Genomic DNA, 57,671 nt, shown 5'->3' with positions numbered 1-57,671 from the left:
ACTGGAATTTCAGCATCTTTTACAGTTACTTTATCGAGCTCTTCTTTAAGACGAGCTGCCGCTGGTTCCATCAAACGGCTGTGGAATGGTGCGCTTACAGGAAGCATTACAGCGCGTTTAGCGCCAGCTGCTTTCATTTCTTCAGCCGCTTTTTCTACTGCTTCTTTAGCGCCGGCAATTACGATTTGCCCTGGGCAGTTAAAGTTAACAGCTTGTACAGAGCCTACTTCTTTGTCGATTTTTTCACAAATAGAAACTACTGTTTCTCGTGGTAATGCTAAGATAGCAGCCATAGCACCTTCGCCGATAGGCACAGCTTCTTGCATGTATTGACCACGCTTATGCACAATGTACACAGCATCTTTAAAATCCAATACACCAGCAGCGACTAACGCGCTGTATTCACCAAGGCTATGACCACCTACAATGTCAGGAGTAAAGCCTTTTTCTTTTAATACTTCATAACAAGCTACACTAGCGGTTAAAATAGCTGGTTGTGTATTAGCTGTTTTAACAAGTTCAGTATCAGGACCTTCAAAGCAAAGTTTGCTAATGCTATACCCCAATGCTTCGTCTGCTTCAGCAAAACGTTGTCTTACAATGGCATACTCATTGTATAAATCTTGAAGCATGCCTACTTTTTGAGAACCTTGACCTGGAAATACAAATGCTGTTTTCACGTTTCTGCCTCCCGTATTATTTAATCATTTTTTGTAAGCCACCCATTACGGTTTCAGCTTCACTCATAATATCTTTAATAATATCTGCACAAGGTTTTACATCTTGTAACATACCGGAGATTTGGCCAATCATAACGGAGCCATGTTTAACATCACCGTCAATAGCAGCTTTACGAAGTGTGCCTGCCCCAAGTTCTTCTAATTGTTCTTTTGTAGCACCACCGAATTCCATTTCTTGGTATTGGTGGGATAAAAGATTTTCTAAAATACGCACCGGATGACCAGTCGTTAAGCCCGTCATAATAGTGGAACGGTCCTTAGCTTTAAGAACAGCTTCCTTATAGTTAGGATGAGCAATACATTCGTCAGATAAAACGAAACGACTCCCCATTTGTACAGCGCTTGCACCAAGCGCAAAGGCTGCTGCTACACCTCGACCATCGCCAATACCACCAGCAGCAATCACTGGTACATTAACAGCGTCAACGATTTGAGGAATTAAACACATCGTTGTAATTTCCCCTACATGACCGCCAGATTCAGTACCTTCTGCAATGATTGCATCAATGCCGCCACGCAATAAGCGTTTAGCAAGTAACACGGAAGCAACTACAGGAATTACTTTAGTGCCGATTTCTTTCAAAGCTGGTACATACGTACTCGGATTACCTGCCCCAGTAGTAATAACTGGTACACGCTCTTCAAGTACTACTTGCATAACTTCTTTAACGAAAGGAGACATTAACATGATGTTACAACCAAATGGTTTACTTGTACGTTCCTTAAGTTTATGAATTTCGTTGCGGAACACATCTGGTGGCATATGACCAGCACCAATGATACCAAGTCCGCCGCCTTCAGAAACAGCGGCTGCTAATTCAGCAGTGCCTAACCAAGCCATCCCGCCTTGAAATATGGGATACTCAATCCCTAATAAATCACAAATATCAGTCTTTATCATGGTTTCTCCTCCTTAGTACCATTTCATTACCAAGCCAGCCCAAGTCAATCCGGCACCAAAACCTGCAAAGGCTACAATGTCATCTCGTTTTATAAACCCTGAACGCAATGCTTCATCAAGGGCTATACCTACAGAAGCGGCCGATGTATTACCATACTTTGGTAAATTTACAAATACTTTATCACTAGGCAATTTTAATCGGTGTGCAGCAGAGTCAATAATCCGTGTATTTGCTTGATGAGGAATAAAACAATCTAAGTCAGAGAGTTCTAAGCCTGCATGGTCTAACGCAGTTAATACGGTACGTCCCATAGTCTTTACTGCAAATTTATATACTTCAGCTCCATCCATATGAATATAGGTGAGGCCTTCTTCTACTCTTTGATCATTTGGAACCATGGCAGTGCCACTGGATGGAATGCATAAGCTCATTCCGCCAGTCCCATCAGCGCCCATGTCCATACCGAGCATACCATACCCTTCTGCTACAGTGGACACGATGGCTGCACTAGCGCCATCACCGAAAAGTACACAGGTACTCCGGTCTTGCCAATTAATGACGCGAGATAATACCTCTACGCCAATAACAAGTACATTTTTAAATATATTCGAATTAACATAGCTTCCAGCAGTGATTAGGCCATATACAAAACCAGAGCAGGCAGCGCCTAAATCATAAGCAGCTGCTCGTTTAGCGCCCAAGTTAGCCTGTACTAAACATGCTGTGGAAGGAATACTCATATCGCCAGTTAATGTGGCCACAATGATGCAATCAATATCTTCGGCTGTTAGATTCGCCGCTTCCAAGGCACGCTTGGCAGCTTCGGTAGCCATGTCTGAAGCATTCATTCCTTCTGGGGCAATGCGTCGTTCTTCAATACCAGTACGTTCGCGAATCCATTGATCACTTGTATCAACGATTTTCTCTAAATCCGCGTTAGTCACAATATTATCTGGTAAAAAGCTACCAGTACCGACTATTCCGACTGGCTTAGTCCACATCGTCATATTTTATTGCTCCTTCTTCTTCTATACTATGTTGAATGTTTTCAATAATTTTACGATCTACGAGTTCTCCGGCAATCTTAATAGCTGTAAAAATCTCTTTAGCCTTGGAGCTGCCGTGAGAAATAAGGAATACACCATTTACACCAAGTAAAGGGGCTCCTCCATTTTCAGTATGATCTAAGCGGTGGCGTATTTTCTTCACCACTGGGTACAACATCATAGCCCCTAGTTTAGCAAAAATACCACCATTTTTAATACCATCTTTTAATAATTGAGTTACAGCACCTACCAAGCCTTCAGCAAATTTTAGCACTACATTACCTACAAAACCGTCACAAAGTACTACATCTACTGTACCTTTAGGAATATCGCGTCCCTCAACATTGCCATAAAATGGAATTGTTTTTAATTGTTCTAACAAAGGATAGGTAGCTAAACAAAGCTCATTGCCCTTTGTATTTTCTTCACCTACATTGAGTAGGCCTATGCTAGGATGTTCTTTACCGAACATTAAGCGCGCATAGTTGTAACCCATAATAGCGCCCTGTACTAAATGTTTTGCCTTGCAATTTACATTCGCACCGGAATCCATCATAACTGTTACTCCCGTTGTAGTTGGTATAGGCGTTGCAATCATAGGTCGATCAATGCCTTTAATTCGTCCGAGTCCAAACAAAGCAGCTGCTACAGCTGCTCCAGTACTACCTGGCGCAATAACTGCATCACACACTTTTTCGCGAACTAGACGAGTAGCAACTAAAATTGACGCATCTTTTTTCTTGCGCACCGCTGTACCAGGATGCTCACACATGCCAATAACTTCACTAGCATGCTGGATTGTCAATTGTGGGTTATTTTCTTGTCCTTGTTCTACTAGTACATCACGAATCTGTTGTTCGTCACCTACTAATACTATTTCCATATGTGGAAATGCTTTAGCTGCGTCAATGGCTCCTAACACCATTTCTAAAGGAGCAAAATCGCCGCCCATAGCATCTACTGCAATTTTCATATACCTACATCCTATCCTCGATGGGCTCCATTATAAATTTGGCCCGAAAGACTTCATTTACTTTATTTTTAATCGTAACCCAGATGAAATGCTTTTCACCGCGCTGGCGCATCACTGATGCCTTCGCCACTAGATTACAATTTGCCTTCACCGGATTCTTGTACTTAATATTGCCCACTCCCGCGAGGGCAGCTGGCACACCAAGTACGGCTTTTGCCAACGAATCCGCTTGTGCATATAAATACTGAGGCTCGACATAGCCAGCGCAGTCTGTCATATCACTAGTCGTACGTAATATGCTAAGACCTTGCTGCCCCACTGTCAAGTCAATTAGCTCACCAACCACTTCAATATGGTCATGCTCGTTCGCCTCATGTGCATTTCCCTCAGCTTTTGCTTTAATGCGCTCTCGCAACTCAGGAATCCCTAGCTCTAACCGATCTAAGCGAATGGTAGGAACGCTGACATTAAAAAAGATGGCCAGCTCCTCATCGGTAAGGAAAGGCGTTGTATTCAGTTTTTCTTGCAATAACTGCTGTCGCTCTTGTTTCTTTATCCGACTCATGGTACCACCTTTTATGACCAAGTAATAATACTTCATTACAATTATATGCTACCATCACAATTAATGCAAGTAAATATATTAATTTTTTACTATAAACCACTACATATTGTATTTTTATGATTTTGTCACTACATATATAACTACTTATTCCTATACATGTAGCCATAGCTACTGAAAACTATTTTCACTTTAATTATAATAAAACCAATGAAAGAACTCAACAAAATAAACCGCACTCTTTCAAATGCATTACTCATTCAAATGCATCACTATATTATACCATTATTTAGCTTATAACTAAACATATTACATCACAAAGAACAGGAGATATATTATGACTACCATGAAATCAACATTAGGTCTTGAAAATGATGTTCGTCTTGAAACAATGATTACCATTAAAGATAAATACTTAAGTAGCGAACTCACCTTAGAAGAAGCTCGCTCCCTTTTAAAACAGCATATCGGTACTTGTACACCTGATGAATTTGCTTATGGAGAACAACAGTTAAAAGGAAGTTATACAGATGAAGAAATCACCCATCGCATGGATGACCTGCTAGAACTATTTGACGGCATCTTAGTTCGCACTGAAAATAATTATGCTATAAATCATCCTCTTTGGGTCTATGTAGAGGAAATCAAAGCCGGCCTAGCCCTCATCAATGAGGCAGAAGCTCTTACGAAAGCAACTCACTTTATAAAAAATCCATGGCTAGGTATTTATGACGAATTGATTCAATGGAAGCGCCATTTATCACGCAAACAAAATCAGCTTTATCCTGCATTAGAGGTCTATGGTTTTGATCGACCTACTAAAATTATGTGGACCTTCGACGACAAAGTGCGTAATCTCATTAGCGACAGTTACAAACTATTACAAAATCAAGACATGACGGCCCCACAGATTGCTGATTTTCTTGACTTACAGCCAGATGTAATCGATGCATTCCGCGACCTTTGCGATAAAGAACAAGAAGTTTTATTCCCTACAGCAATCAAACTTTGCTCTGAAGAAGATTTTATCCGTATGAGCCGCGGCGACCATGAAATAGGCTTTGCCCTTATTACGCCGCCTCCATTTTATAAAACCAATGGTAACGAGGTGCACGCCCCTAATGTAACGTTCCCTATGGCTACCACTAGTCACCCTCATATAACTACCGATCTAAATCCCCAGAATACCAACTCTGCACCAACAACCCCTGAAAGTCTCTCCTCCACAAGAGAAGAATCAAACTTTATGGCGGAACTTACAGCCTTACTCAACAAATATAACATTGGAACTACCGCATCAGCGCCTACCACTACAAATGGAACCTTACACATCGACCGCGATGCCGACCTTGATGTAGCAACGGGCAAGCTTTCCTTAAATCGCATCAATTTATTATTCCAACATATGCCAGTGGACCTTTCCTATGTAGACGAAAACGAACTAGTAAAATTCTACAGTGATACTAAACATCGTATATTCCCGCGCAGCGCCAATGTAATTGGCCGTGAAGTGCGCAATTGCCATCCAGCCAAAAGTGTGCATCTTGTAGAAGAAATTATTGAAAAGTTCCGTTCCGGCGAACAAGACAAAGCCGAATTCTGGATTAATAAACCGGAAGCCTTTATTTATATCCTCTACACCGCCGTTCGCGATGAAGCCGGCCATTTTAAAGGTGTTTTAGAAATGATGCAAGACTGTACACACATCCGCAGCTTAGAAGGTTCACGCACACTCCTTACATGGGACAATGAAGTACATGGCAATGACGAAACTACCAATACACCAGCCAGCAATGCTACAGATAGTCAGACGTCAAATGCTAGCACTTCAGACACCAGGGCATTAAGCACTAATTCTTCAGATACTAAAGCATCAAGTACCAACACTTTAGACACCAGGGCATTAAACACTAATACTTCAGATACTAAAGCATCAAGTGTCAACACTTCAGACACTAACTTAGAAAGCCCCATAGCAGGTGTCGAAAGCACCACGCCCCCTCACTGCACGGTAAAAGGTATTGTTCTCACGCCTGACACAAAACTATTTGACCTCTTTGACCAAGTGGAAGGTCTTCGTCAGTACATGCCTCAAATCAATAGCTCTTTTAGTATGTTAAATACAACATTTGGTAAAATCATGGCTAAAAAAGCGACCTTACAAAAGGCTGCCGATCGTACAGGTATGAACATATTAGAACTTATACAGCAAGTAGCCCAATACATCGAAACCCATCACACCGCCCCAAAAAGCAAGTAAGTTTCATAGATTATAACAAACATCTCTATTTGAGCCGCCACCAAAGCGCTAGAAGCCAAGAAAAACAAACTACATACAGCCACTTTAGTGAGCAAAAAGGACCTACCTATAGGTCCTTTTTTGTTAGTTCTATATATTATGTACTTTCTTCTATTTTATTTTTCTTAAAATTAGTCTTCCTTAAAAATAGTCTCATAAGAAAAATAGTATTATAATATATATATATTTCAAATACATTATGTATTAATTAAAAATGCGTTTATTTTAAGATGTATTAATTTCAAGGAGGACGTTAAAATGAATCGCATGAAGAAACTAGCCATTTTATCCTGTCTTTGTAGCGCTGTACTTACTAGTGGTGCCTTAGCTAATATAGTGGATACAGAAACGTCTATTAGTGCCTTTACTATTAATAGCAATCACAACTTCTCCACATCCAGTAAAACAAATACATTAGCCACCATTACTTCAATGAAAGCTACATTTTCATCCCCAGAGAGCCAGAGTCAAACTATGTCTATTTCACAATCAATTAAAACAGTACCTCATAATCAAATGACAAATAACAACACCCACAAACAAGCAACGGCCGTACAAGAAGTTATTTTGCCGACCTATCAAGATATTGTATTTGGCAAAGTAAGCACCAAGAACGGTGAAGAAAAAGACTTACACTTCAACTTATACATGCCTAAAAATGCAGAAGGACCTGTACCGCTTCTCATCTTCGTTCATGGTGGTGCATGGGCTAAGGGAACCTATGCGGACCCATTAACAGCCCACAATCCTCAAGTCAAAGAAGGTACCACTGCACTATCCAGTCAGGTAGCCTCTCAAAATTCACAAACAGCACAAACTTCTCAAAATTCACAAGTAGGACAAACTTCTCAAACTTCTCAAACTTCTCAAGCAATACAAAATAACCTCATGGCTGCAGATAATCGCTCCTCCTTAGAAGTATTCAAACAAGTAGTTCCTCGCGGTATCGCCTTAGCCTCTGTTGAATACCGACTTAGCGATGAAGCCGCCTACCCTGCACAAATTTATGACGTAAAAGGTGCCATTCGCTATCTAAGAGCTCATGCACAAGAATATAATATCGATCCAAACCGCATCGCCATTAGTGGCACATCTGCTGGTGCTCACTTGGCAGCCTTAGCCGCTACCACGAATGACAACCCAGATTTTGAAGGCACTGTTGGCGACAATCGTAATGTATCTAGTAAGGTCATGGCTGCCATCGACTATTACGGCCCTACTGATCTGCTTACCATGGGTCCTGAAATGTCGCCATCCTTACAGGCACCAGAAAAAGCAGCCCTCACCCATGATTCACCAAGTGCTAAAGAATCCGTTCTACTCGGCTTTGACCAAGAAGGCCAAGGTGTAGGTGTATTGCGCCATGTATACGAAACTAAAGATACAAGCTCGCCTTATTGGAGCTATGTAGAGCTAGCCCTAGCAGGTAGCCCTATTAATCATGTATCAAATACTACACCACCATTCTTTATCGCTCACGGTGGTCAAGATACATTGGTACCAATCGCCCAAAGCGAACGCTTCCGCCAAGCATTATTAAACCATCGTATTAACAATGAATATGTATCTAATTCCGAAGCCCCTCATGGATACCAAGGGGACGTAGTAAACCAGGCTATGATTGACTGGATTGTAAAACAATTATTGCCAGCTAACGCTTAATAATACCTACTACGTCATATGCTATAAAACAAAAGAATCTATTTTAAAGCAAAAAGCTACAGCACTACACAACAAACTATCTGTAATCTGTGCTTCTTGCAACATAAGAACCCCTCTTATATGCTATACTTGATACATGAGTGATTCCATAACACAGGAACACTCAATTATATAGCAAAGAGGGGTTTTATTATGGTTACATCTAAAAAACATTCTAACGTTAAGACTACTACTCAGTCTAATAGTATACATAACGCAGCGCGACCTGTAGAATCACTGCCCTTTCCACCACTCCTCCCACCTAAAGCTACCGTTATGTGCATGGGCACATTCCCACCTGCCGCAGATAAACGAGCCATGCAATTCCACTATCCTAATTTTCAAAACGATATGTGGCGTGTCTATGGCTTAATCTTCTTTAATGATAAAGAACATTTTAGAAAGGGCGAAGAAAAAGGCTTTGATGCCGATAAAATCAAAGCCTTTTTAATGGAAAAAGGAATTGCCTCCTGTCCTACTGTATGGAAAGCCATTCGTGAGCGCGGCAATGCGTCGGATGCCTTTTTAACCGTAGTCGATCCAGTCCATATAGATGAAGTCTTAAGTAAAATGCCAGACTGCCAGTACATCGGTACTACAGGTGGGAAAGCTACCGAAGTACTCATTGAATTATCTGCTAACAAACCAAAGCTTCCCAAAACAGGCGAAACCATTGAACTCCAATTTGGAGATCGTCACATTAAACTCACTAGACTTCCGTCCACATCTAGGGCCTATCCTTTAAGCTTAGATAAAAAGGCGGCTGCTTATGAGGCATTCTTTAGGGCCACAGGGATTCTAAAATAACAATAAGCGTATAAGGAGCTCCACTTCATATTATAAATTAATATTTACTTATTATAAATTAACGTTTATATATTATAAATTAATGGTTAGGATTATGGGACAAAGTTTAATTTAATGCTACAGTACAGAACTATAAAGTAAGGATTTAGATCTTACGATAAAACAAAAGCTGGCACCTCATGAGGTGTCAGCTTTTTATTACAATTAGAAGACGGCCTGTCGTAGTATCACCGACCGCCAACTAGTGCTAGGGTTTCTCCGCTGGGATACTCAGCTCCCCCCATCTAGTGATTTAACTATAACAAATAGATGACTTAAAGTAAAGATAGTTACCAAGAAATCAACCTACAATAAAATAAAAATACTAAGGCAACTATTAGAGCCTTTACTTATAAGTAAAGCTAGAATTACTAAAAACATATAGTCTTATAAGAGTCTGACAACGACAAAAGCGTGGACATCCAATGGATATCCACGCTTTTATAGTAGAGCTATAAGCTAGCTCAGCAGGTCTTATTCAGCTACTTTGTTAACTACCTGAGTTCCTTTATAATGACCGCATGTAGGGCAAACCCGATGAGGCATCATAGGTTCGTGGCATTGCGGACAAGCTACATAACCTGGAACAGTTAACTTCCAGTTCGCACGACGACGGTCGCGGCGACATTTGGACAATCTACGCTTTGGTACTGCCATTATCTGCACCTCCTTAACATAATCACTGGGACAAATTAATCATCATCTTTTTCATCGAGCAGTGTACGAAGCACTGCCAATCGAGGATCCACCACAAAGGATTCACAAGAACAAGGTGAAACATTTTTATTTGCTCCGCAATGAACGCACAATCCTTTGCAATCTTCCTGACATAACACTTGAGAGGGCTCATTGATGATTAATGTTTCCCGAATGACTTCCGTTAAGTCAATGGTCTCACCATCAAATGGAACTACCTCACTTGCCTCTTCATCTTCCCAGTCCTTCAAGACTCCGAAAGTTTCGCCAAAAGGAATTGTTTCCTCATGATGCACCGGCGCTAAACAACGCGTACATTCATAATCCCCTTGGGTCTGGACCGTGCCATTGACAATGAAATTCTGTCCATCGTAACGAAAATCACCACTAATGGTTATATCATGATGGCTCCAAGGAAAAGCAGTTACCGCCCCAAGCACTGTGGCTGGTTCAGTAAATTTAAAAGGAAATAATTTTCCTATGTGTTCTTTTGCTTGCTCTACTTGCAGTTTCATAATTTTACCTCGACTATAATATTATAGCTATCTATATAGGCTTTGTCAAATAAATAAGCCTATAAATTGAAGAAATTCTAATGTTCTTTCAAAAAGTAACACGATTATAGATTTCATCACCTAGTAATAGCTCCATATATACTAATTATTGTACCCAACTATGATAGCTAGGACCTATAAAATCTATATATAGTATTTGCTTTTTGTAAGTATGTATATTATAGCATATTTGTTTGGGGCGTCAATTTGAAAGTTTATTCTTAACTCTATCAAAGTCTGTAACTTTAGATAATAGAGTCTAGAATATTTCACTTGCACAGCAGTAGAAAGCACATATCAACTCAAAATACACATTTTCTTAGTTAATAAACAGTACATCTAAATAAATTATTCATTTTTTACCAATAACTTGTAAATCAAATCTCTTCACGATTTTTGCTCGCTCTTTTTTGGTATTTCCCATGTCATCATAAAATGCAATTTGTAAATGAAATATGGCGCTCGAGCAACCAGCATACATTAGCCTATACATATTTACTTCAAATAATTTTAATGTTTCCACATCAATCACTAATACGGCTTGTGCTTCTAGGCCTTTAAAATTATGCACGGTGAATTGTAGCGGTACTCCGACAATTTTTCTTAAGACTTAATTGACATTCAAAGGATTCCCTAATCCATTCAGGAGGTGCTTCCTTAATAATACGTTTACTTTTATCGCAAAATATATTAAAAATTCCACCATTGATTTTTGTTAAATAATAAAGTCGTTCTAATATACTATCACTGAAATCTTGCCCCTCATCTATTATTATATTAGAAAATGGCCACTTTTTATCATCATATTCCTGATTAAAATATTCCTCAAATATATTAACAACTTCTGAAGCATATTATCTTTTAGCTTCATTACTTATTCACAATTATATCAATTACATTATTCATAGAAAAATTTATAATATTAATGTTCTTTCAGCACATCTTTTAAGATTTTTATTAACATTTTAACTTAAATATTTATTTTAAAGAAAAAAATAAAGCGTACTATGGCCTTAATTAGCCACAATACGCCTACGAAAAAAGCCTCCTATTCAGGAGGCTTTTCATAAACAAGTATTACTTGTTATTATTACATTTTTTCGAATTGATCTTTGCCTACACCGCAAACTGGGCATAAGTAATCATCAGGTTGATCTTCGAATTTAACACCTTCAACTGCTTCGTCATAGATCCAACCACATACTACGCATACATATTTATCCATCTTCACTTGCCTCCTTTCACTTTTAATAGACACTCTATCTATGAATTAAGTGTAACACAAACATCGATAATATTCAATATCTTTTTTCTAATTTTGTATTTTTTTAAATCCCTTATTTTATCTAGGTTTATAGCACTTTTCTAAATCTTTTTAATATTTTTTTATCCTAATAAGAAAAACTATACCACTCTATTTTCATGTCCTTTTAATAGCCTATTCGGGGCTTATATAACCCTCAAAAAAAGAGGCTTATTATTCAATTAAATAATCCTTATATCTATAATTTTCTATATTTTTCATTGAAAATCCTTTATAATAGAAGAGTAGTCTGTATTTATTTTTACTTTCTCTTTTATGATAGCAAAAATGAATAAGGCCTACGTATCTTATAATATTAATTTTTATACTATGTAGTATAGACCGTATCTAATATATTCAAATAAAATTGTATAAAGGAGATTCTTATGCAAACAAAATTAACCGAATTACTAGGCATTCAATATCCTATCATCCAAGGCGCTATGGCTTGGACCTCTGAACACATATTAACTGCTGCTGTTGCTAATGCCGGCGCTACAGGCGTCATCGCAGCTGGTGGCCGTACCGCTGACTGGGTACGTCAAGAAATTCAAAGTGCGAAAGCTCTTACGAATAAGCCTTTCGGCGTAAATATAATGCTCATGGCCGATAATGTAGATGACATTGTAAAGGTTATTTTAGAAGAAAAACCTGCATTTGTTACGCTCGGGGCAGGTAATCCCGTACCATATATTGAGCCATTACATGCAGCAGGAATTAAGGTAATCCCTGTAGTTCCGAATGTAAAACTGGCTAAACGTGTCGAAGCAGCTGGCGCTGATGCACTCATCGTGGAAGGCTTAGAAGCCGGTGGTCACATTGGTACTCAGACTACTATGGCGCTCCTTGAAAACGTACTCCCAGAAGTGAAAATTCCTGTAATTATCGCTGGTGGCATCGCCGATGGTCGTGCCTTAGCCGCAGCCCTACTGATGGGGGCCGAAGGTGTTCAAATGGGCTCTCGTTTCATTCTTGCCGAAGAATGTCAAATGCACAATAATTGCAAAGAAGCTATTATCAATGCCGTTGATACGGATTCGGCCGTAACTGGTTTAATGAGTGGTCATGGTGGCGTACGCTCCCTTAAGAGTGAATTTACAGCCAAATATTTAGAGCTTGAAAAAAATTGTGCTCCAAAAGAAGAATTAACTAATTTATCCAAAGGAACCAATAAGCTAGCCGCTCTTTATGGTGATACTGTAAATGGTGCTGTACAATGTGGCCTCAGTCTACACCGCCTCACTAAAGTCGAACCTGCTAAAACCATTGTAGAATCTGTTATTACAGAAGCCAAAGAAGCTATAAAAAAGGCACAGCGATTTGCCTAAAAAACTATCTTTTAATACAAATCTAAAAATGAAATGGAGATGCTCGCATGATGCGTTTTAATGGAAAATATCCAAAGTTAGATGAAAAAAGCCATGTTATGCCTAGTGCACAACTAATTGGCGATGTAGAGTTAAAAGAATTTGCCTCTGTATGGTTTAATGTAACAGCCCGTGCCGATATTAATAAAATTGTCATCGGCCGCTACACCAATGTACAAGATAATGCAGTGCTCCATGTAGACTCTGATACGCCTTGTATTCTTGGCGATTTTGTAACCGTCGGTCACACTGCCATTGTCCATGCCTCCACCATTGAAGATAATGTACTAATCGGCATGGGTTCTGTAGTTCTCAGTGGCTGCCACATTGGCACGGGCTCTATTATTGCAGCCGGTGCTGTAGTCCTTGAAAACACAACAATACCACCATACTCACTCGTTGTAGGCTGTCCAGCTAAAGTCATCCGTACTGACGAAAGCCAATTGGAGCGCATTCACAACCAAGCTCTCAAATATAAACAGCTTTGGACTGAGCGCTATGGCTTCCTACCAAATTGCGGTGGCGAAGGCTATAAAGATGGCGCCGAAATTGTTTAATAAATTCTATTAAATAAGATTATATAAAGAGGACGACTCCTGTGTATGCTCCCTACCCTTAGACCATAGGTCTATTCATCAGGTGGCATACTGGAATCGCCCTCTTTTTTATATACTGGTATATGCCTATTTTAGTATATATCTGTTTTAGTATATGCCTGTTTTAATATTTTAAAATATCTACTTAATCTCAATCCCTACTCCATATCGGGAATAGCCAAGGTAAAATGAACCACCACATCAGGATATCCTGCCACAGGAATCCAGCCACGCAATTTATCAACACTAGGTCGATCTACTTGCGCCTCTTGATTAGCTAAGGCTAAGTACTTCTTACAATTTCGATGAATTTCCGGCTTTCCGACTTGTACGCAAAGCCGCTCTTCAGTAAAGCCAAAGGCTGCGGCCTTTTCATTCACTGCGAGTACATTATTTTTACTATCTATCAAACGTACCATGCCTGGAAAATTATCCCACATTTGATGAAAATTTTGTATCAATTCCTCGTTCAAGATCTCTCTCCTCTCCAATTGGCAATTAACTGCCCCCATACTAATGACTTGCACCATAAATAGCAAATTTCATCCTTAGTAATAAATCGCACCACTAATAAGAAATTGCGCCATGAATAACGAATTAAATCGCTAACAACAGATTCCATTATGAACACTGAGTCACACAATTAAGATATAGTTACTCCATAGCAATTACAATACCGCCCTGTGCCAAGCTTTTTTGCACATCAATAATGCGTTGGTTTTTGGAACCTCTAAAGCGCAAGCTTGGATCTTTTAGGTCATCTACAAAGCGGCCATCTACTAGTATATCACATTGCTCAAGCAAGGCTTTCTTTTCTGCACATGCCACCAGTTGCTCCCAAGTATAGCCAGAATACGCCCAAATATCTTTCTGTGGCACCGCTGCACGCACAGCTTTCACTACCGGCAATAAACCGTCTACATTCTGAAATGGCTCACCACCGAGCAAGGTAAGACCTGCCACATTAGGATCTGATACATAGGAAAGAACTTCCTCAGTTTCCTTCTCAGTCCAAGGTGTTCCTGCCGCAGGATTTTGATACTCTTCATTAAAACAATTAAAACATTTATGAGTACAACCAGTCACAAAAATAGATGTGCGAATGCCGGAGCCATTAGCAATATCATATTTTCTAATCTGACCATAATTCATATTTTTCGCCTCCAGCCCATAAATCTTAAAACTACATGGAAGATAAACCACTTTCTTGCATAGATAAAATAACAGGTCATGTAGCACATGACCTGTTATTTATTTTTTATTATTTCTGACCTTAAGATACTAGGCTCTGTTTCACCATCTTTATAAACTACTTAAATATGCATAACGCGGTCTTTTATTTCCTTAGTGCGTCCTTCATTCCAGAAGTTTTCACCTAAATAACCACAAGTACGGCGAATTACAGTTAATTTGTCACGATCTGTATTATGACAACGTGGGCATTCCCATTGATTGTCATCATTGACTTTAATTTCACCATCAAAACCGCATACATGACAATAATCAGACTTTGTATTGAATTCAGCATAGGAAATATTATCGTAAATATACTGAATCATAGTCAACACAGCAGGAATATTATTAGTCATATTAGGGATTTCAGCATAGGAAATACAACCACCAGTGGATTTCTTTTGAAACTCTGATTCGAATTTAAATTTATCGAATACATTGATTTCTTCGCGTACATTTACATGATAGCTATTAGTATAGTAGCCCTTATCAGTAATATCTTCGATTTCACCAAAACGAGCTCGGTCAATAGAGCTAAAACGATTGGTTAAGCTTTCCGCTGGCGTACCATAAAGGGCAAAGCCCATATTGTGACGTTTTTTCCAGGTTTCAATAGCTTTATTTAAACGGTCCATTACTTTCATAGCGAATACACGGCCTTTTTCACCTGTATTCGATTCACCAGTAATGAGCTTAGTCGCTTCATACATACCAATGTAACCCATAGAGATCGTAGCATAGCCACCTTTTAAAAACTCACCAATAGGTTCACCTTTTTTAAGGCGTGCAATGGCACCATGCTGCCAATGAATAGGTGATACATCACTGGTTACATTTTTCAAAAGCTCATAGCGAAGCAATAAGGCTTTTTCTACTAAATCTAAGCGCTTGTCTAAAATTTCAAAGAAACGTTCTTCACTATGACGCGCTAAAATACCGATTTGTGGCAAGTTAAGACTTACTACGCCCATATTAAAGCGGCCATCAAATACATACTCCCCTTTTTCGTTTTTCCACGGAGATAAGAAAGCGCGACAGCCCATAGGACTGAATACATTGCCCTCGTAATTTTCCTTCATTTTCTTTGCGGAAATATAGTCTGGGTACATCCGTTTAGCCGTACATTGAGCAGCCAGTTCAGTTAAATAATAATACGGTGCATCAGGATGAATATTGTGTTCATCAAGCACATAAATTAACTTAGGGAAGGCTGGCGTGATGTATACATTGGCTTCATTTTTAACGCCCACAATACGTTGTTTTAAAATTTCTTCGTCAATTAGTGCCGCTTCCTTAGCATATTCACTATTAGGATCAAAGTGCATGAACAAAGTGACAAAAGGAGCCTGCCCATTCGTTGTCATCAAAGTGTTAATTTGATATTGAATTGTCTGAATCCCGTCTTTAACTTCCTTGCGAGTTCGTTTCCAAGCGATTTCCTTGGCCTTTTCCATATCTGGCTTAATGCCATAAATTTCCACCTGTTCTTCTAGTACATTGGCTAAAATTTTATCATAAGACTTGCGAACAAAAGGCGCTAAAATACGGTCAATACCATTAATACTTTGGCCGCCATATTGTCCTGATGCCACTTGGGCAATAATTTGGGTTGTCACTGTACAAGCTACCTGAAAAGACTTAGGCGTATCAATCTTCTTGCCATTAATCACAGTACCATTAGTCAACATATCATTAAGATTAATCAAGCAGCAGTTAAACATAGGCTGAATAATGTAGTCCATGTCATGAAAATGAATGGCCCCACTATCATGTGCCTGCACAATATCTGCAGGGATTAGTTTACGACGAGCAATATCCTTGCTCACTTCCCCAGCAATTAAATCGCGTTGTGTAGATACTATGGCAGCATCTTTATTAGAATTTTCATCTAAAATAGCTACATTACTGCGATCAAGTAAGCCAAATACATCCTCATCAGTGGTATTTACTTTACGTTTAAAGCTCTGCACAGCTTTGTAATTTTCATAGGCACGAGCTGTGGCTGGATTGTGGTACTCTAAAAGCTTGTAATATACTTGATCTTCAATAGCATAAATAGTCAATGCTTTATCAATCTTATGTGCGTATTCTTCAATTTCATTGGCAATACGATCAGCCAGTCCTGCTTCATACAAGCCTGTACTACTATTCATAGCCTTTTCAATAGCTATTGCAATTTTAGTTTTATCAAATGGTACCTTTTGGCCATCCCTTTTAATTACCTCTAACACAGCTCGATGCCTCCTATACACTCATTACGTATTTATACAATATATAGTATATGAAATAATTTCTTAACTCTACTTTGTGCCACACAGCCTATGACCGCAACGCACTACTTGGGCAGCATATGTTTACACCATACTTCTGCATCATACGTCTACAACACATGTAGGCAACTGTTCGCAACTATTGCTAAGCAATACTAAGCAATATGTCTAGTTTGCCAAAAGAGCAGAAAAAAATTAAGTGACCACTGGGAGTCACTAACTCTCTCATTGCCAATCCCTACTGGCACTTCTATTTTTACACATATAAAAAAGATATTGTATAACTAACTTCCTGTTCATTATACAATATCTTGTAGCGAGTTTCAATATTTTATACTATATATTATATGCATATCGAAAAAAGTCCAATTGCAAAAAATCAATTTATAGGGCCACTCAATGTCATTTAGGTCATTTCTACACTTCTATTTGCGCTTTATAAGGCATAACAGGCAAGAAAAGCCTTAAATGTTACACCCCTCTTTTGCCTCACCATATAAACGCCGTAAGGCATTTAAATCTATTTTTGAAGCATTTGTTAAGGGCATTGCGTCTAGCCAAATAATTTGTCTCGGACATTCTTTAGGTAAAAATGTATGATGAATATGCTGTAAAATTTCCTTCTTCAATCCCATATTTTCGGGCACTATAAAGGCTATAGGTTGTTCCCCACGAAGTTCATCCGTCACCGCTAACACCACTACATCAGCTATGCCTTCTATACATAATAATTGGGATTCTAAATAAGGCAATGATAATTTATAGCCCCCTCGATTGATAATCGCATCAGCTCGCCCTTTAAAAAGTAAGCGTCCCGTAGGGGAAAATTCACCTCGATCATGAACAGTAAATGGTCTTGAAATCCCTTCTATACCATAGGGAGTATCTACTTCAATACAATGATCCTCATCTAAACTAATTGTAACGCCTTTAAAAGGATAGCCCACTGTATTAGGCTCTTGTAACCATTCATCAAAGGTACAATAGGTTATGTAATTTAACTCACTCGCCCCATAATATAAAATGCATTCTGTTTGCGGTTGCTGTTTTTTTAAATTCAATACTAATTTATAATCTAATAACTGAGAGCCCGTAAAAATAATTTTCAGTGACTCCAAAGTCTCCTTCATACAAGGCAGTAGCATCCGCAATTTAGTAGGTAATATATATAAATGGGTGATGTGCCACTCTTTTAATACTTCATACCAGTGCTTAGGTCGCAAAATTTTACCCACCACAGTTGTAGCGCCAGCATATAAAGCGGACAGCAAAGCATTTAAGTTACCAGTAAAGCTCATGCTGCCATGAACAAATAAAAGGCTATCTTGATTTACTTTAAAAACGCAATTCTGCTCCTCAAAAAAGTCCACCCAGCTTCGCAAACTACGCCATAACACTTTTGGTAGCCCCGTTGTGCCAGATGTGAGCACGCCAAAGGAGGCCGCCTCTGGGATTTCCTGACGCGATGTAAAATACGCGCCCTCAGAAATAAAACCATATCGTTCAATCAGTGCTTTATATCGTGCTTCACTAAGATCTGTATGACAAATAATCGGCCGCCGCTTCCCATACAACGCGCGCAACCACCGAACCAACTCCTCTTTAGCATCATCAGTTTGAATTAATTCAACTAAAGATCCGTTAGCTGGAGTCAAGGAAGGATATACTTTCTCTGAAGTCCATGAAGAATAAGCTTGTTCTGAAGTCCGTGAAGTATAAGTTTGTTCTGAAGTCAAGGAGCTGTAAACTTCGTCTGATGTCAAAGAATTAGGATTATGCGTCCTGTCTCCTGTAACAACTAAGGCCCATAACTCTTCATAGGTTATAATCTGAGTTTCAAAGGCCAATGCCACTTTATGGGGCTGCACTTCACTATATAATTTTAATCGTTGAAATAACATATTCTGCCCCCCTAATTTACTATGTTGTACTTTTATGTACCGCCTATACAAATCTTCAATTAAACGCGTTCAATTAAAATGGCTGTCCCCGTGCCACCAGCCCCAGCAATAGAAGTCACACCATAGCGTCCTTTAGTACGCTGTAACGCCGCCATTAAGTGAAGTACATTAACAGCACCTGATGCACCATAGGCATGGCCATACGCCAATGCGCCCCCTAGCTGATTATATTTATGAAGATGTTCTTTATAGGCGCGCTCAAACAATACATCAATGACTGCAAAGGCTTCGTTCCACTCTACTGCATCAATGCTATCCATAGTAAGTTCATTTCGCTTTAAAATAGCCTCCGTACTGTGCCAGGCTCCTTCCGGACTATATTGTGGGTCCCCTGCCCAAGTGAGTACGTCCACAATTCTAAACTCTTGCGGCTCCTTGGTTAAGCCTAAAAAGGCAGCCCCATCATGGGTGTAGCAAGTATTGGCACCATTTAATAAATCTGTATCTTTTAAAATGGGACGCATTCGATTTAATACATTTTGTGTTAGCCTTGGTTTAATACTTTCGTCCTTAAAATCAGCAGTACCCCAATGGGATATATATCCTAGTAAATCGTTTTCACCTAAATTAGTAAGTTCTGCTTTAAGCTCATCACTTCCCATAATCAGTTGCTGCAAAAATTCGTCATTGCGACCTTCAAGAGCCTTGCTATGACTATACAACACCCAAGCATCTAAATCTGATTTTGTCATATTATGCTTAATCGCCGTACGATGTGCTCCTTCGAGCATAGCAAAGGGCGATACTGTGTCAGGTGAAAATTGCGCTACCAAGTATTCCGCTGATACGCTCTCTTTGGGATGGCTCAAATCATTTCCACGTCTAGCATCTAAATCAGCATACACACGTAGAGGCTGTAACGATGAACTCTCTATTCCGCCAGCAATAATTTGACTTGCCATACCACTTTGAATAGCACGAACCCCTTGGATAATCGCCATAGCACCAGACGCACATTGCATATCCACAGTATAACTCGGAATAGCCCTATCATAATTAGAATACAGCGCCATAAGGCGCCCTATATTACCGCCTGTGCCGACTGCATTGCCGCAAATAATTTCATCCGCACCATAGCCACGCCTTTGTAATTCATTTAATAGGGCCGCGCCTAACAATTCAGGACGAATGCGTTTATACTGCCCCTTATAAACACCAATGGGCGTCCTGAGGCCGCCCATTATATATACATTAGAAAAGAAATTATTGTGTTTTACCATAGGTAACCCCATTGACTATACGCCTGCTCGGTTCATAGCTACGCCAATCCAAGCAGCAATAAAGCATTTTACAATATCTAAAGGAATGAAAGGAGCCGAAAAACTCCAAAACGCTTGCATAAAGGATAGATTACTATAAATCATACCTCCGGCCATGCCCATTAAATGAGTAATAGGAATGGTAATTAAAACGGCACGAATGAAATAAGATACTACGCGATTGGGGCCTTTAAAAATACTTAATAGAGTGTAGGCAATAGGAAAGCTCCAAATAAATCCCCCTGTAGGACCAAATAATTTAGCAAAGCCGCTAGATCCGCCAGTATAGACAGGCACTCCAATAGCTCCTAAAAGGACATACACACAAAGCGTAATAAACGCCTGTTTTGGTGGCAACATAAAAGCAATTAAACAGAATACAATAGTTAAAGCAGTTACCATACCTGGCACTAAAGGCAAGGGGAATGATAAATATGCCGAAATTGCACAAAGTGCTACAAGTAAAGCCATTTTTGTTATTAAACGAGTATTCAAAATCTACACTTCCTTTAAAATATTAATCCCTAGTATTTTATACCATATACCAACAAATATATGTCTGTACGTCGCTAAACTATTTTGCTATAACCGCCTACCCATGATTATATAACCATTAGCTACATGCGAGACTGCGATGTATTATAACACATATCTAACTATTAACTAAGTATGCTGTTCTCTTACACGATACTGAGCCGTGCACACTACTGAATCCTGAACCGTGGCAGTAATAGTGTTACTACAGCAGTCAACGTTTAAATCAATAACTTGATCTGCATAAATAGGTCGCTTACACTTCAAAGTCAAATCTTGTACACAAATCTCTTTACTACCTAATAGCAATAAGAGTGTTTCCAAAATTAAACAACCTGGCACTATATATGTAGGTGCCCTGTGAATGGGATTTTCATCACCTATGTGAAATACAAATTGTTCGATTGTTTCTTTTGAAAATATAATCTTTGCTTCATCTGAATCGTTACCATTTAATTCAGCTGCTACTGTCATACTGGACTGATCTAGGTCAGCAAAGTTCAATTTGTTTGAATTAACAGGCTTTGACGGTTCTTGCTTCTCCGTTGGGCAGTGTAACGCTGTCGATGATTCTAAATTTTGTTGCCCTGTTGGCTCCACTCTTTGCCTAAACGACGTATTGGTGTGTTGAACTAGTTCTTGTAATCTCATCGGACCACTTTGAACTGAAAGCCAAAACGCTTTTTTCCCATAATCAGGAACGCCCTCTTGCTGTGCAAGAATTGAATTAGCTGAATCAACAGGATTCCACTGCCAAATTAGTTTACCAATTACTACATTTTTGGGACAATCTGGATAGGCCTCAATTATTGCATTAAATAATGTGCGCAAATCCCTTTGCCCATATGGAACTGAACATGAGTCCCCCATATATCCTCCTAAATTTAGAGTAATCGTACATAATAAGCTCATATAAATTATGGTCTCCCACACAGATTAGTACTTATACGTATTAGAAGTCCTCATATTTACTAACTTTTTATGTAGTCGCTCACAACTGTTTTAATTATAAAGAAGCCCTTTTATTTTGTCAACACAATGTTACCTTATGGTTAACATAGGTGTTTTGACTTATTTACATCACTGAACCACCTAAAAAAGCCCCCCCTATTTACAGAGCGAACTGATTGTATAGTATCAATCTAATTCATCTGCTGTAAACAGAGGGGCTTATATTATTTTTCCAAATTATCGACTAATTGTAGCAAATAGTGTTTAAATTCGTCTCCAAATAAAGGAGAGCGTAAACCATATTCAACCGTAGCCTGCAAATAGCCTAAGCGATCGCCAATGTCATAGCGTTTGCCTTCATAATTTAAGGCATATACCTTCCCTGAGAGACGAGCCAATGCATCGGTTAACTGAATTTCATTGCCCGCTCCTTGTGGTGTATGTTCTAATAATTCAAAAATTTCTGGCTCTAAAATATAACGGCCTAATACAGCCAAATTAGACGGTGCCAAATCACGACTTGGCTTTTCAACTAAGCCTTCCACTTCATATAAATTCTCACTAATCTGCTTGCCTGCTACAATGCCATAGGAGCTAACTTTTTCATGAGGTACATACTGAGCGCCTAGTACAGTGCCACCACGCTCATTATAGCAATCGATTAATTGTTTCAAACAAGGGTACTCAGGATTGTATACTACATCATCACCTAACAGCACGGCAAATGGTTCCTCACCAATAAAAGCTTTAGCGCAAAGAACAGCATCACCTAAGCCTCTTGGAGCTTTTTGACGAATAAAATGAACGCGAATATCTGCTAAAGAACGTACCATATTGAGCTGTTGTTGTTTACCTTGTTGTTGTAATAATTGCTCTAGTTCAACACTCGTATCAAAATGATCTTCAATAGCTCGTTTATTGCGGCCTGTAATGATTAGAATTTCTTCAATCCCAGAAGCTAAGGCTTCCTCAACAATACATTGAATTGCCGGAGTATCGACTATGGGAAGCATTTCCTTTGGTTGTGCCTTCGTTGCAGGCAAAAAGCGCGTACCAAAACCGGCCGCTGGAATAACAGCTTTTCTAACAGTTTTCATAATCTACCTCACTTAACCAAATTTTAATAATATGCCCCATCCCTAGAACTCTCAAGTCACATAAGATAAACCTGCCACGCTAGAGCATGACAGGTTTATACAATTTTACTTACCTAAACTATGTACTCATTATAGGTTAGACCACCTAGCTCTTGTTACAGTTTAGAAGTCCTTAGCCACTATTGTATAGCTCCACTTCTTCTGTTTTGATTGATAGGTCAACCAACCTTCAAAGGAGTGCATATCACGATACCAAGTATAATCTACATAACGAAGCTCACCAGTTTGAACGTCTCGCTCTAAACTAATACTCAAACGATCTAACCGACTTACCTGTACAGATAAACCTGTAGTCCAATTGCGGCGAATATCAATTCGGTCAAATGGATATGGAGAATTAGAACGCTCATCAATATTGTGTTGCTTATACGATGACCAAGCAGAAACTTTGCTATTAACTCTCCAGCTTGCATTAACGCCCCAATATGGCATACTTCTTGTTAAATCATTGTAACCATATTCATCTCGTTGATAGCCTAAATGGAAGCGTAAGCTAGTATTTTTAGTTGGGCGAATGGCATCATGGCTCAATTCGCCCTTAATCATATTATGGCTACCCTTAATATAATCTTCTTTCCAATAGCCTATATTTCCTTCACCGCGAACAGTGAATGGCGTATTACCAATATGGTACGTATAAGTATAAACAGAGAACTCAGGCTGCTTTTCTACCCATACAGTTCTAGCATTTAACGTAGCTGATTCACGGCTTACACCAAAGCGCATACCGCCCCATGGGAAGTAATGGCGATACCCGTAACTTGGCTTAAAGCCTTCCTTAGTCATCCATTTGTAGTCAAAATATAGCTCGCCATGTTCGCCTACTGGATACTCTATGCTACCTTTCAAACCAAAGCCATCATCACTATTATAAGTTGGTCGTGGAATGAGGCTGAAGATATTAATTTTAGATTCATCTTTACGTAAGGATACAACATAACGAGGCATGCTTAATATTTTGCCATTCTTGATAAATAACTTAGCATCATTAATAATCGCCTTGTCACCAGGATATACTTCAATGGTAGAGCCTTCAATGCGATAATCTGGAACCCCTTTATATGCCATGGCATGCTCTGTTGTAAGCCAACCATTAGTAATCAAGCCGGTATTACCATCAAACTCAGCCAATTCAGCTTTTACATAATAAGGCTTTACAAAGCCTATTACATCCGGTGCAGTCATAGCATTGGTGCCACTATTAAATTGTAAATTAGCCCCTGTAAGATCCTTTGTATGCCCTTTATCCTCTAAAAAGCGAAATGGCCCTTCTGTAGTATAATCTTGAGTCTTACTATTACCTAATAGTTTCTCCGTAAATACATCGCGATTGCCCTGATGTGCTTCTACTTGACCAACAGCCACTACATTACCTGTTAAATCACTGTAATACATACTATCAGCATCAACTCGTACTGGCAATGTGGCAGGGTCAGCAGGACCTACTGGTTTACCGCGGCGCACAACCTTAATGGGAGGGTTTAGTAAATTATCCGCCTCATTAATCGTTACTGCTGTATTTTGATTATACTCTTGGTCAGACTCTTCAAAGCGTCCCTGTGAATACGCAGTATTACTATTGCTTTGATCTGTAGTCTGTAAAGCTAATGCTGATGCATCGCTACTCTCTTTAGCATCGGTAGCTTGACTTAAATCCGCCGCCTGAACTGCCACCAAGGGCATCAAAACTAAGGCCGCACTTAAAGCATACTTCGCCTTTTTCCTTACCATTTACTAATTACCTCATTCATGTAATATTTTTTAATTTCGTTTTACCACAACAATAGGTTGTGAAGGGGCTGACGCCACGGTGGAAGATTCCTCTACCTCTTCATCAGTATCGCCCGCTTCTTCAACACTTTGCTGTTCCGTATCTTCTTCAACACTTTGCTGTTCCGTATCTTCTTCTACACTTTGATGTTCTGTATCTTCTTCAACTTCACTAGCACTGTCATCTGCCGCATCTACCGCATCATGGTCTACAGTCTCTTCATCGGTTACAGCATCACTTGAGCCACTAGCAGGGACTAATGTAACCGCTTCATCAGGATTCCCTAATTCATAATCATCATAGTTGCCCTCTGTAATGGAACCACTTGTACCATGAGGTAGACCATCACCGCCAACTACAATGCCCTGTACAGTAACTACTTCTTGAGGCTGTACATAAATTGTGGATCCCACTGGTAATTCAATATTCTTACCTTTTACAAAAAAGCCCCCTACAAGGCCTACTGGGCCGAGTAATACAGCACCAGCCACAGAAGCACCAGCTGCTTTTAATTCTTGCTTAGTTTTAGCCTTTGCTTCTTCCCCTTGAATGGCTGTAAATGTATCGCCATTAATAGTTTCTACTGAATCAAACACTAAATCTAATTTGCCATTGCGACCAAAGGAAGAGGCCGATTTAATCTCAGAAATATGGCCAGTGCCCATAGTACCAGCAGGCACTAGTAATACATTGCCATCCATAATGTCATCCGCTACAGTAAAATCGAATGTATCGCCCACTTTATTAGACTTTGTAGAAATGGCTGTATCTAAAGTAACTGAAAAAACCTCTGTATTATTAATAGTACCTACTTGAGAGGTTAATTTTAATGGCTTACCATTAATCGTTTTGCTAAGAGTTTGAATTCGTGACTCTAAAGCACCTGTTTCAATGCGACCATTTACACTGCGTTCTAAATGTTCAACACGAGATACTAATGAACCAGATTCAACCTTATTTTGATAAGACCACTCTAGCATGGCTAATTGCTGCTCTACTGACACATGTCCTTGCGAGCTATTGGCAATAGAGCCATAAAGTGAATCAACACGGGAGGTAATAGTTCCTTCACTTTGCTTTCCAAATACAGTTTGGCTAATCTGATTTACGCGGTCCACTAATGCCCCTACTTGGGTAGAACCATAAATCGAGTTCTCCAAAGCATCTGTTTTTTCTAATACAGTCTCTGGTGCAGCCCAAACTTGTCCTGAAAACAAAGCTGCCACAGCTAACAATACGACTTGTTTCTTCATATTTCCTCCACGGCTATTTGAACTATTTTAGCAAAGGCAGTTCCGTTAACTGCCTACATTGTGTCATTTTATCTTAGGAATTAGATTAAATCTTGATATCAATAATAGCAGATACGCCTACACCTTGAATACGAGTTGCATTAGTTGGGTTTTTGCTATCAATTGGCACTAAACCTTTTATGCGAGCTACATTGTTGAAGCTAGCTTCTAATTGAGCAACCGCCTGTACGCGTTCTACTTCAGAGGCTGGACCTGTTACCTGTGCGGCACCAATGTAACCATTGTTACCAATACTTACAATTGGTACTACTTTAGTTGTATAGGTAGTGCTCAAATTATTTTGACTTAAAATCTGATTCAAGAAGTCATTGATTTGACCACCAAATTTATCTACTAAAACACCTACACCGCCAATTTTCAAGGCGCCGCCTAAAAAGCTACCTAAATTAAAAGCCTGTGTAGTGGCTACCATACCGCTAGAAAATGTAAGAGATGCTACAAGAGCTGCTGCTAATAATTTCTTTTTCATATGTACGTCCTCCTTGTAATGGGCTACTTGGACTTCATGCCGCCACTGAATCATGGATGGCACAATAAGTTCAAAGCCAAGAGCGATAAAACATATTTACATAATTTATTTCTTCAATAACAAAGGCCCTAAGCAAGCACTTAGAGCCTTTGCTCATTCATTAAATTATACCATAAATCGACAAATTTGTCCTTTATTGTGGCAATGTATTTACTTGACCAAGTACTTCGCTAGCCTGTTTAATCTTCTGTTCATTCCCCATTACGCTAATGTGAGAATCTCCCATAACAGCCTCTACTACATCGGCTAAAGCGCGCACATCTTCAGTGCGTGTTGCAATAACAGCTTCTCTAAACTTCTCCGCTGCCCCTTCATTATTTTCACCAAAATATAATCCCATCGCCCGAGGACCACGAAGAGCTGGCGTCATAGGAATGTCTAAATTACTCATGGTTCCAATAATGTATTTGCGCATTTCACGATCAGAAATTTCAAAATGACGAAGGAATTCAGCTAACTCCTTATACACATCAAGAGTTTCCGTCAAATTAGGGTCGCGGTATGAACAAAGTACCATATTGCCATTGTTGTAGAAATTAGCAAAAGCGCCATACGCACCACCTTGCACACGGATGCGCGTCCACAAGTACTCATAACGCAAAATAGTTTCTAATACGCCCATAGCGCCCACATAGGCAAAGCCATGGTCTTTGAAGTTACCACCTTGTGCTACATACTGTACTTTACCAGCAGTGACAATGCCTTCATTTTCGTAAGCCCCAGTCAATTGTAATTGATTGTCTTCATAGCTTTCATGTGACCAAGTCGGCAATACCTCGCTCATTTGAGCTTTGAACACTTCATATTCTGGTGCTTCACCAACAAACATAATGTCCACATTATTAGCACGGAATATTTTCTTGCTTACAGCACTTAGTTTGCTAGGTAATTCAGCCATAGCCTGTTTATCTTTAAGTACATCAGCTAATTGCTTAAAGTATGTAAGTCCTGCTAAGTCACGGAATTTGCCAATGTCTGATACTTGCGCCATTACGCGATTAGATACGATAGTATGGCCGCGGCGGAAAGCTTCTGTTTCCCACACAGTTTTTAACTCATTTACAAGCTCAGTAAGACGCCCCTCATCATCAAAAGAGCTAGTATTTAGCAGTTCAGATACAAGGCGTGTTAAATCACTCAATTTACTATGTAAGGCTTTCGCACGGACTACAAGTAATGGCACATAGGCATTGCGCTCATTATATTTGGGAAGGCCCACTACATCAGTGCTAAAGCCACCAAGATTTAAGTTAATATCTTTAGCTACTTCATCATAGGTGCGCGACTTCGTATTGACGCGAGCTAAAATATCACTAATCACATTAGCATAGAATAGCTCTTCTTCAGATAGACTTGTTAATTTAAAGTAAAATGCCGTATAATTAATCCCTTTTGCATTGGTGGGAACAAAATGTAAACGCCCTGCATCTACCATTTCATCATGACGTTCAATATGCTCCACTTTAGGCGACAAATCGGAAAGTTCCAATAAAGGAATCGTCGCCAACGCCTCTTCTGTATCGGCTGCGGCTTGACGGGCTTTAAGCTTTTTAGTGTCCGCCACGATAGCAGCAATGTCCTCATCACTCAACGATGCCTTAAGAGCAGCTAACTTATCGCGTTCGGCCTGTTCCTTTTCTTCTTGTAACCCTTTTTCAGGATAAATAGACACTAAGGCTTTATGATTATTTTCTAAAATGCATTGACGGATTAAATCTTCAAAATATGTGGTCTTAAGACCTTCACGAATAGCCTTTAAGGCTCCATCATAACGAAGTACGGCCACTGGATCTTTGCCATAAAGCCATTGGTCCATTACGCGAATACCATAGGCAAGGCCAATAGGACGGCCACCAAAATCGGCTTCACGAAGAGCAAATTCTGTAATATTCAAGGACGCTTCTAACAAGGTCTTATCAAGCCCCTCCTGTACAAGGCGCGTAAGCTCTGCTTCAACGAGTTCTTGCAAACGGGCTTGCTCCTTCATTTCCGAGCCACTTACAGTAATATTCCAGATTGGCTGACGCAAACTTTCTAAATAATATCCACTAATATCGCTGCCAATACCAGCTTTTACAAGCACTTCTTTTAAAGGTGCTGCTGGTGATGTCAATAAGGCATGCGTTAAAATATCAAAAGCTAAATTCTTCTCCACATCCATCTCAGGCATTACATAGGTAAGGGCATGCATAGTCTTGCCTGCAGGATCATCTTCAGAACCAATGCCATATGCATAAGACGCCACTTTACCAGCCTCAAATGGAGCCTGAAGGGCAATCTCAGAGTCTACTGTAATGGCATCAAAATTAGATAAATATTCTTCATCAATAAACTTCAATTGTTCTTTAATATCCATGGTGCCATATAAGAACATATAGCTATTGGATGGATGGTAATATTGTTGGTAAAATTTTTGGAATCCTTCATATGTTAGATCTGTAATATGATCTGGATTCCCACCAGAATCAACACCATATGTAGTATCTGGGAATAGTTCGGCCATCATATGCGTATCTAAAATGGAATCTGCAGAAGAGTATACGCCCTTCATTTCATTGTATACCACGCCTTTATAAGTTAATTCATCCTCTGGGGCATCCAATTCATAATGCCAACCTTCTTGCATGACAATTTCCTTGTCAGTAGCTACACGCGGATAGAATACAGCATCCAAATACACATCCATTAAGTTGTGAAAATCTTTGTCATTTTTAGACGCCACTGGGTACATAGTCTTGTCTGGGTAGGTCATGGCATTTAAAAATGTATTTAAAGACCCCTTTACAAGCTCCACAAAGGGCTCTTTTAAAGGGAATTTACGAGACCCACAGAGTACGGAGTGTTCTAAAATATGTGCTACCCCAGTACTATCTTTAGGAGGTGTGCGGAATGATACGGAAAAGACTTTATTAGTATCCTCTGCATCGATATAGAGTAAGCGGGCTCCAGACTTCTCATGCTTTAATAAATAGGCCTTACTATTGAGTTCTGCTACTGGCTCAATTCGCTCCACGCGAAAGCCAGAATATATTTCATTTTGTTTCATATATAATGCTCCTTTTTCTGTCCTATATACAGTAAATTTATTTATTTTTGCTTGTAATATTAATTAAGTTACCCTTTAATAGTATCACAAATGATAGATTTTTTCATTAAAAAACTCACCTACAGCCAAAGCTGAAGGTGAGTTCTATTATGTATTAGCCGCGATTATTCACTACTAAATTATCATGAATAGCACGAATGGCATCTTTTACACGAGCTTCATCAATCAAGCAAGCTACGCTGATTTCAGAAGTGGAAATAATTTCAATATTAATATCTTCTTGGCTAAAAATACCAAACATTTGCGCTGCAATGCCTGGTTGCCCTAACATGCCAGCACCTACAATGGATACTTTAGCCATGTTTTCGTTAATGCTGTAGTCTTCCATTTGAATATGTTGTTTTAATTCTTCCATCACTTCTTTAGCAAGAACTACATCATCACGAGTAATAGTAAATACAATATCCGTCACTTGGTCTTCTACAGTGCGAATGCTTTGTACAATCATGTCAACGTCCACATTTTTATCTGCTAAACTTTGGAAAATAGTATGAGCTACGCCTGGTTTATTTTCAACACCAATTAAAGACACTTTTGCTACATTTGTATCATCTGCTACACCAATTACAGTGCGTTTATTCTCTTCCATAGTATAATCCTCCCGAATCATTGTCCCCTCATTGTCACTAAAGGTAGAGCGTACGTGAATTGGCACGCCATAGCGAACGCCCATTTCTACAGCACGAGGTTGCATAACCCCAGCGCCTAAACGGGCCATCTCTAACATTTCGCCATATGTAATTTCTGGCAATTTAAGTGCATTAGGTGCAATCCGTGGATCTGTAGAGTATACGCCTTCTACATCGGTAAAAATTTCACATACATCAGCTTTCATAGCCCCTGCTAAGGCTACCGCTGTTGTATCAGAACCACCACGGCCAAGAGTCGTAATATCCCCCAAATCAGTAATCCCTTGGAATCCGGCTACTACAACAATATTGCCTTCGTCTAAAGCAGCAAATACACGGCTTGGATCAATATGTAAAATACGTCCCTTACCATAATTATCGCTACTTACGATACCTGCTTGAGCTCCTGTCATCGATACAGCAGGCTGTCCTTTTTCCATAAATGCCATGGACATTAATGATATAGTAATTTGCTCGCCAGTAGACAACAAACGGTCCATTTCACGCCCATATGGACGGGACGTTACTTGTTTTGCTAAGCTCACTAAATCATCGGTAGTGTCACCCATGGCCGAAACAACCACTACGATGCGGTCGTCTTCTTTTTTATCGCGCAATACGCGATTGACTATGTTGTAGATTTTTTCTGGTGTAGCTACTGAACTACCGCCAAACTTTTTAACAATTAAGGCCACAGCAATCCCTCTTTACATCTCAAAATAACTATACGAATTAGTTAGTTACAATGGTACGGCCATGCCCTTACAGTGCTTTTGAGATATAATTTAGGGCATGTTACAATTGAGCTAACATATAAAAATATATAAAAGTACTTTACCATATATAAGGGCTATCTGTAAAGTAACTAGGCAAAGAAAAAGCCGAGCATATGCTCGGCTTTCTTGTACACATAATAACTTATCTATTATGTATTTAATTATTTAACTACGATATCTTTTTCAGATTCCCATAGACCATGGATATTGCAGTAAGAAGTAGCAATTAATTTACCAGATTTTTTGAAGCTTGCTACTACAACGCCTGCAGCTTCAGCAAATACAGGGCCTTCGTTAGCGCCTGCACCAGCTTCGCCATGTACGTTGAATTCTAAGCGAGCTACTTCGTAAGGAAGAGTTGTGCCTTCTTCTACATAATATAATTTAATCCATGCAATATGATGTTCAGTTGTATTAGGATGTGCAATGTCTTTGCCCACTTCTAATTCAATACGAACTTTTTCACCTGCTGCTACTGTATCAGGAGCAGTAATTACAGGAACGTGTTTTTCATTTTTAAAGTCTGCAGATTTTACATAGTTACTTAATGCCATGATTATAACCCCCTTGGAGATACAAACAATCTATAAGAACTCTCTTATAGTTTTAATCATTTTGACTATCACAGCCCCTAAATGACGGCTAATGATAATCGTTTATCTACAACTTAATTATACGCATATAGAGTTATTTTTTCAAGCACTAATTCTATTTTATTCGATATATTTATCTTTAATATATAAGTAAAATAGTCCCTTTCTAAGGCATCATAGATTTCCTTTTAAATTAAAATTCTATACCTTTAACAGCTTTTATGCCCTGCTCATAAGCATGTTTGACTTGTTCCATATTTGTTACCGTATGAGCGAGATTTATGATTTCAGTTTTAGCATTGCGCCCTGTAAAGATTATATGTAATCCCTTCGGTTTCTGTTCCAACAAATTCACTACCTTATTTAGATCTACCAAACCAAAATCTATGGCATAGTTAATTTCATCTAGTACAATTAGGTCCCATGCGTTGGAATGTACTTCCCCCTCCACCATCTGCCAACCAGCAGCGGCCGCTTCTTCATGAGCACGGATTTCTTCAGCACTTCCTTTTTGCTTATGATATACAAAGCCCTTTCCCATTTGACGAATTTCTATAGGCAGGCCCGCCTTTTGAAGTACTTCAATACTTTGCAATTCACCATAATTCATGGCGCCTTTTATAAATTGTAATATCAAAACCCGTAATCCTTGCCCTACGGCGCGCATCGCAGTTCCTAAGGCTGCAGTAGTTTTGCCCTTACCAGGCCCTGTATTAACAATAATTAATCCATCCATACAATAGCTCCTTAAGCTTTAAAATGTACACCGTCTAGCCTTTTCAATAAATCGTCGAACCGCTTCTTCATGGCCGGCAAAATTAATATGCAAATACGATGCCAATATGGTATCGGTCCTATAACCGCCCTTATATACTTGTCGTTGGCGCCCCCCTTCAAAACGAAAGGCCCATGGAAATGCGTCTTCACCAATCGCAGGATGTATGTCCATGGTAGAAAAATGAAATTCATGACCTCGCAAAGTCTGCCCCTGTTTTACTAACACTGTATCAGTTAAGGCCGTCGCCTCTACATACCCCACTCGTTGCAATGTCTCTTGCATAGTGCAAGTAGCAGGAACTATGCCCACCATAGGCAAATTTTGTTTATTGAAATCTACGACGGACTCACATAAATACATGAGACCACCACATTCTGCATATATGGGCATGCCTCTTTGGGCCACCTCTTTAATTTGTTTACGCAAGGCTTCATTTTGGCTTAACTGATTTAAAAACATTTCAGGAAAGCCACCACCAAAAACAAGGGCCTGAACATTTGGTAAGGTTTTGTCTTTTAAGGGACTAAAATACACCAACTCAGCCCCCGCTTCTGCTAATGCGTCTAAGCTAGCAGGATAGTAAAACGAGAAGGCCTCGTCATAGGCAATACCAATTCGCACTAGAGCCGGCCGGTCTATGTCTATACTATCGGTAGAGCCGTCTGCTTCTACATCACCGGTAGCACGGTCTACTTCAATGCCATCAGCAACGCCATCCATTTCTTCATCACCGGTAGTACACTCTGCTTCTACAGCACATATGGAAGTGTTCCCCTTTGCCTTCGTCTCAAGTGGCACTGCCCTATGAGCTAAGTCGATTAATACAGGAAAATCAATACTTTCCGCCATACATTCACTGATGACTCGCAAAGTTTCACTCACATCAAGCTCTGTAACAGGGGTCAATCCTAAATGACGTTCTGGCGACTTCATCCGTTCATCTCGATGAATTACTCCCAACACAGGAATCTGCAAGCGTTCCAAGGCTTGGCGAATCATGGTTTCATGATTTTGACTGCCAATACGGTTAAGAATGACCCCACCAAATTGTACATCTTTATCATAATCGCGAAAGCCCTTAGCAATAGCTGCCGCACTTTCACCCATGGCCTTGCAATCTATGACAAGCACCACAGGCGCTTTTAAGCGCTTTGCAATATCTGCGGTGGAACTGATACCATCGCGACCACCATCATATAAACCCATAACCCCTTCTATAACAGCTAGGTCCGCCGCTTTCGTAGTATGGGCAAAGAAATCTGTTAATTTATGTGCAGGCACTAGCCACGTATCTAGATTATAACAATCCCGTCCACTCGCTTCTTTATGAAAGCCTGGATCAATATAATCAGGTCCTACTTTAAAAGCTTGTACAGCATACCCCTGATTCACTAAACAGCGTAATATACCAGCTACGATTGTAGTTTTCCCAACCCCTGAATTCGTGCCAGCAATTACAATTCGAGGACAGCTTACTTGATTTACTTGATTTACTTGCTCCACTTGCGTCACCTCCTTAAACCTATAGTTTCATTGCAAAGCCATATTTTCTAATTAACCTGGCACATTAGCTTAGCCTAGCACATTAGCGATTTTTTCGCTTTGTCAAAATAGTGGATAAATAATTTAATTTTAAATCACTCGGCAATTCTGCTACATTTTCGTAAATTTCTTCCCCATCCAGGCCACAACGGCTGATCATTACCGCATTGTCAGCCATATCATATTTTTTCAAAGTTTCTTGTACATCTGCAAAATTGCGATATACCTTCATAATAACCGCATCATCAGCTACAGCCAAAACTTTGTCGATTTTTTCTTTTGGCGCCGTCGCTGGCACAATAGCGAGCACTTCTTCTTTTTCTACAATAGGATAGCCTAAACGTGCACCGATAGCACAATAAGCAGTCACGCCTGGCACCGTTTCAATCTCATACCCAGCCTGTTCTACCAAGCCATACACATACATGTAAGTACTGTAAAACATAGGATCACCTAAGGTTAAAAAAACTACCTTCTTCCCAGCTTTTAGTAGACTCACAATAATCTGGCGCGCCTCTTCCCAGCCTTTCGCCTGTTGTGACTCATTCATTACCATGGGAAATACTACTGGTACAATATCCGTATGATCTTCAATATACGGCTTGGCAATCTGTAAGGCTACTGAGCCATCTTTCTTTTCTGTTTTTGGTGTAATAATAACATCAGCCTCACTAATTAAGCGGGCCCCTTTCACCGTTAATAATTCAGAATCACCAGGACCTACACCAATACCATATAATTTACCCTTCATCATTTACTCCTTTATATTCCTTATATAATTGTTATTTTTATACTTATTATTACGTATTACTACGCCAAAATTTATTGCTACGCCATAATATATTACCTGTTACTACATCTTAATGTATTACCTGTTACTACGCCATAATTTACTATCTATTACTACACCACCATGTACTAAATTACTTAATCGTAGGAATTGGTGGTCGATCTGTGCCTCGCCCTTCATACCGATTAGCTATGGCATCAGCGAGATGCTGAGCATATAATTTTTGTATTACTTCATATTCGCCCAAACCTTTTTCATGGCGAATCACTTCATAACCAGCGGCCACTAATTGCGATTCAATACTCTCTGCATCATCACCAAATATATCATGTAAGGCATGGTCACCTGCCACCAATAATAGTGGATGAAGATGAATTCGCTTAGGCTTTCTTCCATCTAGCCATTCCCAAGGCAAGGCCATATCCTCTACCATAGGATAGGATTCGAGGGCTGCAATACGCACTTGTGCTAAATTTTGACGCAATAATTTTAATTGTAACAGGCCATAGCACGCATTGCCCACATTAATTCCACCATGTCCGATAAACAATAAGCCCTCTCCATTCTCCGAGGCTACTTCACGCGCTAGTAAGGGGCGGATACATTCATTAATTAATATATCATAATCATCAGGTCGATCCTCTTGGCCCATAAAATACAACAAAGGTCGGCCCATGCGAATTGTTTCCACTTGCTCTTTATAGGATAAAATATTTTGCTTTAATTTATCAAATTCTTCGCCACCAGTAAAATGCAAAGGCTGCACCATTATCTTAGTATATCCTTCCGCAATTAAAGCTTCCATGGCCCCCATTTCAGTTAATATATGCTCGCCCCGTTCGCGCAATCGTTTTACAATTATGCGCGACGTAAAGGCCAAACGCACTTCATATTCCGTATATTGCTTTCGTATATATTCTACCACCGCATCAATTTGACGAACTCGCGCCCGCTCTACGGTGGTCCCAAAGGCCACCACTAAAATTGCCTGTTTCATAAAGCCTCCTTCAAGCACAATTATATGTCAAATACAATAGTATCTACTGTCTATCTATTAAATATAACACATATAGGCAAAACTAAAAAAACGGTCCTATATAGGCAAGACTAAAAAACGGTCCTCAAAACAAGGACCGTTTATATGGAGTTGTATCAATTAAACTGCTACATTAGAGGATTGACTCTCACTTTTATATTGATTCGCTGACTGTTGTTTACGTTCAATCATACGAATAGACTGGGCCAAATGTTTAAGGAATAATTCCTGAATAAATGGATTTTCCCCAAGACCTTCATTCCAAATCGCCACTCCATAACCTTCTTCCGTTAATAATGTAGCTACTGAGTCAGAGCGCTCCCCGCCGAGGAAGTCCATTAAATGTTCAGACCCAATCAAAGCAAGAGGCACAACGAGTACTTCTTTATGATCAAGTCGCTCTAACAAGGTCAATGCCTGCTTAAAATTAGGAAAGCCATTAGATGTAAATACTGCCACATTTTGACCATTGCCGTATAGACATTTTAATTGCAATGCACTAAATTCCAATTGATTCTGACCATTAGCCATCAATAAAACGGATTTATTTAACGCACGAATATTAATATGTTTCATAATCGCATCGATAGTTGATACATAATCATCAGCATAATTTTTTACCCCTAAGGAGCTCAATAAAGGCTTGCCTACATGAATACGCATAGCATTGCGTTCACTATTATAATTAAAAGCCCCAATAGTTTTGCGCATCTTCTGATAGCACTGATCTGCGACTAAAGCAAAAGGCAATACAAATACATCCATAACACCAGCTGCCTTAAGTTCATTAAGAGCTGTACCTAAAGAATGTACAGGCACTTCATACTTTTCGTTCCACTTTTCAATTAATGCATCGGCTAAAAATACACGACGAACAATTGCATCAGGATAGGCTTTTTTAATTTTTTCTTCCATGGCGCCTACTGATTTTTCTACAGCTTCCCCATAAATAGAACCAAATGTTGCTAAAATGATACCCTTTGTACTCATTTGATAATCCTCCGATACTACTATACCTATACTCGTCATCCACTAGATGAGAACATCCACTCCGATCTGTCAGATGAAAATCTATAATATGTGTTATACCATATCTTACCGCCCTAGATGGGCTCCTATAATGTGTCAGAAAATGGTCATAATTCTCTTTAAATTAAAGAAAATAAATATATGTCCCGCATTCTCTCGTTGGTATAATAATACGTTAATTTTTAAATTAAGTCAATGAGAACTTTTCTCATTTTAATAATTATCATTGAGTATCATTGATAATTTCAAATTTTAATTGATTTTCCATAGAGTAAATCTAATTTTTACGATGCAGTTCGATTAATATCAATATAGTCAAATAATGAACGTAAGTTAGAGACATATAGGGGATTCTGCAGATTCTAATAATTCAGGTACATATTATATTTATATGATTCCACACCACCACTTCAAGTGAGAAGAATAATCTAATCTATTCTTATTATTATATAATAACTCTCAATATATCTATACATTTTCAATGATTATTTATACATTTTAAACATATTTTATTCATAAATCTAGTTATTTATTTCTAAATACTCAAGGAAAACTAGAGAAAGTTAAGGAAAAACACCATACTCATAGTAGAATAAGCTAATAAAGACTTTCAATAATTATACTGTCTCCTTCTCTATTCCCTAAGCCGTTAAATTGACATTTACTTTACAATTTTGCTATGATGAAATTAAACTAATATGACCATTTTAGGTGTAGCCATACTTAATAGAGAAGTACAGTAAACGCTGTCGCGGTCCCGCCGCTGTATGAGGGAGTGCCATCAATATACCACTGGACACAGGTCTAGATTTATCTATGTATTTAAAATCTAGCGTCTGGGAAGGGGATGTACACGAAGAACTCGAGCCAGAAGAACTGCCTAACATGGATTACCATTAACCCACGAGCGATGGATAGGTAGATCAGTGTCAATATAATGTAGATTCACTAACTAGATAACTAGGCAAAGCAACCACCTCACAAGGGCGATGTACTATAATCATAGTACATCTTAACAGAGCTGTGGCCATACATGATACCTCCACCGATTCTTCGCTTTGGTGGAGGCTTTATTTATAATTAGGGAGGATAAAAAAATGAAACAACAATTTTTGAAGAAAACTCTTAGCGCTGCTCTTGCTATTACCGCATTAACTGGAGTCACTTATGTTATGCCTGAAGTCCACGCTGCCTACACCTTGAGTTCTGAAGTCAAAACAGCTACACCAGCATTACTAGAAGCGACTCAACTAGGTGTTAAAACCTATACTTCAACTGACCCTACTATGCTCGCTAAACCAAATAAAGACGCACTTCTAGTCATGAGCTTTGGTACTACCTTTAAAGATACGCGCGATAAAACAATCACTAAAACGGTAGAGGAAATTCAAGCCCAACATCCTAATACAAAAGTTGTAACTGCTTTTACATCTCATATTATTATTGATCGCATCAAAGCCAACGAAGGTATTACCTACCCAACGCCGGAAGAGGCCTTAGACCAACTTCAAAAAGAAGGCTACACTCGGGTGGCCTTAACAACACTTGATGTAATTCCTGGCATTGAATACAATTATAAATCCGCAGTCTTTAATGGATACAAACATAATTTCAAAAAAATGACTATGGGCACGCCCCTCATGTATTGGATGGGCCAAGAAGAGCAAGCTGATGATGTGGAAGCCGTAGTAAAAGCTGTAGCCACTCAATTCCCTAACCAAGGACCTCAAGATGCAGTGCTCCTCATGGCACATGGTACACCAGACCCATCAAATGCATACTATTCAGTAATTCAAGACCGTATCAATTCCCTAGGCTTATCTAACACCTATCTTTATACAGTAGAAGGACATCCTCGCCTTGAACAAGTTATTCCTATGTTAAAGGCAAAAGGTATTACTCATGTAACCTTAATGCCATTTATGATGGTTGCCGGTGACCATGCCACCAATGACATGGCTGGTGACGAGCCAGATTCACATAAATCACAATTAATAGCGGAAGGCTTTAAAGTGGATACATATATCCATGGCCTAGGCGAAAATGAAGCTATTCGCCATATTTATGCAGCCCGTGCTGACGAAGCTTGGCAGGCCTTAGAAAATGATGTTGAGGCACAAAAATGATAAAACCACTTCGCTTAACCATATTAGCTTTACTAGCTTGTACCCTACTCGTACTAGCTGGTTGCGGTAAAACTAACACTACTGCAGATGAAAGCACGCGCACCATTACTTACAAAGGACAGGAATACACGGTGCCTGCCAATCCTAAGCGCATTGCCACCTTGAGCAATTCTGTACTCTATCTATTACATGCCGTGGATGGCAAATCCATCGATCGAGTGGATAGTACTGAACCAGTACCTGAAGAGTTTCAATCATTACCCTCTATAGGTTCTACTTCAAATATTAATATGGAAACCTTGCTAGGCTTACAACCTGATTTAGTCCTTGGTTTAAGCAATCAGCACGGTAAGTATGAAGGACAATTAAAAAGCAATCAGCTTCCGTATGTGCTCATTACGTATGATGGTATTAAGGACAATGTGCCCCTACTCTTATTCTTAGGAGACATAACGCACAATGAAGCTAAAGCCAATGCTGTAGTGGCCGATTACAATCGTAAGATTGAAGCCGTAAAAGCCGTAGCCCATCAAGAAGAGCCAGCTAAAGTCGCCGTATTACGCGCTACTGCTAAGGCCGTAACAGCCGAAACTGAGCTAGCCATTACAGCCTCCATGGTCAAAGAGCTAGGCATGGATAATGTAGTTCTTCAAGGGGATTACGACAAATCAGCTAAAACAATTCCCTATTCCTTAGAACAACTAGCTGTAGATGACCCGGACATTATCTTTATTTCCACTATGGGCAAAAAAGAAGATATTACTAAAACCATGGAAAAGGAAATGACCACAAATCCAGCTTGGCAGAATTTAAAAGCCGTACGCAATAACAAGGTCTTTTATTTACCATCCAATCGCTTTTTATTAAATCCTGGTCTTTATACACCAGATGCCATGGCTGAATTAGTGAAATTAGCCTACAATAAAGAAGTAGTCTTTTAAACAAACCGCTAGGAGCCTTAAAACTCTATGCATATATTTATTGAAATATGTAGTATATAAAGTAACATACAAAGTAGTATATAAAAAGGAGTTCTCCCTCTTAAGGGCTGAACTCCTTTTTTATTGTGTAACTTTCATTTTTAATTTTAGTAAAATTTTAATTTTTGCAAAATTGCAACTTATTTTGCAAACCTTACACTTTTATTTTAGCAAGCCTTCGATTTTTATATACGGTGTTCCCAATTCACAGGATATATGGGATTTTACAGCAAATACCGCTTCTAAGAGCTCTGGCGTAAACACCCTTTTAGGGTTTCCCACCGCTGCTAAATGCCCCTTATGCAATACACCCACTTCATGAGAATACGCAGCCGCTTGATTAAGTTCATGAAGTACCATAATCACAGTAAGACCTTGCTCGCGATTTAAACGCTTCAATAAATCCAACACTTCCAATTGATGATTAATATCTAAATAGGTGGTCGGTTCATCTAAGAGTAAAATTTCACTCTCCTGGGCTAAGGCCATGGCAATCCATACGCGTTGTCGCTCACCACCAGATAAAGAGTTAATAAGTTGATCTTTCAAATGAAATGTTTTAGTTGCCTGCAAGGCTCGTTCTACCGCAATCCGGTCTTCGCGAGCCGAATTGCGCCACCAATTTTGGTGAGGAAAACGCCCACAATAGACTAACTCCTCAACCACCATATCTTGAGGAATTTCTGGAGCTTGTGGTAAAAAGGCAATCAATTTTGCCAAGTCATTTGGTGCATATTGATCTAGGGATTTACCTTTGATAAAAATCTGTCCCGTCTTCATTTTACAACTGCCCATAATACATTTTAACAAGGTACTTTTCCCACATCCATTGGGCCCTATTAATGTAGTTATGGACCCTTGTTTAATAGACCAGGAAATAGATTCTAGTACATCCTTACTAGCAAAACTAACAGCTACATTTTCTAAATCTATGCACGAGACTGCAGTCTCAGAAGAAAATTGGAACTCAGAAGACTTTGGGGCCTCGGAAGACTTTGGGACATCAGAAGAATTTTGAGTCTCAGAAGAATTTTGAGTATCAAAAGCGAATTGGGTCTCATTTATATGATGTTCTAGCTTTACTCCCATTACGCATCCCTCCTTAACAGATAGAGGAAAAAGGGCGCTCCCAAGAAAGCCATAATAATGCCCACGGGGATTTCAAGGGGCGAAAATGCAACGCGTCCTAATGTATCACAAACTACGAGCACAGTAGCACCTAAGAAGGCTGACCCAGGCAATAAAAATACATAATCATTGCCTATAATCATACGGGCCACATGAGGAATCACCAGCCCCACAAAGCCAACTAAACCGGCCACACTAACAGCGCTAGCTGCTAGCAAAGCGGCAATAGCAGTCATAGTAAAGCGAGTTTGTTCTACTGGAAGCCCCAAGCCCTTAGCCGTTTCATCACCTAGACTTAGAATCGTTAATCGCTTAGAACCTAAGAAGGCTAAAAGCAAGCCCCCTATTGTGTAAGGTAAGAGCATGTATACATGGGGCCAACTGCGAGCCGAAAAGCCCCCTACCATCCAAAGCAAGGCCCCTTGCACGCGATCACCATAAAAAACCAACAAAGCCGAAATGCCGGAGCCTAAAAAGGCCGCCACTGCTACACCAGCTAAAATGATTCGAGTAGGTCGAATGCCATTTTTCCAGGCCAGCGCATACACCATGAGAGCCGCCCCTAAAGCACCTATAAAGGCCACAGCAGGCACTAAATATTCCCAGCTAGGAAATAAAATAAACACTATGACACCTGCTAATCCAGCCCCTGAGGAAACGCCTACAATTTGCGGGTCCGCCAAAGGGTTTTTCATCACCGCCTGTAAAATGGCCCCTGCAACTGCTAAATTGGCCCCTACTAAAGCAGCTACAATATTTCGTGGCAAACGAATATTCCAAATAACCATATCTTCAGTATCTATTAATTGCGAGCTCCATAGAGTATGCCAAATTTTACTCAAACTAATATCAGCTGCTCCATAAATTAAAGACACAATAGAGCTCAAAATAGCTAACGCAAGAAAGAATAGAACCCAGGAGAGCCGCTTCACCTTACGTTGATTCGCTGCCTTTTGGTTATTGACTCCGTTTTGACTATTAGGTTCGTTTTGATTATTGGGTGCTTTTTGGTAATTAGGTATTTTTTGGTTATTGAGTACCATTTGGTTATTAGGTGCCTTTTGGTTATTGCTTGTCATTTGGTTATCGGCTACGTTTTGCGTATTAACTTGACCAGGACCCTCTCCACGGCCACTCCGATTTGACGACGAAGTCATTACTTCTCATCCTTCCCCTTTACAAAGAGCATACCATCCCGTTGCACCCCTGTGTATAACAAGGCATTCACAACTGAGGCGGCAATGGAGCTGCCGCCTTTATTACCTTTTACCGTAATATAAGGAACTGGTGAAACCTCCATTAAATAGTCTTTCGATTCTGCAGCACCTACAAAGCCTACAGGAATACCGATAATAAGCGCCGGCTTTACCCCTTCTTCTAAGGCAAGTCGCAATACTTCATATAAAGCCGTTGGTGCATTACCAATAGCTACAATTTGTCCTTCCAAGGCTTTGCCGAATGTGCGCATAGCCGCAATAGAACGCGTCACACCTAATTCTTTAGCTAATTGGGCTACCTGTTCATCCTTAATCAAACAATGCGCTTCACTGCCTCGTAGTGCTAATGCAGCTTTATTAATGCCCGTGCGGACCATTTCTACATCACAGTATACATGGGCACCTTGTTCAATAGCAGCAATCCCTTTAGCCACCGCATCAGGACTAGTGCGTACTAATTGGGCATATTCTACATCACCAGACGCATGAATGGTACGGGAGTAAACGCAAATTTCATCGTCTGTCAAATGTAAATCCTTCACATAAGGATAAATTAATTCCATACTTTTATCTTCAATTGCCTTTGGATTTTTTATATAGTCCATCCTTCATATCCTCCCATAAAGTGTAAAATTCACTTGCTGTAGTAATGGTTTTTGCCCCTTTTGCTGGTTGGGGTCGAACAATGACAATAATATGTAAGCCTAAATCCATAGCCGCCTGTAGTTTCGTATCAGAACCACCGACTAAGCCTGAATTTTTCATTACCACTACATCCGCCTTTGTGTCCTTGAACATAATGCGGTTCATATCATACGAAAAAGGTCCTTGCATGCCAATAATGCGCTTTGGTGAAACCCCTAAGTCTTCCATCATTTGCAACACTTCAGCGGTAGGTAATACGCGGGTCCACACGTCTTTATCTGCTAAAGCCGGAGATGAAGCAAACACATGCATAGTCTTGCTTCCCGTGGTTAAATAAATACGTGCCCCTAACTGGCCGGCTAAAGTAGCGGCGTCTTGTTCATTACCTACATGATGCAATTTATCATAAGCTGGCAAGGGAATCTCCTGCCGTTCAAAACGAACAAAAGGAATGCCTAATTCATCCGCCGCCTCTCGCGCTGTAGCTGTAACCACAGCTGCATAGGGATGGCTCGCATCCATAAGTAAGCGTATGGATTTATTCACTATTAACGCTTTCATAGCATCCTTATCGAGCCGCCCTGTATGAACCTCTATGCCTTCATGAGCAGCTAATTGGGCGCCATATTGGCTCACTACGGATACTAATACAGGCTCCTTTGTATGCTTTTGAACATCCACCGCTAAGGTGCGTCCATCCAAAGTACCAGCAATAACCCAAATCATAATTTATAGCCCCTTGGCGTAATCATACGGCCATTTTCTACATAGGTTTGACTATTGCCAATAATAACTAAAGTCTGCATATCCACTTCTTCTTTTGTAAAATGTTCTAAATCAGAAATCACCATATGCTCCCCAGCGCGGCCTGCTTTTTGTACGATACCTACCGGCGTTTTAGGGGCTCTAAAACGAAGCACAATATCGCGCACTTCATCGAGATGGGTAATGCGCTTTTTACTTCTCGGATTGTATAGGGCAATTACCATATCCCCTTCAGCACTTAGGGCAGCCCGTTTTTTTATTAAATCCCAAGGCGTCATTAAGTCACTTAAGGAGATAACTGCAAAATCATGCATAAGCGGCGCCCCTAAAACAGCAGCCGCTACATTGACAGCGCTAAGCCCTGGAATAATATCTACGGATGGCCGCTCTTCAGCTGCTACTTTATTAGCAAGTTCCATAACTAGGCCCGCCATACCATAAATACCAGAATCACCACTAGATACAACCACCACCTGATGACCAGCCTTCGCCAAATCGACAGCTTGCTGACAGCGATCCACTTCCTGCATCATAGCGGTACCCACTGTTTCCTTATCTTTAATGAGATCTTTAATAAGATCTAAATAGGTTAAATAGCCCACTACACGATCAGCAGCTAAAATAGCTTCTCTAGCTTGAGGGGTCATAAATTCCGCATTGCCAGGGCCTATGCCAATGACCTTGATTGCACCTGTGCAATGGCTATGGTGATGCCCTGATACTTGGTTTTCTTTAGTAATAATGTTTGACTCTTCGCTTCTAATAATGCTGTTGTCTCGCATACGTTGCCTACTCCTATCGTTTCTTTAACAAATTTTGATTCTTCTAGGCCTTGAGCCTGAACTACTTCTTCTATAGCAGCTGGGGTATGAAAATGAATGGACCAATTACAATCCTTCACGGCTTCTAGTAAACCCACTTCATCTGCTTTTACAGTTACTGAACCTACACTCATAACACTTTTTGCACTGCGCCCTACAAGAGCTAAGGCCTCTTCAATGGCTGCTTTAATGGCATTCCTAGACGTGCCCCGCCGACAACCTATTCCTAAAGTAATCGTTTTAGGCCGCAAGTATAAGGTAGTTTCATCTATTGGTAAATTTAAGTCCGTAATGATCACGCGCTTTTGTGCCTCATTTCCAGCTTGGCACAAGGATTGCCCTGCCACCGTATAGGGATTAAAAGTCTGTACTGAAATCCCCATATGCTGTGCTACTGATTTATAATATGGAGCAAAATATAAGGTATCATCTAAATAATATGAAACCGGCTCATTGGCCACAATGGCCGCATTGATATGTTTTAATATAGTAAAATTATCAACTTCAAAATTAAGTTTTCTCGCCAATACATCAGGAGCAGACAAGCCCTTTACATCTGTTGCTGTTGTAATCACCGGCGTGGCGCCGCTTGCATGAGCAAATATGTGGGCCCACTCATTAGCGCCCCCCAAATGCCCCGATAAGAGGCTAATGGCAAACTGGCCTTGCTCGTCCATGGACACCACAGCAGGATCCACCGACTTATGTTTAATATAGGGCGCAATCATGCGTACCACAATACCAGTAGCCATAATGAAAAGCAACACCTCATACTCTGCCATGAGCTCAGGTATAAGGTCTTTCAAACTTTGAAAGACTTTAGAATATGTCTTAACACCAACAACCTGTTGCAGGGAATCTCCCCCGTACTTGAAATCTACCCACTGCGGCCCTCCGTCTACAGCTTGTTGCACAGAGTCCACACCTTGTTGTGGGGAATCCACAGTTTGTTGAGGAAAGTCTCCTCCGTGCTGCGAAAGCTCTATACTCTGGATCCCTCCGTCTACAGTTTGTTGTTGGGAGCCTACAGATTCTAGGCGAAATGCTTCACTTTCTCGCCCTTCTTTTTCATATACATAAATCTGTGCACTCCCATGTAAGGTTTCCGCTTTATCCTTTAAGGCAAGACAAATGCGTTGCCCTAATTCAGCGCCTCCCGTTGTGACAGATATAATTGCTATTTTCATAGGACACCTCCCATGTGCTGCTTAGTATTTTGAATGCCTTTTATTTCTTAGCACTACGATACATATGACTAAAACCTTTATCATATAATTTAGACAGTTCATAATCACTGTCTAATACATGACTTACGACTATCATTGCTTGGCGAAGGACGCCCTCCTTAGCTACGAGGTCACAAATTGTATCTAAGGTGCCACGAATGATGCGTTGATCTGGCCAAGACGCCTTCACCACAATAGCTACTGGCGTAGTCGGTTTATAACCACCGCTCAGTAATTCCGCCACCACTTTATCCATCATTTGTACACTTAAGAAAATACACATAGTTGCTTCATGAGCAGCTAGAAGTGCTAATTTCTCCTTAGGTGGCATTGGCGTACGCCCTTCCATGCGCGTAATAATCACCGTTTGCGATACATTAGGCAAAGTATACTCTTGCTTTAACGCCGCTGCTGTAGCTAGGAACGAGCTCACCCCAGGCACGACTTCATAAGTAATCCCTAGGTCATCTAAGGCATCCATTTGCTCTTGTATAGCCCCATAAATAGCAGGGTCCCCCGTATGAAGTCGCACAATTAATTTACCTTCCGCAGCGCCTTCTTTCATAACTGCTAAGACTTCGTCTAAATTCATAGTGGCACTATTGTAAATAGCACAATCCTTTGAACAAGCCTCTAAAATGGCAGGATTCACTAAAGACCCGGCATAAATAACAATCTGAGCTTCACTTACTAGACGATATCCTTTACGCGTAATAAGTTCTGGGTCGCCAGGACCAGCACCAACAAAATAAACTGAACTCTTTTGTGGATTATCTTTTCTATTGTCTTTTCTATTGTCTTTTCTATTATCTATTTCCATAGATTGAATGACTGATGATTGCGATGCTGTACCATTATGTGCTGTAGCATGAGGCATTTCATTTTGACTAACCCCTGTTTGAGATGCTGCGATTTGTGTGCTATTCACTGCATCTTGCAATAAATTTTCCATCTCATTACCTCCTATTTCTTTTCGGCTACAACAATAAAAATAGGGCTCAAAGGGTCCATCATGTGATAAGGACCGGCTTTTTTAAAGCGACTTACGCTCATTTGATAGCCCTCATACGTATAGGGACGTTCTTTTAATTCTTTTAAGATAGTATATCCCGTCTCCATTGTCACAGCGGTAACAATAAGACGTCCACCGCGTTTCAATTTATTTTCTAAGGCATCTAAAATTCCCGTCATACCACCAGCACTGCCGCCAATGATAACGGCGTCTAGCATAGGAAGTTGATTCATGCCATCAGGCGCTTTTGCTTCCATAACGGTCAAATTAGATACGTGAAACTTCGCCTTATTTTGCTCTATAAGGGCCACGCCTTTTGCAAAGCGCTCAATAGCATATACATGCCCCTTCGGTGCCGCCAAGGCAGCCTCAATGGAAATAGAGCCTGTACCAGCCCCCACATCAAGCACGATACTATCTTCATTTATATGTGCTTCATTTAACACTGCCATACGAATCTCGCGCTTCGTCATGGGCACATCAGCACGAATAAATTCTTCGTCTTTAATTCCAAAAAAATGAGCCATACAAATCCTTTCTCACTTTTATTTATAACTTATCTGCCTTCATATGAAATAATTGTAACCACACCACTTTATATATTAATTGCCATGATTCCACTATGTATTCCGTATGATGACGATCATAGCGTCTTACATAATATAGGACTAACCTGTTCATTATGCGCCCAGGCAATAATAACGGCATACTCAACACTTTAAGTATTAGCCTGTTCATCACCTGCAAAGGCAATGATAACAGCATGTTCAAATCCTTCACTTTGACTCATACTTTGCAAGGTAAATTCTTCAATGTGTTCATCTTCATAACTTAAACGCTCACAGCCCACAATGCGACAGTTCTTTGGCCAACCATGGTCCATTAGAATCTTCGCAATGGCTGCTCCATTATGTATTTTATCCGTCAAAAAGCCTAATTTCCGCATAGGCTTATAGAGTAAAGCGTCTTCTGGCGGAACACGGCCATGAAAACTCAACAAATCAGCATCTTGCCACACTTCACGGAGTCTAGCAAAGGCAAAGGTCATAGAACTAATACCAGGCACCACCTCAATAGGATAGTCCTTAATATTCTTCTTCAAATACGGTAGTAAGCTATAGTAGCCCGTGTCACCACTCACCAATACCACCACATCTTGTGTAGCTAATTGTGCTTGGAGCCATGTAATAAGTTCTTTTAATTTGCCTGTAATAGAAAACGTTCTTTGATGAGGCTTAGCAAAATCAGCTAACGCGCGCTCACTTCCTACAAGTACTGGAGCCGCTTCAATTAAGCGAAGCCCCTTAGGCACCACATAGTCAGGATTACCAGGACCAATACCAATAACATAAAGAATATGTTTATCTTTAAGATCCTCAGCATCATTACACAGGGAATCCTGTATGGGGTCCTTCATAGGTTCATGCCTAGAATTCTTCATAGATTCATGCATCGGATCCTTTATAGATTCATGCATAGGGTCCTCTATAGATTCATGCATAGCCCCCTGTATAGTTTCCTGCCTAGGCTTCTGTTGAAATCGTTCTATATGCTGCACTATATATGCCACCCCTCTCGTTCCACTATAGTTTTAGCATGAGTATCTAGAGCTAAAATGGTACCATCTAAATTGGCAATTATAATTCCAACATCTGCCTCGCCTTTAATATAGCGCTTAGAGCGTAGGGCTGCCCGCTGAGCCACGCGTTGATACACCGCAGTTAGATTCTCTCTTGCTAAAATAGGCATTACCGCTTCCGTGGTGGCGCAATCCATAATTTCTTGTGCCACCTGCTTTGAAGCGCCCTCTAAAGCCGCATAGGCTACTAATGTTTCAATACGCCCATCACTCATGCGATTGTGAGTATGAAAACTGCCAGATGCAAGTTTTACAATTTTACCAATATGTCCAATAATCAAAATATCATTAAAGCCTTGGGCTACACATTGTTCCAACATGAAGCCAATAAAATTACTGGTTTCCGCCATTTGATCTTCACCGATACCTAGTTGTTTTGCCCCTAAATCACGGCCAATACGCCCCGGCACCAAAACAGCGGTATGAAATCCATGAGCCTTCATAACCTGCAATTGAGGAACTAAAGAATTTTTAAACCCTTCTTCACTCATAGGTTTGACAATTCCAGTGGTACCTATAATGGAAATGCCTCCTTCAATACCGAGCGTTTCATTCAAGGTCTTTTTAGCTAATTCAAGCCCTTCAGGCACGGAGACAGTTACAATAAGACCTTGTGAGGATGTACCGAGTTGAGTAGAAAACTCATCATACACAAGCTTCATCATCGCTCGCGGTCCAGGATTAATAGCCGGCTCACCAGGTGCTAAAGAAAGGCCTGGCTTCGTCACTACACCTACGCCCGTACCAGCCTTAAATTGAAGGCCTCCTGTAGGGGTAAGCTCCACAGTTGTAACAATTTGAGTCCCATGTGTTACATCTGGGTCATCGCCGCCATCCTTGATGACTACAGCACGTGCCACCTGACTAGACAGAATCTCCACATCTTCCACAGGTACTTCAATCTGCTGCCCTTGAGGATTTTGTATCCTAACCTGCCTTACATATTCATCTTGTAGAAGGGCCAACAAAGCCGCCTTCATTCCAGCCGTAGCACTTGAGCCCGTAGTATAACCGCCACGTAATTTCTCTTGTGTCATAGGCCCTCCTTTCTAGGATCAGTCTTTCTAGGATCAGTAAAAAATTATCTATATGAACCTAAAGAGATACTAAAAATAATCCAGGTACTTTTCCTTAGTTATGGTGCACAAATAAAAACTCACTTACCTATAAGCACAGCGCTACACAACTAAATAAGCACTCAAACCGACTCATAAGTATCAACAAAAATGTACTAAAAATAGCAAAGAGCAGCGTAATACGCTGCTCTACTCAAATAGGAGCAAAATTAGGAACGGAAATTAACAAATTGTAATTCCACTGGCAAATCTTGTTGCTTAAGCATTTGAATAACTTCCTGCAAGGAGTCCTTATCTTTACCAGTTACACGCACTTGGTCTTCCATAATTTGAGCCTGTACTTTTAGCTTCATATTTTTAATCATTTTAACAACATTTTTAGCTGTTTCTTTATCAATGCCTTTTTTAATTGTAATCACTTGTCGTACAGTGGCTCCAGAAGCAGGTTCTACTTTACCATAATCAAGGTTTTTAAGCGCTACATTACGTTTAACCATTTTACCTTTAATTACATCAACCACTGCATTAAGTTTATATTCATCATCGGAGATAACTTTAATTGTTTCCCCTTCTAGTGTAATTTCAGATTTACTACCACGGAAATCATAGCGTGTGCCAATTTCCTTTTTTGCTTGATTTACTGCATTATCCACTTCTTGCATATTTACTTCTGATACAACATCAAATGAACAATCTTTAGCCATGTATGACTCCTCCTAAAACTATATATAAAAACTATAGCTATATTATACCATTTTTATCTCCATTTTGAATATTATCAAAATAAAGGGACTTATACATTTTATACATCACCACTTGTGCCAGTATAGGTGCTTCCACAGAAAAAGCTCCTCCATTTTATATATCCCCTCTTGTACAAATAGGCCCTCTTCGATACAATGAGATGACACTAATTATAAGAGGTACATTATGAATTTATATACTGATGAAACGCCTTTAGTTTTTGAAGAAAAACAATCCATAGATAAGCCATTGATTCAGCTGCGCATCGCTCCTGAGGTAGTGCGCACGTCTGTGAATCACGCCGTACGCCGCGAAGGCATCTCCCAAGCTTTGCGTCGCCGCCTGCGAACGGATGGCATCATTTTTATTAATCAAAAACGTGCCCACTGGGACAGTTTATTACAAGGTGGTGACGAACTCGCCATTTATTGGCAGGAAACACCTCAATTCGAGCCTTGGGACGTAGACCCGCCCATTATATATGAGGATGACCACCTCCTCATAGTAAACAAACCTACTGGCTGGCTCATGCATCCCACGGCTACCGAGCGGCATCACACCTTAGCCAATAGTCTCATTTACTATTATAATCGCACGGGCCAACGCAATGCGTCATTTCATCCTGTGCATCGCTTAGACAAGGATACCTCTGGTCTTGTTATTTTAGCCAAAAACGCCCTCGTACAGCATGCCTTTACAAAGCAACACACACATATCCAAAAGACCTATGAAGGACTCTGTGACGGCTTCTTCCCTTGTGAAAAATTAAGCGTCCATTGGCCTATTAGTCGTAAACCGGGCAGCATCATTGAGCGCCAATGCTCCACCTATGGCAAACCGGCTCGCACTGATATTACGAGAGTACAGTACAGTACGCGCATCTCCCGCGTAAAATTTTTACTTCACACAGGACGGACCCATCAAATTCGCGTCCATATGTCTTATTTAGGCTATCCCTTAGTAGGTGATGACTTATATGGAGGTTCCTTAGATTTACTCAACCACCAAGCCCTACATGCAAGTGGGCTTCAATTTGTCCACCCCATGACAAAGCAACTACTGCAATTAACTGCACCTTATCCTGAGAGTTGGAAACCCCTAATAGATAGGTACTTGTCTCCATTTCCTAAAAAATAATTCTCTCAATTTTAGTTCTCATAGGCCTCTGCCCGCAGTGACCTATGCATAAATTGTAGTAGCCCTTTACGGCGCTTCTTGCTATACTGAAATTGATGTAAACTTTCAACTAAAATATGGTAGATTATATACGTCTACCAACTATTTTATGTATGGACGAAAGTCCAAGGAGGAAAATTATGCCATTAGTATCTACTACTGAAATGTTTAAAAAAGCTTATGAAGGTGGCTATGCCATCGGTGCTTTCAATGTTAACAATATGGAAATTGTACAAGGTATCGTTGATGCAGCTAAAGAAGAGCAGTCACCTTTAATTTTGCAAGTGTCTGCTGGTGCTCGCAAATATGCTAAACATATTTACTTAGTAAAACTTGTGGAAGCAGCCCTTGAAGATAGCGGTCTTCCTATTGCCCTTCATTTAGACCATGGCGATGATTTTGAAATCTGTAAAGCTTGCATTGACGGCGGCTTCTCTTCCGTTATGATTGACGGTTCCAAACATGATTTTGAAACGAATGTAAAATTAACTAAACAAGTTGTAGACTATGCTCATGCTCACAATGTAGTAGTAGAAGGTGAACTTGGCCGTTTAGCAGGTGTTGAAGATGATGTAAATGTAAGCGACAAAGATGCCATCTTCACGGATCCTGACCAAGCTGCAGAATTCGTAGAACGCACTGGCGTTGACTCCTTAGCTATTGCCATCGGTACAAGCCATGGGGCATATAAATTTAAAGGCACTCCATACCTTGACTTTGAACGCTTAGAAAAAGTTGGCAAATTATTACCAAACTTCCCTATCGTTCTTCATGGTGCGTCCACAGTTCTTCCTGAATTCGTAGACAAATGTAATCAATTCGGCGGCAATATTCCAGGTGCTAAGGGCGTTCCTGAAGATATGCTTCGCAAAGCAGCTAGCATGGCTGTATGTAAGATTAATATTGATACAGACCTTCGCCTTGCTATGACTGCCTCCATTCGCGAATGCTTCGTAGAAGCACCTTCTGAATTCGACCCACGCAAATACTTAGGGCCAGCTCGTGCTGCTATTAAATCCATGGTACAACATAAAATTAAAAATGTACTTGGTTCTTCTGGTAAATTATAATCTATACATAAAAAAGCTATTAGTCTAAGGGCTAATAGCTTTTTTATGTGTAGTATGTTTCTTTTTAGTCTTATGACAATTATAGTTCTATGCGTTAAATAGAAAATAAACATATCAGCTAATATAAATAAATCGGTTTAATTTATACTTATATTTTTTAGGTATACTTAATTTGACTATGAGTAAATTGACACCCTTCGATACACTTGTTATAATGAGCTCACAATTTAAACAGATGTGCAATGCTGACGGATTAGTGGAATGAACCACATGTATTGTACATTGCGAATAAGCCGACCGTCTGGGCAGGAGATTGCTCAGGCGGTCTCTTTTTATAGGTATATCGTAGGTTTAAGCTAACTGTAGGACTGTTGATCTTGATGTGGCACAATAGACTGCTGAATTTGATGCAGTTCAATAGACTGCTGAACTCAGTGCAGCATATAATATGATATCTATAAAAAGGCCTCTAGTAATCTCCCTTTCCTTAGAAAGGATGATACTATGCGTAATCGTTGGCTTATTGCCTTAGCCGCTATTGGAATTCACATTTGTATTGGTAGTGTCTATGCGTGGAGCGTGCTCACACGCCCTATTATGGCTACCATGGGTTGGTCTTTAAAAGAAACAACTTGGACCTTCTCTTTAGCCATTTTATTCCTTGGCTTATCAGCAGGTCTGCTTGGTAGTTTTGTAGAAAAAATTGGCCCTAAAAAAAGCGGCCTTCTCAGCACCATCTTCTTTGGTATTGGCATGTTAGGTACTTCCTTTGCCTTAGATGCCCATAACTTAATGCTCTTATACATATTTTATGGTGTAATCGGCGGTATTGGACTTGGTGTAGGCTATATTACACCGGTCTCTACATTAGTAAAATACTTCCCTCGCAATCGCGGATTTGCTACAGGACTTGCTATTATGGGTTTTGGTTTTGCCGCCCTCATCGCCGGTCCCCTTATGCAATACTTAACAAGCCAATATGATTTAGTCAGTACCTTCCGCATCTTAGGCATAGCATATATTATTATTATGGCTCTATCTGCATTATACTTAAAACCGCCAACAACAATGGGTACTACCAAAACATCTACACTATTAAATCGTGGTATGACTACGCACGAAGCAGTGCGCACTTGGCAATTCCCGGCACTTTGGTGGATTTTCTTCATCAATATTACCTGCGGCATCGGTTTACTGGCTGTGGCCTCCCCTATGGCGCAGGAAGTAGTTGGTATGAGTGCTACCGAAGCAGCCTCCATGGTAGGTATTATTGGCCTATTAAATGGCCTTGGTCGCATCGTATGGTCCACTATTTCTGACTATCTTGGCCGTCCTGCTACGTATATTCTTTTCTTTGGTATTGAAATTGCCGCTTTTGCCTTCCTTGGTTTTACCACAACGGCGTATATTTTCCAAATCTTAGTCTTTGTTATCATCACTTGCTACGGCGGCGGTTTCTCTTGCATGCCGGCGTACCTAAGCGATTTATTTGGTACCAAACAATTAAGTGCCATCCATGGTCGCGTTCTTACAGCATGGGGGATGGCAGGTATTGCAGGGCCTACTCTAGTGTCTTTCCTTCGTGAAAGCACAGCTAGCTATAGCGGCCCACTCTATGTATTCAGCGCTTTGTTTATATTAAACTTAATTATCGCTATAGCCCTAAAAGTTTATAGCAAAGATCGTCACTTTGATGCCGCTACAGCGAGCAGTGAAACTGAACTTTTAGAAGCTGAAAATACAGTAGAGCAAGTAGAAGGATTAGAGCCACAGGCGTAAATTCCTAATCTAATATCACCTAATATTATCGCTAACATCATCAAAATATAAAAAAGAGCTAGAACCAACCTAAATGTTGTGTCCTAGCTCTTTTATTATGTACTGCCCACTCATTTTTTAATATTTACTAATTTCTTAGCTGTATTTACTAATTTCTTAGCTGCTCTGTGTGAGGGAGCTAAGATTTTTAATGTAAGCTTATAAACATTAGTCAAACTTCCAAGTCATACCACCATTAATTTCCCAAGCATTAGAATACGAACCGCCTAGCTTACGTTCTACTTCTAACCAGATACTACGATTATGACTCATTTCAGAGTTAATCCCTAGGCCAATATCATACCAAGTATCATGGTTCGTTACATCATAGTGAATTCGTTCTAATCCATCAATAGAAGTCAAATAGAACGACCGATTGCCAGCAAACTCATGGAGTACATCGGCTTTAAAATACCAAGAAGTATCTTCATCCATATGATGCCCTAATCGGAATCCTAAACGACCAATCAAGCTATTCGTGTGATTTAAATGATTCGTAATGCCATCGTTTGTGGTATAAGTTTTGCTATTAATATGAGTATACTGTAATTGAACTTGTGGCTCAAAATACCAAATCCTCATTTAGAGCTTTTCTACGACCCCATTCCGCACTAAGCTGTTGATACCAAGTACCAAAGGATGCCTTAGATTGCTCTCCATTCACTAAATACGCTTTACTTTTTGCATGGATTTTACCAACACATACTAAACTCCCAATTAAGTTATCATTTTCATTAAAAAATATAACACAGTTATTACTTATTTTATCCCTTTTGATTATTATACCTCTCTCGATTTTTAAAATCGATATATTTTTAAAAATAAGATGAAATAATTCAGTACTCTTTCATATTTTTTATCTTCTATTCATCAACTTATTCGATATTATAATTTTATTATTAAATTATCTTAAAATTAATTACCTGTACGAAATTTAATGATTTTTTTAATTTCTTCATAAGTATAATAATCTCTTCACCGCTCTCTCAAAATCTTAATGCATAGTCGCTTAAACTATGTTAAAATTTAATATTGAGATGATACAAGAAATTCAACTAATCTCAAATATTTTCAATTAAACAATTAACTGGATTAGGAGTCTATATATTATGGTGAACCGTTTTTTACAAGGTACGCTGATTTTAACAATCGCCGGCTTTGTTGTTAAAGCAATTGGTAGTATTAACTGGATCCTACTCTCCCGAGTGCTCGGCGGTGAAGGGATTGGTATCTATCAGATGGCCTTTCCTATTTATCTCTTAGCCTTGCAGCTCTCTAGCGCAGGCATACCTATTGCCATTTCAATTTTAACAGCTGAAAAATTAGCTCGTTACGACTATAAGGGCGCTCAAAAAGTATTTAAGCTTTCCTTTAACTTGCTTTTTGCTACTGGTCTACTTTTTAGTATTCTCATGTATTTTGGCGCCGACTGGCTCATCACATCAGGCATTATCGTTGATAGTCGTGCCTATTTAGCGCTGATTGCCTTGGCACCAGCTATTTTTTTCGTTACATTAATCTCCTGTTATCGTGGCTATTTGCAAGGTTGGCAACTTATGACGCCTACGGCGGTCAGTCAAATTATAGAACAACTCTTGCGCGTCATTGTCATGCTAGGGGCCGCTTATATGCTATTACCATATGGCTTAGATGCTGCCGCTGGGGGCGCTAGTATGGGGGCTGGTATCGGGGCCTTTGGCGCTTTACTAGTTCTCCTCTATTATTACTACAAATTACCAAGTGCGCCAGAAGATGGTCATGTACAACCTGATGGGCCTACTGAGTCAGCACAATCCATTATTAAGCGACTTATTAAATTAGCCTTACCGATTTCCTTGGCCAGCTTAATGCTTCCCATCGTATCAAATCTAGACTTAATCATCGTACCAAGACGTCTTGCCGTAGCAGGCTTTAGCATGAATGAAACTACTGAGCTCTTCGGTTATCTAACAGGTATGGCTGTGCCACTCATTAATTTGGCCACCATCATTACGGCGGCCTTAGCAACAAGTATTGTACCAGCCATCTCCAATGCAAACGCCATCGGTGATAAGCAAAATGTATACTATCGTACAGCTGGCGCTATGCGCATCAGTTTTATGTCAACTGTGCCATTTACCTTAATGCTCTATGTATTAGCGGAACCTGTTGTTAGTGTTATTTACAATGCACCACGTGCCGCTGGAGCAACTCAAATTACAGCGATTGCCATTTTCTTCTTAGGCCTGCATCAAGTAACAACAGGCATCTTACAGGGCCTTGGCAAACCAACGCTACCAGTTATTAACATGGGGATTGCCGCCCTATGTAAAGTATTACTCAACTGGAATCTAACGGCCCTCCCTTGGATGGGTATTACCGGTGCCGCTTGGGCTACCGTTGCAGACATTGGCGTAGCTGCTCTACTTAATCTGATTTGGATCAAAAAGTACACCGGCTATTTCCTCGATTTTTCCCTACTTTGGAAAAATATCGTCAGCGCCATTATCATGGGCGTCGCCATGTACTTTATGTATCCACCACTGGAGGCTATTATGCATAAATTCTTCGCCATGGCTATTACAGCCTTCATCGGCGGCATCATTTATGTGATTATTATGTTCTTACTAAAAGGACTCAATAAACACGATGCACAACGCATGCCTTTGATTGGAAAATTTTTTAGGGAGAAGGCATAGGAAAGTATTATCCCTTATAGCCCCCCATTGTCATCAATAGAAAGATGCAGTAAATACAGTAAAATATAATAAAATACAGTTTCTTCGATTCATAACTACAACAGCCCCAGTGCATTACTTATGCACTGGGGCTGTTTTTTATTTAGGCCTAAATGGTCGATATATTTCTTTTGAAAGCTTGCGCCCCCAAAACAATACTTTTTCTTTAAAGGATAATTTTTTATACAAATCAATGAACACATTTTTTTTGTGTTTTTTAAACTCTTTATTCCGCTTAGCCCGTTGCTCACCAATGGTAGACTGAATACAATTCTTTTGTACAACTAAATCTTTATCTAAACAAAAGAGCTGACAACCTTTTAATAAATAATAGTTTTGGAAAACATCAATCTCAAAATTTATCGGTGTTTGTAGGTCTACCATAATTTGAGCTGCCGCACGATTTATAATATACGCATGAGCTAAAGTAAAGCTAAATGCTGAGTAGATAGAGCATTTAGAAAGCTCCTTTACTTTTCTAAAGCTATATGAGCTTTTATACAAGCCTAAAGCTGCTGGTCCACTTTGACTCGCCATGAATGAATCAATTTCTTCCAATACGGTCAAAGAAGCCTCTTCAGCAAACCCCACATCATCTTCAAATATAAGTAAGGTCTTCTCATCACTATTTAAGAAATTGCGTATTACTTCTAAATGACTTAAACCACA

At 39.9% G+C, this 57,671-nt stretch carries 52 protein-coding genes and 2 riboswitches (1 of these 54 running past the window's edge); of the genes, 11 read left to right on the top strand and 41 right to left on the bottom strand.

Annotation, left to right across the window (positions count from 1 at the left end):
• The 5 genes in view from fabD to fapR are tightly spaced (at most 16 nt apart) and all read right to left on the bottom strand, a layout consistent with a single transcriptional unit that may run on beyond the window.
• Nucleotides 1-680, bottom strand: partial view of an ACP S-malonyltransferase gene (gene fabD / locus Q0376_RS06995; RefSeq protein WP_298705733.1) — the 5' portion only. The gene continues 262 nt to the left of window position 1, outside the view; the window shows 680 of its 942 coding nt (coding positions 1-680); the start codon lies at nt 678-680; its stop codon lies off the left edge, out of view.
• Between the two features lie 16 nt (nt 681-696).
• Complete coding sequence (gene fabK, locus Q0376_RS06990; protein ID WP_298705730.1) at nt 697-1,641, bottom strand: enoyl-[acyl-carrier-protein] reductase FabK; 945 nt, start codon at nt 1,639-1,641, stop codon at nt 697-699.
• A gap of 12 nt (nt 1,642-1,653) precedes the next feature.
• Nucleotides 1,654-2,649, bottom strand: coding sequence for a beta-ketoacyl-ACP synthase III (locus Q0376_RS06985; RefSeq protein WP_298705727.1), 996 nt, complete (start codon nt 2,647-2,649; stop codon nt 1,654-1,656).
• Nucleotides 2,633-3,661 (bottom strand): phosphate acyltransferase PlsX, encoded by a 1,029-nt coding sequence (plsX, locus tag Q0376_RS06980; protein WP_298705724.1) that lies wholly within the window; start codon nt 3,659-3,661, stop codon nt 2,633-2,635. The genes Q0376_RS06985 and plsX overlap by 17 nt, the downstream gene beginning before the upstream one ends.
• 4 nt (nt 3,662-3,665) lie before the next feature.
• The gene (gene fapR / locus Q0376_RS06975) at nt 3,666-4,226 is read right to left on the bottom strand and encodes a transcription factor FapR (protein ID WP_298705721.1); all 561 of its coding nucleotides are present in this window, start codon (nt 4,224-4,226) and stop codon (nt 3,666-3,668) included.
• Nucleotides 4,227-4,560: 334 nt separating this feature from the next.
• Between fapR and Q0376_RS06970 the strand changes: the two genes are divergently transcribed.
• The 3 genes from Q0376_RS06970 to Q0376_RS06960 all read left to right on the top strand — a co-directional run bounded on the left by Q0376_RS06970 (nt 4,561) and on the right by Q0376_RS06960 (nt 9,030).
• On the top strand, nt 4,561-6,483 hold the full coding sequence (locus tag Q0376_RS06970) for a DUF438 domain-containing protein (RefSeq protein WP_298705718.1): 1,923 nt from the start codon (nt 4,561-4,563) through the stop codon (nt 6,481-6,483).
• 297 nt (nt 6,484-6,780) lie between these two features.
• Nucleotides 6,781-8,184, top strand: coding sequence for an alpha/beta hydrolase (locus Q0376_RS06965; RefSeq protein ID WP_298705715.1), 1,404 nt, complete (start codon nt 6,781-6,783; stop codon nt 8,182-8,184).
• A gap of 315 nt (nt 8,185-8,499) precedes the next feature.
• Nucleotides 8,500-9,030, top strand: coding sequence for a DNA glycosylase (locus tag Q0376_RS06960; RefSeq protein WP_298705938.1), 531 nt, complete (start codon nt 8,500-8,502; stop codon nt 9,028-9,030).
• Nucleotides 9,031-9,543: 513 nt separating this feature from the next.
• Here Q0376_RS06960 and rpmF read toward each other — a convergent pair.
• The 4 genes from rpmF to Q0376_RS06940 form a co-directional block, all read right to left on the bottom strand.
• Entirely contained in the window at nt 9,544-9,726 is a 183-nt protein-coding gene (gene rpmF / locus Q0376_RS06955; RefSeq protein WP_298705712.1) for a 50S ribosomal protein L32, read from the bottom strand.
• 35 nt (nt 9,727-9,761) lie between these two features.
• Entirely contained in the window at nt 9,762-10,280 is a 519-nt protein-coding gene (locus Q0376_RS06950) for a DUF177 domain-containing protein (protein ID WP_298705710.1), read from the bottom strand.
• 391 nt (nt 10,281-10,671) lie between these two features.
• The gene (locus Q0376_RS06945) at nt 10,672-10,890 is read right to left on the bottom strand and encodes a hypothetical protein (RefSeq protein WP_298705707.1); all 219 of its coding nucleotides are present in this window, start codon (nt 10,888-10,890) and stop codon (nt 10,672-10,674) included.
• A gap of 519 nt (nt 10,891-11,409) precedes the next feature.
• Nucleotides 11,410-11,544, bottom strand: a complete 135-nt coding sequence (locus tag Q0376_RS06940; RefSeq protein ID WP_298705704.1) for a rubredoxin — start codon at nt 11,542-11,544, stop codon at nt 11,410-11,412.
• Nucleotides 11,545-12,008: 464 nt separating this feature from the next.
• On the opposite strand from Q0376_RS06940, the gene Q0376_RS06935 reads away from it, so the two are divergent.
• Together Q0376_RS06935 and Q0376_RS06930 are read left to right on the top strand one after the other, a co-directional pair.
• Entirely contained in the window at nt 12,009-12,950 is a 942-nt protein-coding gene (locus Q0376_RS06935) for a nitronate monooxygenase (RefSeq protein WP_298705701.1), read from the top strand.
• A 47-nt stretch (nt 12,951-12,997) separates the two neighbouring features.
• Nucleotides 12,998-13,546 (top strand): gamma carbonic anhydrase family protein, encoded by a 549-nt coding sequence (locus Q0376_RS06930; RefSeq protein ID WP_298705699.1) that lies wholly within the window; start codon nt 12,998-13,000, stop codon nt 13,544-13,546.
• 197 nt (nt 13,547-13,743) lie between these two features.
• Here the strand turns inward: Q0376_RS06930 and Q0376_RS06925 are convergent, their stop codons facing one another.
• From Q0376_RS06925 to Q0376_RS06835, 19 genes are all read right to left on the bottom strand, one after another.
• A complete protein-coding gene (locus tag Q0376_RS06925; RefSeq protein WP_298705696.1) occupies nt 13,744-14,058 on the bottom strand; it encodes a hypothetical protein in 315 nt (104 codons plus the stop codon).
• A gap of 181 nt (nt 14,059-14,239) precedes the next feature.
• Complete coding sequence (nrdG, locus tag Q0376_RS06920) at nt 14,240-14,737, bottom strand: anaerobic ribonucleoside-triphosphate reductase activating protein (RefSeq protein ID WP_298705693.1); 498 nt, start codon at nt 14,735-14,737, stop codon at nt 14,240-14,242.
• Between the two features lie 161 nt (nt 14,738-14,898).
• A complete protein-coding gene (nrdD, locus tag Q0376_RS06915) occupies nt 14,899-17,049 on the bottom strand; it encodes an anaerobic ribonucleoside-triphosphate reductase (RefSeq protein WP_298705690.1) in 2,151 nt (716 codons plus the stop codon).
• Nucleotides 17,050-17,552: 503 nt separating this feature from the next.
• The gene (locus tag Q0376_RS06910; RefSeq protein ID WP_298705686.1) at nt 17,553-18,989 is read right to left on the bottom strand and encodes an AMP-binding protein; all 1,437 of its coding nucleotides are present in this window, start codon (nt 18,987-18,989) and stop codon (nt 17,553-17,555) included.
• Between the two features lie 59 nt (nt 18,990-19,048).
• Complete coding sequence (locus tag Q0376_RS06905) at nt 19,049-20,269, bottom strand: acetyl-CoA C-acyltransferase (RefSeq protein ID WP_298705683.1); 1,221 nt, start codon at nt 20,267-20,269, stop codon at nt 19,049-19,051.
• Between the two features lie 15 nt (nt 20,270-20,284).
• Complete coding sequence (locus Q0376_RS06900) at nt 20,285-20,779, bottom strand: biotin transporter BioY (protein WP_298705680.1); 495 nt, start codon at nt 20,777-20,779, stop codon at nt 20,285-20,287.
• Nucleotides 20,780-20,971: 192 nt separating this feature from the next.
• Nucleotides 20,972-21,712 (bottom strand): hypothetical protein, encoded by a 741-nt coding sequence (locus tag Q0376_RS06895; protein ID WP_298705677.1) that lies wholly within the window; start codon nt 21,710-21,712, stop codon nt 20,972-20,974.
• A 305-nt stretch (nt 21,713-22,017) separates the two neighbouring features.
• Nucleotides 22,018-22,890, bottom strand: a complete 873-nt coding sequence (gene galU / locus Q0376_RS06890) for a UTP--glucose-1-phosphate uridylyltransferase GalU (RefSeq protein WP_298705674.1) — start codon at nt 22,888-22,890, stop codon at nt 22,018-22,020.
• 162 nt (nt 22,891-23,052) lie between these two features.
• Complete coding sequence (locus Q0376_RS06885; protein ID WP_298705671.1) at nt 23,053-24,681, bottom strand: OstA-like domain protein; 1,629 nt, start codon at nt 24,679-24,681, stop codon at nt 23,053-23,055.
• A gap of 30 nt (nt 24,682-24,711) precedes the next feature.
• Nucleotides 24,712-25,974: a hypothetical protein gene (locus tag Q0376_RS06880; protein WP_298705668.1), complete on the bottom strand. Its 1,263-nt coding sequence runs from the start codon at nt 25,972-25,974 to the stop codon at nt 24,712-24,714.
• 85 nt (nt 25,975-26,059) lie between these two features.
• A complete protein-coding gene (locus Q0376_RS06875; RefSeq protein WP_298705665.1) occupies nt 26,060-26,503 on the bottom strand; it encodes a hypothetical protein in 444 nt (147 codons plus the stop codon).
• A 193-nt stretch (nt 26,504-26,696) separates the two neighbouring features.
• Nucleotides 26,697-29,609 carry an insulinase family protein gene (locus Q0376_RS06870; protein WP_298705662.1) on the bottom strand — a complete coding sequence of 971 codons (2,913 nt, stop codon included), beginning with the start codon at nt 29,607-29,609 and terminating at the stop codon, nt 26,697-26,699.
• A gap of 154 nt (nt 29,610-29,763) precedes the next feature.
• Entirely contained in the window at nt 29,764-30,993 is a 1,230-nt protein-coding gene (locus Q0376_RS06865; protein ID WP_298705660.1) for an aspartate kinase, read from the bottom strand.
• Nucleotides 30,994-31,235: 242 nt separating this feature from the next.
• Nucleotides 31,236-31,628, bottom strand: coding sequence for a class II SORL domain-containing protein (locus Q0376_RS06860; protein ID WP_298705657.1), 393 nt, complete (start codon nt 31,626-31,628; stop codon nt 31,236-31,238).
• A gap of 232 nt (nt 31,629-31,860) precedes the next feature.
• Nucleotides 31,861-32,403: a cob(I)yrinic acid a,c-diamide adenosyltransferase gene (cobO, locus tag Q0376_RS06855; protein WP_298705654.1), complete on the bottom strand. Its 543-nt coding sequence runs from the start codon at nt 32,401-32,403 to the stop codon at nt 31,861-31,863.
• A gap of 18 nt (nt 32,404-32,421) precedes the next feature.
• Nucleotides 32,422-33,948: a cobyrinate a,c-diamide synthase gene (locus tag Q0376_RS06850; RefSeq protein ID WP_298705652.1), complete on the bottom strand. Its 1,527-nt coding sequence runs from the start codon at nt 33,946-33,948 to the stop codon at nt 32,422-32,424.
• Nucleotides 33,949-34,030: 82 nt separating this feature from the next.
• Nucleotides 34,031-34,738 (bottom strand): precorrin-2 C(20)-methyltransferase, encoded by a 708-nt coding sequence (cobI, locus tag Q0376_RS06845; protein WP_298705650.1) that lies wholly within the window; start codon nt 34,736-34,738, stop codon nt 34,031-34,033.
• A 172-nt stretch (nt 34,739-34,910) separates the two neighbouring features.
• On the bottom strand, nt 34,911-35,774 hold the full coding sequence (locus tag Q0376_RS06840) for a sirohydrochlorin cobaltochelatase (protein WP_298705648.1): 864 nt from the start codon (nt 35,772-35,774) through the stop codon (nt 34,911-34,913).
• Nucleotides 35,775-35,933: 159 nt separating this feature from the next.
• A complete protein-coding gene (locus Q0376_RS06835) occupies nt 35,934-36,803 on the bottom strand; it encodes a sirohydrochlorin cobaltochelatase (RefSeq protein WP_298705645.1) in 870 nt (289 codons plus the stop codon).
• Nucleotides 36,804-37,534: 731 nt separating this feature from the next.
• Nucleotides 37,535-37,741: riboswitch (cobalamin riboswitch) on the top strand.
• Nucleotides 37,742-37,939: 198 nt separating this feature from the next.
• Here Q0376_RS06835 and Q0376_RS06830 point away from each other — a divergent pair.
• Both Q0376_RS06830 and Q0376_RS06825 read left to right on the top strand, forming a co-directional pair.
• Nucleotides 37,940-38,968, top strand: coding sequence for a sirohydrochlorin cobaltochelatase (locus Q0376_RS06830; protein WP_298705642.1), 1,029 nt, complete (start codon nt 37,940-37,942; stop codon nt 38,966-38,968).
• Nucleotides 38,965-39,909, top strand: coding sequence for an ABC transporter substrate-binding protein (locus Q0376_RS06825; protein WP_298705639.1), 945 nt, complete (start codon nt 38,965-38,967; stop codon nt 39,907-39,909). Before Q0376_RS06830 ends, Q0376_RS06825 begins: the two co-directional genes overlap by 4 nt.
• Before the next feature lie 201 nt (nt 39,910-40,110).
• On the opposite strand, the gene Q0376_RS06820 is transcribed toward Q0376_RS06825, so the two are convergent.
• From Q0376_RS06820 to Q0376_RS06770, 11 genes are all read right to left on the bottom strand, one after another.
• The gene (locus Q0376_RS06820) at nt 40,111-41,037 is read right to left on the bottom strand and encodes an ABC transporter ATP-binding protein (RefSeq protein ID WP_298705636.1); all 927 of its coding nucleotides are present in this window, start codon (nt 41,035-41,037) and stop codon (nt 40,111-40,113) included.
• Complete coding sequence (locus tag Q0376_RS06815; protein WP_298705633.1) at nt 41,037-42,233, bottom strand: iron ABC transporter permease; 1,197 nt, start codon at nt 42,231-42,233, stop codon at nt 41,037-41,039. The genes Q0376_RS06820 and Q0376_RS06815 overlap by 1 nt, the downstream gene beginning before the upstream one ends.
• Nucleotides 42,233-42,898, bottom strand: coding sequence for a precorrin-8X methylmutase (locus Q0376_RS06810; RefSeq protein WP_298705630.1), 666 nt, complete (start codon nt 42,896-42,898; stop codon nt 42,233-42,235). The genes Q0376_RS06815 and Q0376_RS06810 overlap by 1 nt, the downstream gene beginning before the upstream one ends.
• Nucleotides 42,867-43,664, bottom strand: coding sequence for a precorrin-6A reductase (gene cobK, locus Q0376_RS06805; RefSeq protein WP_298705627.1), 798 nt, complete (start codon nt 43,662-43,664; stop codon nt 42,867-42,869). Before cobK ends, Q0376_RS06810 begins: the two co-directional genes overlap by 32 nt.
• Nucleotides 43,661-44,350 (bottom strand): precorrin-3B C(17)-methyltransferase, encoded by a 690-nt coding sequence (cobJ, locus tag Q0376_RS06800; RefSeq protein ID WP_298705934.1) that lies wholly within the window; start codon nt 44,348-44,350, stop codon nt 43,661-43,663. The genes cobK and cobJ overlap by 4 nt, the downstream gene beginning before the upstream one ends.
• Before the next feature lie 20 nt (nt 44,351-44,370).
• The gene (locus Q0376_RS06795; RefSeq protein WP_298705624.1) at nt 44,371-45,711 is read right to left on the bottom strand and encodes a cobalt-precorrin 5A hydrolase; all 1,341 of its coding nucleotides are present in this window, start codon (nt 45,709-45,711) and stop codon (nt 44,371-44,373) included.
• A gap of 40 nt (nt 45,712-45,751) precedes the next feature.
• Nucleotides 45,752-46,570, bottom strand: coding sequence for a precorrin-4 C(11)-methyltransferase (gene cobM / locus Q0376_RS06790; protein WP_298705932.1), 819 nt, complete (start codon nt 46,568-46,570; stop codon nt 45,752-45,754).
• A 143-nt stretch (nt 46,571-46,713) separates the two neighbouring features.
• Nucleotides 46,714-47,289, bottom strand: coding sequence for a precorrin-6Y C5,15-methyltransferase (decarboxylating) subunit CbiT (gene cbiT / locus Q0376_RS06785; protein ID WP_298705621.1), 576 nt, complete (start codon nt 47,287-47,289; stop codon nt 46,714-46,716).
• 191 nt (nt 47,290-47,480) lie between these two features.
• Nucleotides 47,481-48,320 carry a precorrin-6y C5,15-methyltransferase (decarboxylating) subunit CbiE gene (cbiE, locus tag Q0376_RS06780; protein ID WP_298705618.1) on the bottom strand — a complete coding sequence of 280 codons (840 nt, stop codon included), beginning with the start codon at nt 48,318-48,320 and terminating at the stop codon, nt 47,481-47,483.
• The gene (gene cbiD / locus Q0376_RS06775; protein ID WP_298705615.1) at nt 48,320-49,438 is read right to left on the bottom strand and encodes a cobalt-precorrin-5B (C(1))-methyltransferase CbiD; all 1,119 of its coding nucleotides are present in this window, start codon (nt 49,436-49,438) and stop codon (nt 48,320-48,322) included. Before cbiD ends, cbiE begins: the two co-directional genes overlap by 1 nt.
• 248 nt (nt 49,439-49,686) lie before the next feature.
• Nucleotides 49,687-50,181, bottom strand: coding sequence for a YajQ family cyclic di-GMP-binding protein (locus Q0376_RS06770; protein WP_298705612.1), 495 nt, complete (start codon nt 50,179-50,181; stop codon nt 49,687-49,689).
• Nucleotides 50,182-50,407: 226 nt separating this feature from the next.
• Between Q0376_RS06770 and Q0376_RS06765 the strand changes: the two genes are divergently transcribed.
• From Q0376_RS06765 to Q0376_RS06755, 3 genes are all read left to right on the top strand, one after another.
• Nucleotides 50,408-51,358, top strand: a complete 951-nt coding sequence (locus Q0376_RS06765; RefSeq protein ID WP_298705609.1) for an RluA family pseudouridine synthase — start codon at nt 50,408-50,410, stop codon at nt 51,356-51,358.
• A gap of 179 nt (nt 51,359-51,537) precedes the next feature.
• Entirely contained in the window at nt 51,538-52,467 is a 930-nt protein-coding gene (gene fba / locus Q0376_RS06760) for a class II fructose-1,6-bisphosphate aldolase (protein WP_298705606.1), read from the top strand.
• 231 nt (nt 52,468-52,698) lie between these two features.
• Nucleotides 52,699-52,781, top strand: a riboswitch (ZMP/ZTP riboswitch).
• Between the two features lie 190 nt (nt 52,782-52,971).
• Nucleotides 52,972-54,246 (top strand): OFA family MFS transporter, encoded by a 1,275-nt coding sequence (locus Q0376_RS06755; RefSeq protein ID WP_298705603.1) that lies wholly within the window; start codon nt 52,972-52,974, stop codon nt 54,244-54,246.
• A 207-nt stretch (nt 54,247-54,453) separates the two neighbouring features.
• On the opposite strand, the gene Q0376_RS06750 is transcribed toward Q0376_RS06755, so the two are convergent.
• The gene (locus tag Q0376_RS06750) at nt 54,454-54,867 is read right to left on the bottom strand and encodes an autotransporter outer membrane beta-barrel domain-containing protein (protein WP_298705600.1); all 414 of its coding nucleotides are present in this window, start codon (nt 54,865-54,867) and stop codon (nt 54,454-54,456) included.
• A gap of 527 nt (nt 54,868-55,394) precedes the next feature.
• Here Q0376_RS06750 and Q0376_RS06745 point away from each other — a divergent pair.
• On the top strand, nt 55,395-56,963 hold the full coding sequence (locus Q0376_RS06745; RefSeq protein WP_298705597.1) for a polysaccharide biosynthesis protein: 1,569 nt from the start codon (nt 55,395-55,397) through the stop codon (nt 56,961-56,963).
• Nucleotides 56,964-57,101: 138 nt separating this feature from the next.
• On the opposite strand, the gene Q0376_RS06740 is transcribed toward Q0376_RS06745, so the two are convergent.
• Nucleotides 57,102-57,671 (bottom strand): glycosyltransferase family 25 protein (locus tag Q0376_RS06740; protein ID WP_298705594.1); only part of this gene is annotated, 570 nt, incomplete at its 5' end.

This window comes from uncultured Veillonella sp., assembly GCF_937981445.1.
Taxonomy (GTDB): domain Bacteria; phylum Bacillota; class Negativicutes; order Veillonellales; family Veillonellaceae; genus Veillonella_A.
This window is presented reverse-complemented; position numbering and strand designations above follow the sequence as displayed.

Excerpts from the sequence above, each read along its gene's own strand:
- Q0376_RS06815 (WP_298705633.1), bottom strand. The coding sequence starts at position 42,233 with ATGACTTCGTCGTCAAATCGGAGTGGCCGTGGAGAGGGTCCTGGTCAA.
- Q0376_RS06770 (WP_298705612.1), bottom strand. The coding sequence starts at position 50,181 with ATGGCTAAAGATTGTTCATTTGATGTTGTATCAGAAGTAAATATGCAA.
- Q0376_RS06940 (WP_298705704.1), bottom strand. The coding sequence starts at position 11,544 with ATGGATAAATATGTATGCGTAGTATGTGGTTGGATCTATGACGAAGCA.
- Q0376_RS06895 (WP_298705677.1), bottom strand. The coding sequence starts at position 21,712 with ATGGGGGACTCATGTTCAGTTCCATATGGGCAAAGGGATTTGCGCACA.
- plsX (WP_298705724.1), bottom strand. The coding sequence starts at position 3,661 with ATGAAAATTGCAGTAGATGCTATGGGCGGCGATTTTGCTCCTTTAGAA.
- Q0376_RS06795 (WP_298705624.1), bottom strand. The coding sequence starts at position 45,711 with ATGAAAATAGCAATTATATCTGTCACAACGGGAGGCGCTGAATTAGGG.
- fabK (WP_298705730.1), bottom strand. The coding sequence starts at position 1,641 with ATGATAAAGACTGATATTTGTGATTTATTAGGGATTGAGTATCCCATA.
- Q0376_RS06870 (WP_298705662.1), bottom strand. The coding sequence starts at position 29,609 with ATGAAACAAAATGAAATATATTCTGGCTTTCGCGTGGAGCGAATTGAG.
- Q0376_RS06875 (WP_298705665.1), bottom strand. The coding sequence starts at position 26,503 with ATGAAAAAGAAATTATTAGCAGCAGCTCTTGTAGCATCTCTTACATTT.
- cobI (WP_298705650.1), bottom strand. The coding sequence starts at position 34,738 with ATGAAGGGTAAATTATATGGTATTGGTGTAGGTCCTGGTGATTCTGAA.
- Q0376_RS06745 (WP_298705597.1), top strand. The coding sequence starts at position 55,395 with ATGGTGAACCGTTTTTTACAAGGTACGCTGATTTTAACAATCGCCGGC.
- Q0376_RS06900 (WP_298705680.1), bottom strand. The coding sequence starts at position 20,779 with ATGGCTTTACTTGTAGCACTTTGTGCAATTTCGGCATATTTATCATTC.
- Q0376_RS06765 (WP_298705609.1), top strand. The coding sequence starts at position 50,408 with ATGAATTTATATACTGATGAAACGCCTTTAGTTTTTGAAGAAAAACAA.
- Q0376_RS06965 (WP_298705715.1), top strand. The coding sequence starts at position 6,781 with ATGAATCGCATGAAGAAACTAGCCATTTTATCCTGTCTTTGTAGCGCT.
- Q0376_RS06885 (WP_298705671.1), bottom strand. The coding sequence starts at position 24,681 with ATGGTAAGGAAAAAGGCGAAGTATGCTTTAAGTGCGGCCTTAGTTTTG.
- cbiT (WP_298705621.1), bottom strand. The coding sequence starts at position 47,289 with ATGGCTCATTTTTTTGGAATTAAAGACGAAGAATTTATTCGTGCTGAT.
- Q0376_RS06840 (WP_298705648.1), bottom strand. The coding sequence starts at position 35,774 with ATGAAACAGGCAATTTTAGTGGTGGCCTTTGGGACCACCGTAGAGCGG.
- Q0376_RS06960 (WP_298705938.1), top strand. The coding sequence starts at position 8,500 with ATGTGCATGGGCACATTCCCACCTGCCGCAGATAAACGAGCCATGCAA.
- Q0376_RS06905 (WP_298705683.1), bottom strand. The coding sequence starts at position 20,269 with ATGGTAAAACACAATAATTTCTTTTCTAATGTATATATAATGGGCGGC.
- Q0376_RS06910 (WP_298705686.1), bottom strand. The coding sequence starts at position 18,989 with ATGTTATTTCAACGATTAAAATTATATAGTGAAGTGCAGCCCCATAAA.
- cobK (WP_298705627.1), bottom strand. The coding sequence starts at position 43,664 with ATGATTTGGGTTATTGCTGGTACTTTGGATGGACGCACCTTAGCGGTG.
- Q0376_RS06830 (WP_298705642.1), top strand. The coding sequence starts at position 37,940 with ATGAAACAACAATTTTTGAAGAAAACTCTTAGCGCTGCTCTTGCTATT.
- galU (WP_298705674.1), bottom strand. The coding sequence starts at position 22,890 with ATGAAAACTGTTAGAAAAGCTGTTATTCCAGCGGCCGGTTTTGGTACG.
- fapR (WP_298705721.1), bottom strand. The coding sequence starts at position 4,226 with ATGAGTCGGATAAAGAAACAAGAGCGACAGCAGTTATTGCAAGAAAAA.
- Q0376_RS06880 (WP_298705668.1), bottom strand. The coding sequence starts at position 25,974 with ATGAAGAAACAAGTCGTATTGTTAGCTGTGGCAGCTTTGTTTTCAGGA.
- fba (WP_298705606.1), top strand. The coding sequence starts at position 51,538 with ATGCCATTAGTATCTACTACTGAAATGTTTAAAAAAGCTTATGAAGGT.
- Q0376_RS06810 (WP_298705630.1), bottom strand. The coding sequence starts at position 42,898 with ATGGACTATATAAAAAATCCAAAGGCAATTGAAGATAAAAGTATGGAA.
- Q0376_RS06750 (WP_298705600.1), bottom strand. The coding sequence starts at position 54,867 with ATGAGGATTTGGTATTTTGAGCCACAAGTTCAATTACAGTATACTCAT.
- Q0376_RS06950 (WP_298705710.1), bottom strand. The coding sequence starts at position 10,280 with ATGAAACTGCAAGTAGAGCAAGCAAAAGAACACATAGGAAAATTATTT.
- Q0376_RS06755 (WP_298705603.1), top strand. The coding sequence starts at position 52,972 with ATGCGTAATCGTTGGCTTATTGCCTTAGCCGCTATTGGAATTCACATT.
- nrdG (WP_298705693.1), bottom strand. The coding sequence starts at position 14,737 with ATGAATTATGGTCAGATTAGAAAATATGATATTGCTAATGGCTCCGGC.
- Q0376_RS06985 (WP_298705727.1), bottom strand. The coding sequence starts at position 2,649 with ATGACGATGTGGACTAAGCCAGTCGGAATAGTCGGTACTGGTAGCTTT.
- Q0376_RS06820 (WP_298705636.1), bottom strand. The coding sequence starts at position 41,037 with ATGGGAGTAAAGCTAGAACATCATATAAATGAGACCCAATTCGCTTTT.
- Q0376_RS06835 (WP_298705645.1), bottom strand. The coding sequence starts at position 36,803 with ATGAGTACAAAGGGTATCATTTTAGCAACATTTGGTTCTATTTATGGG.
- Q0376_RS06930 (WP_298705699.1), top strand. The coding sequence starts at position 12,998 with ATGATGCGTTTTAATGGAAAATATCCAAAGTTAGATGAAAAAAGCCAT.
- Q0376_RS06825 (WP_298705639.1), top strand. The coding sequence starts at position 38,965 with ATGATAAAACCACTTCGCTTAACCATATTAGCTTTACTAGCTTGTACC.
- cobJ (WP_298705934.1), bottom strand. The coding sequence starts at position 44,350 with ATGACCCCTCAAGCTAGAGAAGCTATTTTAGCTGCTGATCGTGTAGTG.
- Q0376_RS06860 (WP_298705657.1), bottom strand. The coding sequence starts at position 31,628 with ATGGCATTAAGTAACTATGTAAAATCTGCAGACTTTAAAAATGAAAAA.
- Q0376_RS06970 (WP_298705718.1), top strand. The coding sequence starts at position 4,561 with ATGACTACCATGAAATCAACATTAGGTCTTGAAAATGATGTTCGTCTT.
- cbiD (WP_298705615.1), bottom strand. The coding sequence starts at position 49,438 with ATGACACAAGAGAAATTACGTGGCGGTTATACTACGGGCTCAAGTGCT.
- cobM (WP_298705932.1), bottom strand. The coding sequence starts at position 46,570 with ATGGAAATAGATAATAGAAAAGACAATAGAAAAGACAATAGAAAAGAT.
- Q0376_RS06935 (WP_298705701.1), top strand. The coding sequence starts at position 12,009 with ATGCAAACAAAATTAACCGAATTACTAGGCATTCAATATCCTATCATC.
- cobO (WP_298705654.1), bottom strand. The coding sequence starts at position 32,403 with ATGGATGGATTAATTATTGTTAATACAGGGCCTGGTAAGGGCAAAACT.
- rpmF (WP_298705712.1), bottom strand. The coding sequence starts at position 9,726 with ATGGCAGTACCAAAGCGTAGATTGTCCAAATGTCGCCGCGACCGTCGT.